This window comes from Janthinobacterium svalbardense, from assembly GCF_002327145.1.
Lineage (GTDB): Bacteria > Pseudomonadota > Gammaproteobacteria > Burkholderiales > Burkholderiaceae_D > Janthinobacterium > Janthinobacterium tructae.
Window position 1 is genome coordinate 230,432 of the sequence record NZ_CP023422.1, and the last position, 57,122, is coordinate 287,553.

Annotated in this window: 54 protein-coding genes and 1 tRNA gene (2 of these 55 running past the window's edge); 34 read left to right on the forward strand and 21 right to left on the reverse strand. The window is 63.3% G+C overall.

All coding sequences use genetic code 11. The features are described 5' to 3' along the window. The 5 genes from CNX70_RS00930 to CNX70_RS00950 form a co-directional block, all read right to left on the reverse strand. A protein-coding gene (locus CNX70_RS00930; protein WP_244198994.1) for a BadF/BadG/BcrA/BcrD ATPase family protein crosses the window boundary here: on the reverse strand, positions 1-200 show its 5' portion. The gene continues 736 nt to the left of window position 1, outside the view; only the first 200 of its 936 coding nucleotides appear in the window; it begins with the start codon at positions 198-200; its stop codon lies off the left edge, out of view. Positions 201-294: 94 nt separating this feature from the next. Further along, complete coding sequence (locus CNX70_RS00935) at positions 295-1,956, reverse strand: glycoside hydrolase family 10-like protein (protein ID WP_096232715.1); 1,662 nt, start codon at positions 1,954-1,956, stop codon at positions 295-297. A gap of 91 nt (positions 1,957-2,047) precedes the next feature. After that, the gene (locus tag CNX70_RS00940; RefSeq protein WP_096232717.1) at positions 2,048-3,346 is read right to left on the reverse strand and encodes an MFS transporter; all 1,299 of its coding nucleotides are present in this window, start codon (positions 3,344-3,346) and stop codon (positions 2,048-2,050) included. 45 nt (positions 3,347-3,391) lie between these two features. Then, positions 3,392-4,273: an N-acetylmuramic acid 6-phosphate etherase gene (locus tag CNX70_RS00945; protein WP_096232719.1), complete on the reverse strand. Its 882-nt coding sequence runs from the start codon at positions 4,271-4,273 to the stop codon at positions 3,392-3,394. Between the two features lie 122 nt (positions 4,274-4,395). Beyond that, entirely contained in the window at positions 4,396-5,136 is a 741-nt protein-coding gene (locus CNX70_RS00950) for a GntR family transcriptional regulator (RefSeq protein ID WP_096232721.1), read from the reverse strand. 227 nt (positions 5,137-5,363) lie between these two features. Here CNX70_RS00950 and CNX70_RS00955 point away from each other — a divergent pair, with 227 nt between their 5' ends. The 12 genes from CNX70_RS00955 to CNX70_RS01010 all read left to right on the forward strand — a co-directional run bounded on the left by CNX70_RS00955 (position 5,364) and on the right by CNX70_RS01010 (position 19,596). Continuing rightward, the gene (locus CNX70_RS00955) at positions 5,364-6,701 is read left to right on the forward strand and encodes a serine hydrolase domain-containing protein (RefSeq protein WP_244198995.1); all 1,338 of its coding nucleotides are present in this window, start codon (positions 5,364-5,366) and stop codon (positions 6,699-6,701) included. Positions 6,702-6,792: 91 nt separating this feature from the next. Next, positions 6,793-8,079, forward strand: coding sequence for a D-amino acid dehydrogenase (locus CNX70_RS00960; protein WP_096232723.1), 1,287 nt, complete (start codon positions 6,793-6,795; stop codon positions 8,077-8,079). A gap of 92 nt (positions 8,080-8,171) precedes the next feature. Then, positions 8,172-8,621 (forward strand): YchJ family protein, encoded by a 450-nt coding sequence (locus CNX70_RS00965; RefSeq protein ID WP_096232725.1) that lies wholly within the window; start codon positions 8,172-8,174, stop codon positions 8,619-8,621. Between the two features lie 40 nt (positions 8,622-8,661). Continuing rightward, positions 8,662-10,284 (forward strand): carboxyl transferase domain-containing protein, encoded by a 1,623-nt coding sequence (locus CNX70_RS00970; RefSeq protein ID WP_096232727.1) that lies wholly within the window; start codon positions 8,662-8,664, stop codon positions 10,282-10,284. Positions 10,285-10,305: 21 nt separating this feature from the next. Then, positions 10,306-11,094: an enoyl-CoA hydratase/isomerase family protein gene (locus CNX70_RS00975; protein WP_096232729.1), complete on the forward strand. Its 789-nt coding sequence runs from the start codon at positions 10,306-10,308 to the stop codon at positions 11,092-11,094. 45 nt (positions 11,095-11,139) lie between these two features. Further along, positions 11,140-12,480 carry an adenosylmethionine--8-amino-7-oxononanoate transaminase gene (gene bioA / locus CNX70_RS00980; protein ID WP_096232731.1) on the forward strand — a complete coding sequence of 447 codons (1,341 nt, stop codon included), beginning with the start codon at positions 11,140-11,142 and terminating at the stop codon, positions 12,478-12,480. Between the two features lies 1 nt (position 12,481). Continuing rightward, positions 12,482-13,678: an 8-amino-7-oxononanoate synthase gene (bioF, locus tag CNX70_RS00985; protein ID WP_096232733.1), complete on the forward strand. Its 1,197-nt coding sequence runs from the start codon at positions 12,482-12,484 to the stop codon at positions 13,676-13,678. After that, positions 13,668-14,459 carry a dethiobiotin synthase gene (bioD, locus tag CNX70_RS00990; RefSeq protein ID WP_096232735.1) on the forward strand — a complete coding sequence of 264 codons (792 nt, stop codon included), beginning with the start codon at positions 13,668-13,670 and terminating at the stop codon, positions 14,457-14,459. Before bioF ends, bioD begins: the two co-directional genes overlap by 11 nt. A gap of 31 nt (positions 14,460-14,490) precedes the next feature. Then, complete coding sequence (bioB, locus tag CNX70_RS00995; protein WP_096232737.1) at positions 14,491-15,537, forward strand: biotin synthase BioB; 1,047 nt, start codon at positions 14,491-14,493, stop codon at positions 15,535-15,537. Between the two features lie 162 nt (positions 15,538-15,699). Further along, on the forward strand, positions 15,700-17,727 hold the full coding sequence (locus CNX70_RS01000) for an acetyl/propionyl/methylcrotonyl-CoA carboxylase subunit alpha (protein ID WP_096232739.1): 2,028 nt from the start codon (positions 15,700-15,702) through the stop codon (positions 17,725-17,727). Positions 17,728-17,738: 11 nt separating this feature from the next. Beyond that, positions 17,739-18,671, forward strand: coding sequence for a 2-hydroxyacid dehydrogenase (locus tag CNX70_RS01005; RefSeq protein ID WP_096232741.1), 933 nt, complete (start codon positions 17,739-17,741; stop codon positions 18,669-18,671). A gap of 1 nt (position 18,672) precedes the next feature. Continuing rightward, positions 18,673-19,596 (forward strand): hydroxymethylglutaryl-CoA lyase, encoded by a 924-nt coding sequence (locus tag CNX70_RS01010; RefSeq protein ID WP_096232743.1) that lies wholly within the window; start codon positions 18,673-18,675, stop codon positions 19,594-19,596. Positions 19,597-19,761: 165 nt separating this feature from the next. Here CNX70_RS01010 and CNX70_RS01015 read toward each other — a convergent pair. After that, positions 19,762-19,838: transfer RNA gene (locus tag CNX70_RS01015), tRNA-Pro, on the reverse strand. Positions 19,839-20,003: 165 nt separating this feature from the next. On the opposite strand from CNX70_RS01015, the gene CNX70_RS01020 reads away from it, so the two are divergent. Then, positions 20,004-20,645 carry a hypothetical protein gene (locus CNX70_RS01020; protein WP_157750868.1) on the forward strand — a complete coding sequence of 214 codons (642 nt, stop codon included), beginning with the start codon at positions 20,004-20,006 and terminating at the stop codon, positions 20,643-20,645. A 38-nt stretch (positions 20,646-20,683) separates the two neighbouring features. Here the strand turns inward: CNX70_RS01020 and rsmI are convergent, their stop codons facing one another. Then, on the reverse strand, positions 20,684-21,592 hold the full coding sequence (gene rsmI / locus CNX70_RS01025) for a 16S rRNA (cytidine(1402)-2'-O)-methyltransferase (protein ID WP_096232747.1): 909 nt from the start codon (positions 21,590-21,592) through the stop codon (positions 20,684-20,686). Between the two features lie 159 nt (positions 21,593-21,751). On the opposite strand from rsmI, the gene CNX70_RS01030 reads away from it, so the two are divergent. The 7 genes from CNX70_RS01030 (at position 21,752) to CNX70_RS01060 (ending at position 26,608) form a co-directional block, all read left to right on the forward strand. After that, positions 21,752-22,954 (forward strand): penicillin-binding protein activator, encoded by a 1,203-nt coding sequence (locus CNX70_RS01030; protein ID WP_096238214.1) that lies wholly within the window; start codon positions 21,752-21,754, stop codon positions 22,952-22,954. A gap of 11 nt (positions 22,955-22,965) precedes the next feature. Then, complete coding sequence (locus CNX70_RS01035; protein ID WP_096232749.1) at positions 22,966-23,325, forward strand: YraN family protein; 360 nt, start codon at positions 22,966-22,968, stop codon at positions 23,323-23,325. Between the two features lie 57 nt (positions 23,326-23,382). After that, positions 23,383-23,979: a phosphoheptose isomerase gene (locus CNX70_RS01040; RefSeq protein ID WP_071080119.1), complete on the forward strand. Its 597-nt coding sequence runs from the start codon at positions 23,383-23,385 to the stop codon at positions 23,977-23,979. Continuing rightward, positions 23,972-24,646, forward strand: coding sequence for a BON domain-containing protein (locus CNX70_RS01045; protein ID WP_096232751.1), 675 nt, complete (start codon positions 23,972-23,974; stop codon positions 24,644-24,646). Before CNX70_RS01040 ends, CNX70_RS01045 begins: the two co-directional genes overlap by 8 nt. Before the next feature lie 70 nt (positions 24,647-24,716). After that, positions 24,717-25,229 (forward strand): peroxiredoxin family protein, encoded by a 513-nt coding sequence (locus CNX70_RS01050; protein ID WP_096232753.1) that lies wholly within the window; start codon positions 24,717-24,719, stop codon positions 25,227-25,229. 96 nt (positions 25,230-25,325) lie between these two features. Continuing rightward, a complete protein-coding gene (locus CNX70_RS01055) occupies positions 25,326-25,916 on the forward strand; it encodes a sigma-70 family RNA polymerase sigma factor (RefSeq protein ID WP_096232755.1) in 591 nt (196 codons plus the stop codon). Then, positions 25,913-26,608: an anti-sigma factor gene (locus CNX70_RS01060; RefSeq protein ID WP_096232757.1), complete on the forward strand. Its 696-nt coding sequence runs from the start codon at positions 25,913-25,915 to the stop codon at positions 26,606-26,608. Before CNX70_RS01055 ends, CNX70_RS01060 begins: the two co-directional genes overlap by 4 nt. A 62-nt stretch (positions 26,609-26,670) precedes the next feature. On the opposite strand, the gene CNX70_RS01065 is transcribed toward CNX70_RS01060, so the two are convergent. The 3 genes from CNX70_RS01065 to CNX70_RS01070 form a co-directional block, all read right to left on the reverse strand. After that, the gene (locus CNX70_RS01065) at positions 26,671-27,093 is read right to left on the reverse strand and encodes a PaaI family thioesterase (protein WP_096232759.1); all 423 of its coding nucleotides are present in this window, start codon (positions 27,091-27,093) and stop codon (positions 26,671-26,673) included. 91 nt (positions 27,094-27,184) lie between these two features. Further along, on the reverse strand, positions 27,185-27,310 hold the full coding sequence (locus CNX70_RS29180) for a PepSY domain-containing protein (RefSeq protein WP_341865570.1): 126 nt from the start codon (positions 27,308-27,310) through the stop codon (positions 27,185-27,187). A gap of 6 nt (positions 27,311-27,316) precedes the next feature. Further along, positions 27,317-28,342, reverse strand: coding sequence for a PepSY-associated TM helix domain-containing protein (locus CNX70_RS01070; protein ID WP_341865548.1), 1,026 nt, complete (start codon positions 28,340-28,342; stop codon positions 27,317-27,319). 216 nt (positions 28,343-28,558) lie between these two features. On the opposite strand from CNX70_RS01070, the gene CNX70_RS01075 reads away from it, so the two are divergent. From CNX70_RS01075 to CNX70_RS01090, 4 genes are all read left to right on the forward strand, one after another. After that, complete coding sequence (locus CNX70_RS01075; protein ID WP_096232762.1) at positions 28,559-29,104, forward strand: YbhB/YbcL family Raf kinase inhibitor-like protein; 546 nt, start codon at positions 28,559-28,561, stop codon at positions 29,102-29,104. Further along, positions 29,094-29,915, forward strand: a complete 822-nt coding sequence (locus CNX70_RS01080) for a helix-turn-helix transcriptional regulator (protein ID WP_096232764.1) — start codon at positions 29,094-29,096, stop codon at positions 29,913-29,915. Before CNX70_RS01075 ends, CNX70_RS01080 begins: the two co-directional genes overlap by 11 nt. Before the next feature lie 67 nt (positions 29,916-29,982). Beyond that, positions 29,983-30,321, forward strand: a complete 339-nt coding sequence (locus CNX70_RS01085) for a hypothetical protein (RefSeq protein ID WP_096232766.1) — start codon at positions 29,983-29,985, stop codon at positions 30,319-30,321. Between the two features lie 91 nt (positions 30,322-30,412). Continuing rightward, entirely contained in the window at positions 30,413-32,569 is a 2,157-nt protein-coding gene (locus CNX70_RS01090; protein ID WP_096232768.1) for a TonB-dependent receptor, read from the forward strand. 92 nt (positions 32,570-32,661) lie between these two features. Here CNX70_RS01090 and CNX70_RS01095 read toward each other — a convergent pair whose 3' ends face one another. The 6 genes from CNX70_RS01095 to pdxR form a co-directional block, all read right to left on the reverse strand. Further along, on the reverse strand, positions 32,662-33,144 hold the full coding sequence (locus CNX70_RS01095; RefSeq protein ID WP_244198997.1) for a GNAT family N-acetyltransferase: 483 nt from the start codon (positions 33,142-33,144) through the stop codon (positions 32,662-32,664). Further along, positions 33,119-33,430, reverse strand: a complete 312-nt coding sequence (locus tag CNX70_RS01100) for a type II toxin-antitoxin system TacA family antitoxin (RefSeq protein ID WP_096232772.1) — start codon at positions 33,428-33,430, stop codon at positions 33,119-33,121. The genes CNX70_RS01095 and CNX70_RS01100 overlap by 26 nt, the downstream gene beginning before the upstream one ends. 105 nt (positions 33,431-33,535) lie before the next feature. Then, the gene (locus CNX70_RS01105; RefSeq protein ID WP_096232773.1) at positions 33,536-34,204 is read right to left on the reverse strand and encodes a uracil-DNA glycosylase; all 669 of its coding nucleotides are present in this window, start codon (positions 34,202-34,204) and stop codon (positions 33,536-33,538) included. Between the two features lie 129 nt (positions 34,205-34,333). Further along, on the reverse strand, positions 34,334-35,350 hold the full coding sequence (gene lipA / locus CNX70_RS01110) for a lipoyl synthase (RefSeq protein WP_096232775.1): 1,017 nt from the start codon (positions 35,348-35,350) through the stop codon (positions 34,334-34,336). 39 nt (positions 35,351-35,389) lie between these two features. After that, positions 35,390-36,094: a lipoyl(octanoyl) transferase LipB gene (gene lipB / locus CNX70_RS01115; protein ID WP_096232776.1), complete on the reverse strand. Its 705-nt coding sequence runs from the start codon at positions 36,092-36,094 to the stop codon at positions 35,390-35,392. Positions 36,095-36,169: 75 nt separating this feature from the next. Next, positions 36,170-37,642: a MocR-like pyridoxine biosynthesis transcription factor PdxR gene (gene pdxR / locus CNX70_RS01120; RefSeq protein ID WP_096232778.1), complete on the reverse strand. Its 1,473-nt coding sequence runs from the start codon at positions 37,640-37,642 to the stop codon at positions 36,170-36,172. A gap of 125 nt (positions 37,643-37,767) precedes the next feature. On the opposite strand from pdxR, the gene CNX70_RS01125 reads away from it, so the two are divergent. Continuing rightward, positions 37,768-38,967, forward strand: a complete 1,200-nt coding sequence (locus CNX70_RS01125; RefSeq protein ID WP_096232780.1) for a multidrug effflux MFS transporter — start codon at positions 37,768-37,770, stop codon at positions 38,965-38,967. On the opposite strand, the gene CNX70_RS01130 is transcribed toward CNX70_RS01125, so the two are convergent. From CNX70_RS01130 to CNX70_RS01140, 3 genes are all read right to left on the reverse strand, one after another. Beyond that, a complete protein-coding gene (locus CNX70_RS01130; protein ID WP_096232782.1) occupies positions 38,960-39,256 on the reverse strand; it encodes a DUF493 family protein in 297 nt (98 codons plus the stop codon). The genes CNX70_RS01125 and CNX70_RS01130 overlap by 8 nt on opposite strands. A gap of 320 nt (positions 39,257-39,576) precedes the next feature. Further along, complete coding sequence (locus tag CNX70_RS01135; RefSeq protein ID WP_157750869.1) at positions 39,577-41,196, reverse strand: DUF6600 domain-containing protein; 1,620 nt, start codon at positions 41,194-41,196, stop codon at positions 39,577-39,579. A 103-nt stretch (positions 41,197-41,299) separates the two neighbouring features. Beyond that, on the reverse strand, positions 41,300-41,941 hold the full coding sequence (locus CNX70_RS01140; protein WP_096232786.1) for a LysE family transporter: 642 nt from the start codon (positions 41,939-41,941) through the stop codon (positions 41,300-41,302). 191 nt (positions 41,942-42,132) lie between these two features. Here CNX70_RS01140 and CNX70_RS01145 point away from each other — a divergent pair, with 191 nt between their 5' ends. From CNX70_RS01145 to ccoS, 8 genes are all read left to right on the forward strand, one after another. Continuing rightward, complete coding sequence (locus CNX70_RS01145; protein WP_096232788.1) at positions 42,133-43,080, forward strand: DUF808 domain-containing protein; 948 nt, start codon at positions 42,133-42,135, stop codon at positions 43,078-43,080. Between the two features lie 85 nt (positions 43,081-43,165). Further along, positions 43,166-43,597, forward strand: a complete 432-nt coding sequence (gene yiaA, locus CNX70_RS01150) for an inner membrane protein YiaA (protein WP_096232790.1) — start codon at positions 43,166-43,168, stop codon at positions 43,595-43,597. A gap of 92 nt (positions 43,598-43,689) precedes the next feature. Continuing rightward, entirely contained in the window at positions 43,690-45,750 is a 2,061-nt protein-coding gene (locus CNX70_RS01155) for an EAL domain-containing protein (protein WP_244198998.1), read from the forward strand. A 195-nt stretch (positions 45,751-45,945) separates the two neighbouring features. Then, positions 45,946-47,607, forward strand: a complete 1,662-nt coding sequence (locus CNX70_RS01160) for a methyl-accepting chemotaxis protein (protein ID WP_096232794.1) — start codon at positions 45,946-45,948, stop codon at positions 47,605-47,607. A gap of 25 nt (positions 47,608-47,632) precedes the next feature. Beyond that, on the forward strand, positions 47,633-49,081 hold the full coding sequence (gene hemN, locus CNX70_RS01165; RefSeq protein ID WP_071080096.1) for an oxygen-independent coproporphyrinogen III oxidase: 1,449 nt from the start codon (positions 47,633-47,635) through the stop codon (positions 49,079-49,081). A 9-nt stretch (positions 49,082-49,090) separates the two neighbouring features. After that, positions 49,091-49,849, forward strand: coding sequence for a sulfite exporter TauE/SafE family protein (locus tag CNX70_RS01170; RefSeq protein WP_096232796.1), 759 nt, complete (start codon positions 49,091-49,093; stop codon positions 49,847-49,849). 22 nt (positions 49,850-49,871) lie between these two features. Next, entirely contained in the window at positions 49,872-52,313 is a 2,442-nt protein-coding gene (locus tag CNX70_RS01175) for a heavy metal translocating P-type ATPase (protein ID WP_096232798.1), read from the forward strand. Positions 52,314-52,315: 2 nt separating this feature from the next. Next, entirely contained in the window at positions 52,316-52,498 is a 183-nt protein-coding gene (ccoS, locus tag CNX70_RS01180) for a cbb3-type cytochrome oxidase assembly protein CcoS (protein WP_096232800.1), read from the forward strand. Here ccoS and CNX70_RS01185 read toward each other — a convergent pair. Both CNX70_RS01185 and CNX70_RS01190 read right to left on the reverse strand, forming a co-directional pair. Continuing rightward, positions 52,486-53,958, reverse strand: a complete 1,473-nt coding sequence (locus CNX70_RS01185; protein WP_208624479.1) for a virulence factor — start codon at positions 53,956-53,958, stop codon at positions 52,486-52,488. The two genes, ccoS and CNX70_RS01185, sit on opposite strands and share 13 nt — an antisense overlap. Then, positions 53,958-56,096, reverse strand: coding sequence for a T6SS effector phospholipase Tle3 domain-containing protein (locus CNX70_RS01190; protein ID WP_157750870.1), 2,139 nt, complete (start codon positions 56,094-56,096; stop codon positions 53,958-53,960). Before CNX70_RS01190 ends, CNX70_RS01185 begins: the two co-directional genes overlap by 1 nt. A 229-nt stretch (positions 56,097-56,325) precedes the next feature. On the opposite strand from CNX70_RS01190, the gene CNX70_RS01195 reads away from it, so the two are divergent. Further along, positions 56,326-57,122, forward strand: the 5' portion of a protein-coding gene (locus CNX70_RS01195; RefSeq protein ID WP_096232802.1) for an ISL3 family transposase. Its footprint extends 415 nt past the window's final position; the window shows 797 of its 1,212 coding nt (coding positions 1-797); it begins with the start codon at positions 56,326-56,328; its stop codon lies off the right edge, out of view.

Sequence of the window (57,122 nt, forward strand, 5' to 3'; positions counted from 1 at the left end):
CACAGCCCGGTGAACGTGGCGTGCACGGCCGCGCGGCCCGCAGCGCTGCTCATTTGCAAGGCAGACAAGCCTTCCACGGCGCCGTCGGCCACGATGACGCCGTCAACGGTGGCCAGGGCCCAGCGCGTCTGCGTGCCGCCCGCGTCGATGCCCAGGCCCAGCACGGGCACCGCATTATTGGCTGTAGGGAAGGAAATCATGGCAAGAGTGTAAAGCCAAGCTGGGCTTGCAGGCATGAAAGCTTGCGCATGTTTCATGCCTGCAGGTTATGGACTACCGTTGAACGGTCAACAATTACTTGGCGGCGGCCGTAAACGGTGCGCGCACGGTGACGCGGGGGCTTTCATTGCCGAGGCGGTCCACGGCGCTGACCACCACCGCGTTGACTTTACCAATGGCATCGTCGACCAGGGTCAGCTCGCCCTGCACGCCCGTGACCACCGTGAAGCGCCAGTCTTCGCCGTAACGGGCCCAGACGGCGTACTGCGCCACGGCTTTGCCGCCACCCGCCGTCAATTTGACGTTCAGGCTGGTGGAATCGCGGCGCAAGGCAAGCACCGGCGTACCCGGTGCTTCCTTGCCCAGCCATGGCGTGGCGGGAATCAGGGCAGGGCTTTGATACACGGTCGCTTTGAGTTGCTCGCTGACACCCTTGCGATTCTGCATCAGGGGCACCATGCTGAAATGCACTTGGCCATTCGCGCCGGGGCGCGTGCGCGTCACTTCGATCTGCTTGATGATCTCTTGCGGCGTGAAGGATTTGGCGGAATTGTCGATCCGGCTTGTATATAAACCTGGCCACACGTGGCGGCCATACGGATTTTGCGCCAGCCAGTAGTCGAGCAGCACGCCAAACGCTTGCGGCGCCTGCGCCACGGGCCAGTACAGCTGCGGCGACAGGTAGTCGAGCCAGCCCTTGGCCAGCCACAGTTCCGCATCCGCATACAATTTATCGTACTGGCTGAAGCCGACGATGCCGGCAGGGCGGCGGTCGGGACGGCCGATACCGAACGGGCTGATACCGAAGCGCACCCAGCTCTTTTCGCGGTGGATGCCTGTATACAAGGATTCGATCAGCTGGTTGACGTTCTGGCGGCGCCAGGAAGGGCGGTCCAGTTGGCCACCGGCCAGCAGATATTGCTGCCAGGAAGGCTCATCGGGGAACGGCAGTTCGCGCTTGGCGCCGCCATTGCCCGCGTCCAGCGCGGCGGTTTCCGCACCGGCACCGGCGCCAGGCGCGTCGATCGGATATGGATAAAAGTAATCGTCGATGTGCACGCCATCGATATCGTAGCGGCGCACCACGTCGAGCACCACGTCCGTCGTGTGTTTTGAGGCGGCGGCGTCGCCCGGGTCCATCCACAGGTAGCGGCCGTATTGCTTGACGGACGCCGGGTTGGTGGACGCAAAACTGTCGCGCGCCAGCGGCGACTTGGCCGTCGCGTGACGGGCCCGGTACGGGTTGAACCAGGCGTGCAATTCCAGGCCGCGCGCATGCGCCTGGGCTACCCAGAAGGCCAGCGGATCATACATGGGCAATGGCGGCTGGCCTTGCTTGCCGGTCAGGTATTCCGACCATGGCTCCAGCTGCGACGGGTAAATCGTATCGGCGCTAGGGCGCACTTGCAACACAATCGCGTTCAGATTCAAGGACTTGGCGCGGTCGAGGATGGCGATCGCCTCGGCTTGCTGCTTGGCCACCGGCAAATTGCTGCGGCTGGGCCAGTCGATATTGGCGACCGTCGAGACCCAGGCGGCGCGGAACTCGCGCGGCGCCGGCGGCGGCACTTCGCCCGTGATGTGCTGCACGGGCGGCACAGCCGGCAAGCCCGCGTCGCCCGGCGTCACTGCGGAGGGCATTTTGGTGCTGGTACAGCTGCTGAGCAATGTGGCGGTGGCCAGCGCGGCCAGCACGCCAGCCGTGGCGCCCAGGCGTTTTTTCAAAGTAGACAACAAAACAATTCCTTGCAGTGGTGAAGCGCAGGTGTATCGGTGCGGGCATTTTACTGTGCGCCCGCCATCCTTGCGGGCGCACGGTTCAAAAGAGTCAGGCCTCGGCCTTCTTGCCGAATTCGGGATCGATCTTGACCAGCGCGGCCATGATGAAGGCAGGAATGGTGGCGATGCAGACCCAGATGAAGAAGTGCTGGTAACCAAGCATTTGCTGTATCCAGCCGCTGGCCATGCCCGGCAGCATCATGCCCAGGGCCATGAAACCCGTGCAAATGGCGTAATGGGCCGTTTTATGCGCGCCATCGGACACCATGATCATGTACAACATGTAGGACGCGAAACCGAAGCCATAGCCAAATTGCTCCAACGCAATGCCACCGGCGACCACATAGATGCTGCTGGGCAATGCGCTGGCCAGGTAAACGAAGACCACGTCGGGCAAGTGCACGGACAGCACCATGATCCACAAACAGCGTTTCAAGCCGAAGCGGGAAATGATGAATCCGCCCAGCAAGCCGCCGAGGGTCAGGGCGATCACGCCGATGGTGCCGTAGACCAGGCCTACCTGTTCCGTGCTGAGGCCCAGGCCGCCCTTGGCGACGGGGTCGAGCAGGAAGGGCGCGGCCAATTTGAGCAGTTGCGCTTCGCCGAGGCGGAACAGCAGCAAAAAGCCCAGGATGACGAGAATATCCTTCTTCTTGAAGAAGGCGGCAAAGGTGGCGACGAATTCCTGCAACGGGGAAATACCAGCGTCCTGGATGCTGGGACGGTCATCCTTGGGTTTCGGCAAGACAAAATAGTGATACAGGAACAGGGCGATGAACAGGCCTGCCAGAATCGCGAACACGACCGACCAGGCCAGCTGCACATTACCCGTCGCATGCGTCAGATAGCCGGCAAGAAACACCAGGCCACCCTGGCCCGCGATCATCGCCAGGCGGTAAAAGGTGCTGCGCACGCCGACGAAGGCCGCCTGCTGGTGCTCTTCCAGGCCCAGCATATAAAAGCCATCGGCGGCGATGTCATGCGTGGCGGAACTGAAAGCCATCAGCCAGAAGATGGCCAGGCTGATCTGGAAAAAATGCGGCAAGGACGTCGTCAGGGCCACCAGCGCCAGCGCGGCGCCGATCACCAGCTGCAAGCCGACGATCCAGAAACGCTTGGTGCGGTACATGTCGATGAAGGGCGACCACAGGGGCTTGATGACCCATGGCAAGTACAGCCAGCTCGTATACAGGGCGATATCCGTATTGGAAAAACCGTAGTTCTTGTACATGATCACGGACAAGGTCATGACCACTACATAGGGGATGCCCTGGCCGAAATACAGGGAAGGGATCCACAGCCACGGCTTGTTCGTGCGCGCCGCAGCGGTTTGTTTCACTAGCTCCATACATCCTTCTTGGTCTCCCAGACAGAAGAATGCCGTGCCATCGAATCACGCCGCCAGTGCCGCCCGCACACTGCCGTCCGCGCCGGCCAACAATGCCTGTGCCTGGTTTGTGTTGATTTTTTTGATCAAGGCAACAATCGCCACCTTGACGTGATAGTGGCATTGCTCCAGCACGGCCCTGGCCTGCATTTCGCTGGCGCCCGTGGCATGCATGGTCAGACGCACCGCCCGCCAGATCAGCTTGGCATTGGTCGGCTTCAAGTCTACCATCAAGTTTCCGTAAGTTTTGTGCAAACCCACCATCAGGGCGCTGGAAATCGTGTTCAGGGTGATTTTTTGCGCCGTGCCCGCTTTCAGACGCGTGCTGCCGGAAATGACTTCCGTGCCCGTGTCGAGCACGATGCCGCATTGCGCCTCGTGCGCCACGGGGGCATCCACGTTGTTGGCGATGCCGATCGTCAAGGCGCCTGCCGTGCGCGCGGCCAGCAGCGCGCCCAGCACGTACGGCGTGGCGCCGGAGGCGGCCAGCAGGATCACCACATCGTTGACCTGTGGCTGCAAGGCCAGCAAATCCCGCTCTCCTTGCTGTACATCATCTTCCGCCCCTTCGACGGCCGCAAACATGGCGCCAGCGCCACCGGCCAGGATGGCGACAGCCCGCTCGGGTGGCCAGGAAAACGTGGGAGTCAATTCAACGCTGTCGAGCACGCCCAGGCGTCCCGAGGTGCCGGCCCCCACATACAGCAAGCGTCCGCCGGCCGCGATGCGGGGCAGGGCGGCCGTGATGGCGGCAGCAATGTCGGGCGAGGCCAGCCGCACGGCTTCGACGGCCCAGAACTGGTCATCGACCAGCGCCGCCACCAGTTGCTCCACGGGATACAGATCCAGATCCGGATGCCGCCGGCTCGGGGTTTCAGTTTTCAACATGATTTCAGAACATAGTTGAACGTGAAACCAGTTTAATACCGATGTGCAAGATCAGCCATGAAAGCTTGGCGGATGGACATAACGGGAGTTTATGGGTGCAAGCGGATCTGGCAGCAGCCTTGTTACGGTGCGCGGCGCATTTCCGCCACAAAATCGTAATGGTCGCTGCGGCAATACGAATGCGTGAGCTCCACCGCTTCGCCCGACTCCAGGTAGGCGATGCGCGTGATGAACAGCACGGCCTGGCCATCGGGGATGCCCAGTTGCTTGGCCAGCACGTCCGTCGCATTCATGGCGCGGATGTGCTGCAAGGCGCGCACGGGGGCCTTCTTGATGCTGCTCAAGTATTCATACAGCGAATCGCCCATGGCGGCCGGGTCCGGCACCACGCTGAAGGGCAGCACGCTCACTTCATACGCCATCACCACATCGTCGGCCAGGCGCAGGCGCTCCAGGCGCGCCACTTTTGTATTCTGCGCCAGGCCCAGGCTCAGCTGTTCATCGCTGCTGGCGATGACGACTTCGCGCTTGAGCCAGCGCGAGCCGGGGCGGTAGCCGCGCTGCTGCAGCTGCTCGGAAAAGCTCGACAAGTTCGACAGCGGCTGCTCGATGCGCGGAGCAATATAGTTGCCCGAACCACGGCGGCGCACGACGAGGCCTTGCTCAACGAGCTGGTCGATGGCCTTGCGGGCAGTCACGCGCGATACGTCAAGCAGTTCGGACAGGGTACGTTCGGAGGGCAGGGCCTGGTCTACCTGGTAGCGGCCGTTGCGTACGTCATCGCTCAGCTTGCGGGCGATCTGCATATATAAAGGCGAATTGTCATTTAAATCGACCTTGAGTTCTACGCTGGTCTGGCTCATACAGTTCTCCTTGTCCTCCTAGTGTAATAGCGATGGCGCTTGCGCGTAGCCCGTCCACCCATGAATATATGGAAAATGACCATAAATAACGGTTATACACTTAAAAAAACAATGTTTTACCGTGGGTATAGCTTTGCATTATAGATAAATAAGCAATTTTCATTGGCGTAGTCAACCGTCGCACCCTATGCTGGCAAGGCCTCCATTCACCATGACACAGGGAAAGCATGATCAACAAAATGACGGGTTTGCTGGGCTTGCTGCTGCTGGGCACGACCTGGACTGCACTGGCCACCCCGCCCGGCAGCGGCACTGAGCCACGCGTGCCACACGCACAGCAGCGCGCGCTCGATGCGGCGCTGTCGGCCATCGTCGATGACCCGGCCCATCCGCTGGCCAGCCTGTCCGTGCTGGCCATTCGCCATGGCAAGGTGTCGTATCAGCAGCAATTTGGCTATCGGCACATCGGCGCCACGCCGGCCGACAGCTTGCCGGTGACGCCGGCCACGCTGTTTCGCATCGCCTCGGTATCGAAGATGATGACCACTGTGGGCCTGATGCGGCTGGTCGAGCAGGGCAAGCTGAGCCTGGACCAGGACGTGGGCATCTATCTGGGCTTTTCCCTGCGCAACCCGCATTTCCCCCAGCAAGCACTGACCCTGCGCAGCCTGCTCAGCCACACTTCCTCGCTGCGCGATGCGGGCGGCTATGCCTGGGGCCCCGAACGCAGCTTGCGCGACGTGTTTACAGCCGGTGGCGACGCGATGTGGGATACGGCTGCGGCGCCCGGCAGTTACTTTACATATTCCAACCTGAACTGGGGCGTGATCGGCACCGTGATGGAAAAGGTCACGGGCGAGCGCTTCGACTTGCTGATGCGGCGTTTGCTGCTCGATCCCCTCGATGTGCGCGGCGGCTACAATCCGGCGGCATTTTCCAAGGAAGAGCTGGCGAACACGGCCACCCTGTACCGCAAGCGCACGCTGGAGACGGAACAGTGGCGGCCGCACGGCCCCTGGATCGCCCAGGCCGATGATGTTTACCAGCGCCCGCCAGCCGGCATCGAACGTTACGTGATCGGCAGCAACGCCACCGTCTTCAGTCCCACGGGCGGCTTGCGCATCTCCGCCGCTGACTTGGGCAAGATCATGCAAATGCTGCTCGACGGTGGCCGCCATCAGGGCAAGCAGCTATTGCAGCCAGCCAGCATCGCCTTGATGTTTGCCCGGCAATGGCAGTTGGCGCCTGATGGAGGCAATGGCAACAGCGAACAGGGCCTGTACCGCGCCTGGGGTCTGGGCAACCAGCAGTTCGATGCACTGGCTGGGCGGGGCAATGGCCTGGTTGAGGGGGCCAGTTTCACGGCCGTGGGCCACCTGGGCGACGCGTATGGCCTCGTCTCCGCCTTTGTGCTCGATTTCAAGAACAAGAATGGCATGGTGATGCTGGTGGGCGGCACGGGCAGCGATCCCGCGCAATATCCGGGCACGTATTCCGCCATGGGGCGCAGCGAGGAATTGATACTCACCACCTTATACCGTGGTGCGATTGACAAGCATGAATAATTTGCACTGAAATAGTGCATTCCTGAAAGTTATGGCTGCACCATGATGTTTCATTGGCTCCCTGAACGGCCAGCCTCTAAGCTCTTCCCGAATGCTCCCGCACCATGGGAGCGCAACGCAGCGAGGCAACATGCAGCAACACGTCATCATCATCGGCGGCGGCGTCGTCGGCCTGACATCGGCCTGGTGGCTGGCCGAGGCCGGCTACAAGGTCACCTTACTCGAACGCAATGAACAGGTGGCGATCGCCGCCAGCTACCGCAATGGCGGCCAGCTCAGCTATCGCTATGTGGCGCCGCTGGCGGACGCGGGCGTCCCCTTCAAGGCCCTGCAATGGCTGCTGCAGAAAGATGGCCCGCTGCGCTTCCGGCCCGAGGCCGACTGGCGCCAGTGGCGCTGGATGGCCAGTTTCTTGCGTAATTGCAATGCTGCCAGCAATGCCCGCACGACTGCCAAGCTGCTGCAGCTGGGTGAACTGAGCCGCGCCGGCATGGCGCAGCTGGAACTGACGGTGCCGCCCGAGGCGTATGCCTGGCGCGATGCAGGCAAACTCATCGTCTACCGCTCGCCCGCCATCTTTCAGCGGGCCGTGGCGCGGCCCGAATCGGAAGAGGCGCGCCTCGTCTTGTCCCCGCTTGAAGCGGTGCAGCGCGAACCGGCGCTGGCCGCCTTGCAAGGCTCCCTGGCGGGCGGCATCTTTACCGAGGGCGAGGCGGTGGCCGATTGCCACGCCTTTTGCCTGACCCTGGAAACACGCCTGCTGCAGCACCCGAATTGTTCGCTCATATTAAAAGGCGAGGCGCGCCGCCTCGTCACGCGCAATGGCAGGATCACGGGCGTCGACACCAGCCTGGGCCTGTTGCAGGCAGATCACTATGTGCTGGCGGCCGGCATCCAGAGCCGCGACCTGGCCGCCACGGCGGGCGTCTACCTGCCGCTGTACCCGCTGAAAGGCTACAGCCTGACGGCGCCCATCCGCGCGCAAGACCGGGCACCCGAGATCAGCATCACGGATTTTGAGCGCAAGGTGCTGTATGCGCGCATTGGCAGCGACCTGCGCGTGGCCGCCATGGTCGACATGGTGGGCGCCGACAACAGCATCGATTGGGACCGCATCGCCGGCCTGACACGGCTGGCGCGCGAAGCCATGCCGCACGGCGCCGATTACGACCAGGCCACGGCCTGGGCCGGCCTGCGCCCCGCCACGCCGAACAGCGCGCCGCTGGTGGGCGCCAGCAAAGTTGGCAATCTGTGGCTCAACGTGGGCCATGGCCCGCTGGGCTTTACCTTTGCCGCCGGCACGGCGCGCATCCTCGCCGATCTCATGGCCGGCAAGGCGCCGCCGTTCGCGCTGGACTTCCTCAGCCCGAAAAAGTAGCCGGCCAAGGCGGCGCGCACGCGCCGCTGCCGATATGGCGGATAATTGCGGAACTTTCCTGTTCCCTCTTTTCTGTTCCATATCGCTACCGCATGCCCACACCCTCGACATCTGCCGCCTGCCCCTGTGGCGGCGCCTCCTACGCCAGCTGCTGCGGCCCGTATATCGCGGGCGACGCCTTGCCGCCCACGGCTGCATCCCTGATGCGTTCGCGCTACACGGCGTTCACCTTGCGCGACGAGCCCTACCTGCGCGCCACCTGGCACGCCAGCACCCGTCCCGTCGACGCTTTATTTGCCGAAGAAGAAAAAGTCCACTGGCTGGGACTTGAGGTAAAATCTGCTTTACGTTTACGTCAACGTAAAGCAGTATCAGCAGATCAAGCCGAAGAGATACACCGCGACAGCGTCGAATTCGTGGCCCGCTACAAGGTCAACGGCCGCGCGCACCGCCTGCATGAAGTGAGCCGCTTCGTGCGCGAGGCGGGCGAGGGCGGTGGTGCCCTGCGATGGTTTTATCTCGACGGCAGTTTTCCCGAATAGCGCGACCCGAGAGACCGGGCGATCATAAAAAGGAACCGCAATGCCGCACATCGAAAGCAAACTCAATCCGCGCAGTGAAGATTTCAAGGCCAATGCCGCAGCCATGCAAGCCATCGTCGACGATTTGCGCGACAAAGTGGAAAAGATCGCGGCCGGCGGCGGCGAGGCGGCAGCCGCCAAGCACCTGGCGCGCGGAAAACTGCTGCCGCGCGACCGCGTGCAGATGCTGCTCGATCCCGGCACGCCCTTCCTCGAGTTTTCCCAGATGGCGGCCTACGCCATGTACCAGGACGCCAAGGGCGCCGATGCGGCGCCTTCCGCCGGCATCATCACCGGCATCGGCCGCGTCTCCGGCCAGGAATGCGTCATCGTGTGTAACGACGCGACCGTCAAGGGCGGCACGTATTACCCGATGACGGTGAAAAAGCATTTGCGCGCCCAGGAAATCGCCGACCAGAACAACCTGCCGTGCATCTACCTGGTCGATTCGGGCGGCGCCAACCTGCCGAACCAGGACGACGTCTTCCCCGACCGCGACCATTTCGGCCGCATCTTCTACAACCAGGCGAATTTGTCGGCCAAGGGCATCCCGCAAATCGCCGTGGTGATGGGTTCTTGCACGGCGGGCGGCGCCTACGTGCCTGCCATGAGCGACGAATCGATCATCGTCAAGGAGCAGGGCACGATTTTCCTCGGCGGCCCGCCGCTGGTCAAAGCAGCGACGGGAGAAGTGGTGACGGCCGAAGACCTCGGTGGCGGCGACGTGCACACGCGCTTGTCCGGCGTGGTCGATCATCTGGCGCAGAACGACTTGCACGCGCTGTCGCTGGCGCGCACCATCGTCTCGAACCTGAACCGTAAAAAACCGCAGCAGATGCCGCTGCGCGCATCCGTGGAACCGACATACCCGACGCAGGAACTGTATGGCGTGATCCCCGTCGATACGCGCAAACCGTTCGATGTGAGGGAAGTGATCGCGCGCATCGTCGACGGCAGCGATTTCGACGAATTCAAGGCGCGCTACGGCACCACCCTGATCTGCGGCTTTGCGCACATCTATGGCGTCAAAGTGGGCATCATCGCCAACAACGGCATTTTGTTCTCCGAATCGGCGCTGAAAGGCACGCATTTCATCGAATTGTGCTGCCAGCGCAAGATCCCGCTCGTCTTCCTGCAAAATATCACCGGCTTCATGGTGGGCCGCAAGTACGAAAACGAGGGCATCGCCCGCAATGGCGCCAAGATGGTGACCGCTGTCGCCACGGCGGCCGTACCGAAATTCACCGTCATCATCGGCGGCAGCTTCGGCGCCGGCAACTACGGCATGTGCGGCCGCGCGTTCTCTCCCCGTTTCATGTGGATGTGGCCGAATGCGCGCATTTCCGTCATGGGCGGCGACCAGGCCGCGTCCGTGCTGGCGACCGTCAAGCGCGACGGCATCGAAGGCAAGGGAGGCGCATGGAGCGCGGACGAGGAAGCGGCATTCAAGCAGCCGATCAAGGATCAATACGAACATCAGGGCCACCCATACTATGCCACCGCGCGCCTGTGGGACGACGGCGTGATCGACCCGGCCGACACCCGCATGGTGCTGGGCCTGGGCCTGTCGGCCGCCTTGAACGCTGAAATCCCGGACACGAAGTTCGGCGTATTCCGCATGTAAGCGGCACCCTGGGAGAAGAGAATGGAATTTGAAACCTTAAAGCTGGTCATCGAGGGCAATGTCGCCACCGTGACCCTGAACCGCCCGGACGTGCGCAACGCCTTCAACGAGACGACGATCGCCGAACTGGCGCGCGCCTTCGAGGGGCTGGGACGCAGCGAGATGGTGCGCGCCATCGTGCTGGCAGCGAATGGCGCGGCCTTTTGCGCCGGTGCGGACCTCAACTGGATGAAGAAGATGGCAGGCTACACGCATGCCGAAAACCAGGCCGACGCACTGCAGCTGGCGCAGATGCTGCGCACGATTTACCTGTGTCCGAAACCCGTGGTGGCGAAGATCCAGGGCGACTGCTATGCGGGCGGCATGGGCCTCGTCGCCGCATGCGATATCATTCTGGTTGCGGAAGACGTGCATTTCTGCCTGAGCGAAGTGCGGCTGGGACTGATCCCGGCCACTATTTCACCGTATGTCATCAAGGCCATGGGCGAAAACGCGGCACGCCGCTATTTCCTGACCGCCGAGCGATTCTCTGCACAGGAAGCGCTGCGCATCGGCTTTGCCCACGAGGTAGTCGAGGCAAGCGCGCTGGACGCGAAAACCTTTGACGTGCTCAAGGCGCTGACGGGCAACAGCCCGCACGCCGTGGCGCAAGCGAAAACGCTGGTGCGCGAGATCGCCGGCCAGCCGGTCGATGACGCGCTGCTGGCGGACACCGCCGAGCGCATCGCACAGATCCGCGCCTCGGAGCAGGGACGCGAAGGCGTGCAATCGTTCCTCGACAAGCGCAAGCCGAGTTGGCTCATGGGCTAGTTAATAGTCCAAAGCTCATGGACTAAGAATATCATTGGAGCAGTTTTGAAAGCAGAAAAACAATCGGGCTGGGTCGAACGCAGTCTGCGCAGCGTGTGGCACCCTTGCACACAGATGCAGCATCACGCATCGGCTAACGACGCGGTACCGCTCATCCCCGTCAGCCATGGCCGCGGCGCCTGGCTGTATGACCACGAAGGCCGACGCTACCTGGACGCCATCAGCTCCTGGTGGGTGAACCTGTTCGGCCACGCCAATGCGCGCATCAATGCGGAACTCAAGGACCAGTTGGACCGGCTGGAACACGCCATGCTGGCCGGGTTCACGCATGCACCGGTGGTCGAACTGTCGGAAAAGCTGTCGGCATTGACCGGCGGCGTGCTTGGCCACAGCTTTTACGCGTCCGATGGGGCCTCCGCCGTGGAAATCGCCCTGAAAATGAGCTTTCACGCCTGGCGCAACAACGGCAAAAGTGAAAAGCAGGAATTCGTCTGCCTGAAGGGCAGCTACCACGGCGAAACCATCGGCGCGCTGGCCGTGACCGACGTGGCCCTGTTCAAGGATGCCTACGGCCCTCTGCTGCGCGCCACGCAGACGGTGATGTCACCCGACTTCCGCCAGGCCGCTGAAAACGAAACGGCGCAGGACGTGGCGCGCCGCGCCGCCTTTGAGGTGGAACAGCTGTTCCAGCAGAAGGCAGACAAGATCGCCGCCATCATCATCGAGCCGCTGGTGCAATGCGCCACCGGCATGGCCATGCACGACCCCTTGTACCTGTCACTGGTGCGCGCCCTGTGCGACCGTTATCAAGTCCATTTGATCCTCGATGAAATCGCCGTCGGCTGCGGCCGCACGGGCACTTTCTTTGCGTGCGAACAGGCCGGCATCTGGCCCGACTTCGTGTGTCTGTCGAAGGGAATCAGCGGCGGCTATTTGCCCCTGTCCCTGGTGATGACGCGTGAAGACATCTACCAAGCGTTCTACAGCACCGACGTGCGCCGCGGCTTTTTGCACTCGCACTCGTACACGGGCAACCCGCTGGCGTGCCGCGCGGCGCTGGCGACCCTGTCGATTTTCGAGGAAGACGATGTGCTGGTGACCAACCGGGTGCGCGCCGCCAAAATCACGCGCGCCCTGGCGCCGCTGGCGCAGCACGAGCGCGTAAAACACTTCCGCCAGCAGGGCATGATCTGGGCGTTTGACGCCGTCGATGCGGCGCCCGATTTTTCGCGCCGCTTCTTCAGCACGGCGCTGGAACACGAACTCCTGATGCGCCCCATCGGTTCCACCGTCTACCTGATGCCACCGTATATCCTCGACGACGCAGAAATCGCGGGCCTGGGCCAGCAAACGCTGGCCGTCTTCAACAAAGTGATCGGAGCCTGAGATGGAGCTGATCACGCGATTACAACAGCAGCTGCAAGGGCTGGAAGAGCGCAGCCTGATCCGCCGCCGCCGCACCGTCGACACGCCGTGCGCGCCGCGCCTGACGGTCGACGGGCGCGACATGCTGGCCTTTTGCAGCAATGACTACCTGGGCCTGGCGTCGCATCCACGCATCGTGGCGGCGCTGAAAGAGGGCGCCGACCTGTATGGCGCCGGCAGCGGCGCTTCGCACCTGATCAGTGGCCACAGCCGCGCCCACGCGCAGCTGGAAGAACGGCTGGCCGCTTTCGTCGGCGCCAACCTGGAACAGGCGCGCGCGCTGTATTTTTGCACGGGCTACATGGCTAATTTAGCTGTGCTCACGGCCCTGGCGGCGGGCGATGCGGACACGGAGATTTTTTCGGAAGCGCTGAACCACGCCTCGCTGATCGACGGCACGCGCCTGGCCCGCGTCAAGACGCGCGTGTATCCGCATGCGGACCTGGCTGCCTTGGCGGCCCTGCTGGCGGACAGCAAAGCCAAAACCAAAATCGTTGTCACCGACAGCATCTTCAGCATGGATGGCGACCTGGCGCCGCTGCCCGCGCTGCTGGCCCTGTGCGAGCAGTACGGCGCCTGGCTGGTGGTCGACGACGCGCACGGCTTCGGCGCGCTGGGCGACAACGGCCGCGGCGCGCTCGAACACTTCAGCCTGCAGTCGCCGCACCTGGTGTATGTGGGTACCTTGGGCAAATCGGCCGGCGTGGGCGGCGCCTTTGTTTGCGCGCATGAAGCCGTGATCGAAACGCTGATCCAGAAGGCGCGCCCCTACATCTTCACCACGGCGGCCGCGCCGGCGCTGGCGCATGCGCTCTTGGCCAGCCTGGACATCATCGCCGGAGAGGAAGGAAAACAACGCCGGATGCACCTGGCGGCGCTGGTGGCGCAATGGAACGAGGGCTTGCAGCTGCAGCGCTGGCAAGCCTTGCCGTCGCTGTCCGCCATCCAGCCCGTCATCATCGGCGAAAATGCAGACATGCTGGCCGTCGCCGCCCAACTCTACCAGCAAGGACTGTGGGTCGGCGCCATCCGCCCGCCCACCGTGCCAGCGGGGTCGGCGCGCCTGCGCGTGACCCTGTCGGCCGGCCACACGGCGCAGGAAGTGGCGCAATTGATCAACGCAGTCAACACCCTGGAAAGGACACGCCATGAGCCTTGATGACCCTATCGTGGCCGCAGTAATGGCGGACCTGGTGCCGGCCGTGCAGCCGGCACCGGTCACTGCCGGCCTGCCGTCGCGCTTTGCCTGTTTCGTCACCGGTACCGACACGGAAATCGGCAAGACTTTGACCTCGTCGGCCCTGCTGCATGCGCTGGTCGCGCGCGGCGTGCGTGCCTGCGGCATGAAGCCGGTGGCCGCCGGCGCCGAGATGCGCGACGGCGAACTGCATAATGAAGACGCCGACAGCCTGATCGCCGCCGGCAACGTCACCATGCTGCGCAACCTGACCACGCCCTACATGCTGAAGGAAGCAGCGGCGCCGCATATCGCCGCCGCGCTTGAAGGCGTCAGCATCGAGTCCGTGCCGATCCTGGCCGCTTACCTGGAAATCGCTGCCGCCTCGGACGCCGTCGTGGTCGAAGGCGTGGGCGGTTTCCGCGTGCCGCTCTCAATCGGTTTTGATTCGGCCGACCTGGCGCAGCAGCTCGATTTACCGGTGATCCTGGTGGTCGGCATGCGTCTGGGTTGCATCAGCCAGGCCTTGCTGACGCTGGAAGCGATCGAAGCGCGCGGCCTGACGGTGATCGGCTGGGTGGCCAACACCCTGGAAGTGGAAATGCGCTTCCTCGACGAAAATATCGATGCGCTGATCGAGCGCATCCCGGCGCCGCTGCTGGGCAAGCTGCCGCGCCTGGCGCAGCCCAGCGCGCAAGCGGCGGCGGCGTATCTCGATTTCACCGGCTTGCCCAACTGGCCGGCGCAGCATCCCAACACTTAAACGTATCCAAAAATAGAAGCGAAGGAATCACATGTCTCACGTCCAAGAAGCAGCAAAAACCGTCGAATTGCACCGCCCTGCGGCGCGCATCACCGTGCCGGAAGCGGCCACCTGGCCTGTCGCCGATGTACTGGCCCTGTTCGACCTGCCATTCAATGACCTGATGTTCAAGGCCCAGCAAACGCACCGCATCAATTTCCCCGATGGCGACGTGGAACTGGCGACCCTGTTATCGATCAAGACGGGCGGATGCGAGGAAGACTGCGGCTACTGCCCGCAGGCGGCCCGCTACGACACGGGCGTGGAAGCGAAAAAAATCCTCGACATCGACACGGTGCTCGACGCGGCCCGCCAGGCGAAAGCCAACGGCGCCACGCGCTTCTGCATGGGCGCCGCCTGGCGCAGCCCGAAAGAGCGCGACATGGAAAAAGTCGAAGAGATGGTGACCAAGGTGAAGGCGCTGGGCCTGGAAACCTGCGCTACTTTGGGCATGCTGGAAGAGGGACAAGCGGACCGCCTGAAAAACGCGGGCCTGGACTTCTACAACCATAACCTCGACACGGCGCCCGAGTTCTACGACAACGTCATCTCCACGCGCGAATACCAGGACCGCCTCGATACCCTGGGCCGCGTGCGCGAAGCGGGCTTGAAAGTGTGCTGCGGCGGCATCGTCGGCATGGGCGAAACGCGCTTGCAACGCGCGGGCCTGATCGCCCAACTGGCCAATTTGAATCCGTATCCGGAATCGGTGCCCGTCAACCATTTGGTGCAGGTGGAAGGCACGCCCTTGTTCGGCCTGGAAGCGCTGGACCCGTTCGAATTCGTGCGCACGATTGCCGTGGCCCGCATCACCATGCCGAAAGCGCGCGTACGTTTGTCGGCGGGCCGCCGCCAGATGGGCGAAGCCGTGCAAGCCATGTGCTTCCTGGCTGGCGCCAATTCGATCTTCTACGGCGACAAGCTGCTCACCACCGACAATCCGGAAGCGGAAGACGACCGCACCCTGCTGGGGAAACTGGGCTTGCAGACGCGCGGCGCCATGCTGGACTCGGTGCAGAAAGAGAAGTGCGGCTGCTGATGACAGCCTTGTCGGGTTACGCCGTGCCGGCTAACCCGACCTACGAATACCGCCTCACCAATGCGTAGGTCGGCTTAGCGCAAAGCGCGTAAGCCGACACGCCAGCACACAACGTCCATGACAAGAGACAGCTGCCCCTTTTTGAGAGAATAGAGAGAGACCATGTTCACTAAAATCCTGATCGCCAACCGCGGCGAAATCGCTTGCCGTGTCGCCGCCACCGCCCGCCGCATGGGCATCCACACCGTCGCCGTGTATTCGGAAGCGGACGCCAACGCCAAGCACGTCGCCGTGTGCGACGAAGCCGTCTTGATCGGCCCCGCGCCGGCCAAGGAAAGCTATCTGTGCGGCGACAAGATCATCGCCGTGGCGCTGGCGACAGGTGCGCAGGCGATCCACCCCGGCTACGGCTTTTTGTCCGAAAACGCCGATTTCGCCGACGCCTGCGCTAATGCAGGCCTGGTCTTCATCGGCCCGCCGGCGTCCGCCATGCGCGCCATGGGCTCGAAATCGGCCGCCAAGTCGCTGATGGAAAAGGCGAATGTGCCGCTGGTGCCCGGCTACCACGGCGAGGAACAGGATGCGGACTTTTTGCACACGCAGGCCGACAAGATCGGCTACCCGGTATTGCTAAAGGCGTCCGCTGGCGGCGGCGGCAAGGGCATGCGCGTCATCGAGCACTCCGCCGACTTCAAGGCTGCGCTGGCCTCGTGCAAGCGCGAAGCGATCAGCTCTTTCGGCGACGACAAGGTGCTGGCCGAGAAATACCTGTCGCGTCCGCGGCATATCGAAATCCAGGTGTTTGCCGACACGCTCGGTAACTGCATCTACCTGTTCGAGCGCGATTGCTCGGTGCAGCGCCGCCATCAAAAGGTGCTGGAAGAAGCGCCGGCGCCGGGCATGCCAGCGGAGCGCCGCGCCGCCATGGGCGAAGCGGCCGTCGCCGCCGCCAAGGCCGTCGGTTACGTGGGCGCCGGCACGGTCGAATTCATCGCCAACCAGGATGGCTCGTTCTACTTCATGGAGATGAACACGCGCCTGCAGGTGGAGCATCCCGTGACGGAAATGATCACCGGCACCGACCTGGTGGAATGGCAGTTGCGCGTCGCCTTTGGCGAACCGCTGCCGAAAAAACAGAGCGAACTGACGATCCACGGCCATGCCATCGAGGCGCGCATCTATGCGGAAAATCCGGAAAAGGGCTTCCTGCCGTCGATCGGTACCCTGCGCCACATGCAGTCGCCGCAAGCCGTGACGTTCGAACTGGGTGGCACGCTGGTGCCGGCCGCCGTGCGCATCGATTCGGGCGTGCGCGAAGGCGACGCCATCTCTCCCTTCTACGACCCGATGATCGCCAAGCTGATCGTCTGGGGCGCGGACCGCCGCGAGGCGCTGGCGCGCATGGCGCAGGCGCTGGCCGAGTACCAGATCGTGGGCCTGGCCAGCAATATCGCCTTCTTGAAACGCCTGGTCGAAGGCCAGGCATTTGCCAGCGCCGATCTCGACACGGGTTTGATTGAACGCAATCAAGCGTCGCTGTTTCCCGCTCTGCAGGCGGCGCCTGACACGGCCCTGGCGCTGGCGTCCGTCGCCCTGCTGCTGGAAGAGAAAACGGCCGCCGAAGCTCAGTCAAGCAACAGCGCCGACCCGTGGGGTAATGCCCTGGGCTGGCGCTTGAACAGCACCCTGGGACGCAGCCTGGCGTTTGCCGATGAATTCGCGCTGGCCGGCGACAGCAAAGCCTATGCCGCGCGCATCGCCTATAAAACCGATGGCTGGCTGTTCAACGGCCAGCCCCTGACCTTGACGGCGCGCACAGGCAACGAGCTGCACATCAAGCTGGGCGAGCGTGCCGTGCATGGCACGGTGCTGCGCGACGGCGAGCAGTTCCACGTATTCACCAATGGCTTGCACCATACCTTGCATTACAGCGACCCGATGGCGCATGCGGGTGAAGTGGAAGCGGAAGGCGGCCGCTTGACGGCGCCCATGCCGGGCAAGGTCGTCGCCGTGCTGGTGAACAAGGGCCAGGACGTCAAAAAGGGCGAGCCGTTGGTCATCATGGAAGCGATGAAGATGGAGCACACGATCGCCGCGCCGCACGACGGCCTGGTGGAAGACGTGCTGTACGCCGTCGGCGACCAGGTGGCCGACGGCGCGCCGCTGCTGGCCTTCAAGGCGGCGGCATAGAGACTGCGACGATGCGCATCCTTTTACAACGTTCGGATGGCAAGGAAGCGGCGTGGATCGCCGATTTTAAAACCTTGCTGCCCGAAGCCGAGATTGTTTTCTGGCGCGAAGGCGAAGCGGTTGAACCATGCGACTACGCCGTCGTGTGGCAGCCGCCCGCCGCCATGCTGCCGGAACTGGGCTGCGTGAAAGCCATCTTCAATACGGGCGCCGGCGTCGACGCGCTGTTGAAATTTGGCGATGCGCTGCCCGCGCACGTGCCGCTGGTGCGCCTCGATGACGCGGGCATGGGCGTGCAGATGGCCGAATATGTGAGCCACGCCGTGCTGCGCCACTTCCGCCGCTTCGACGATTACGAGGCGCAGGGCCGCGCCGGCATCTGGCAGCCGTTGCCCGCCTTCGACAAGGCGGATTTCCCCGTCGGCGTGCTGGGCGTGGGGGTGCTTGGCACGCGCGTGCTGCAAGCGCTGGCGCAATTCGAATTTCCGCTGCGCGGCTGGAGCCGCAGCCGCAGGCACCTCGATGGCGTCGCGTGCTTTGCCGGCGAGGAGGGGCTCGAAGCATTCTTGCGCGGCACGCGCGTGCTGGTGTGCATGCTGCCGCTCACGCCGGAGACGCACAACCTGCTCGACCGCACGCGCCTGTCCATGCTGCTGCCGGGCGCCTACGTCATCAACGTGGCGCGCGGCGCGCATCTCGCCGAACCGGATCTGCTGACCCTGATACGCTCCGGGCATATCGCCGGAGCGACCCTCGACGTGTTCCGCAACGAGCCGCTGCCGCAGCAGCACCCGTTCTGGCAAGAACCCCGTATCACCATCACGCCGCATATTTCGGCGGCCACCCTGCGCCGCGAAAGCGTGGCACAGATCGCCGCCAAGATACGCCGCCTGCACGCCGGAGACTCTGTCGCCGGCATCGTCAACCGTTTGCAAGGATATTGAGATGAGCAATCAACCGCATTTGCCGAAACAGGTCAAGATCGTCGAAGTGGGTCCGCGCGACGGCCTGCAAAACGAAAAGGACACCATCAGCGCCGCCGTCAAGATCGAACTGGTCGACCGCCTGACCCTGGCGGGCTTCGCCAATATCGAGGCGGCGTCGTTCGTCTCGCCGAAATGGGTGCCGCAGATGGCCACCAGCGCGGAAGTAATGGAAAAGATCGCGCGCCGCGCTGGCACGATGTATTCGGCGCTGACGCCGAACATGCAGGGGTTTGAGGCGGCACTGGCGGCGAAGGCCGATGAAGTGGTGATCTTCGGTTCCGCCTCCGAGGCATTCTCGCAAAAGAACATCAACTGCTCGATCGCCGAATCGATCGCCCGCTTCGAAGGCGTAGCCAAGGCGGCCAAGGAACACGGCCTGCGCCTGCGCGGCAGCATCAGCTGCGCCTTCGGCTGCCCCTACCAGGGAGAAGTGCCGCTGGACGCCGTGGCCGACGTGGTGGGCCGCATGCGCGACCTCGGTTGCGACGAGATCGACATCGCCGACACCATCGGCGTGGCCACGCCGCGTAAAACGCAGGCGGTGATGCAACGCGCGATTGCCGCTTTCCACGTGGGCGGCCTGTCCGGCCACTTCCACGACACCTACGGCCAGGCGCTGGCGAATATCTACGCCAGCCTGGAAACGGGCATTGCGATTTATCATTCGTCCGTCTCCGGCCTGGGCGGCTGCCCGTACGCCAAGGGCGCTACCGGCAATGTGGCCACCGAGGACGTGCTGTACATGATGCAAGGACTGGGGATACACACCGGCATCGACCTGGACCTGGTGGTCGATGCGGGGCAGTTCATCTCGCAGCAGCTGGGACGCAAGGGATCTAGCCGCGCCGGCAACGCCATCGCGGCGAAACGCGCCGCGGCGTAGGCCGGATTAGCGTGGCGGAGCCACGCGTAATCCGACAATATTGTTGGCATTGCGGCGTTGTCGGATTACGCGCTTGCGCGCTAATCCTACCTACCCGACCTACCTGAACCGTACAGACGAAAAAAAACCCAAGAGTCGAAACTCTTGGGTTTTTTTCTACAAATTTGGTCGGAGTACAAGGATTCGAACCTTGGACCCCCTGGTCCCAAACCAGGTGCGCTACCGGGCTGCGCCACACTCCGAAGACCAAGATAATACAGGCCGTATCGACTTCGGTCAAGGGTCAGGTGAAACTCTGTGTAAATTATTTACGCGCAGCACTGGAAGCCCTGTATTTTCAGCATGCATGAAATATGCGACACTCGGTTTGCAAGTTTTCCCGATCAGACATGAAGGCGACGACGGCAATGGATTTCAGTATTGAAAGAAACGGCGGAAGCGGCGGTGGCCAGCCCTTGCCGCATCGCCGCAGCATCGCGCTGGGCATAGCCGTGTCCTTGCTGCTGCATGGCGCCTTGATCTATCTATGGCGCCATGTGCAGCCGCCTGTGCCTCCGGACACGGCGCCGCGCATGGAGTCGATCGCCGTGTGGATACGGCCATTGGCCGCCAAGCCGCCCCCGCCGCCTGTCGAGGTCATCAAGCCGGAACGCGAACCCAAACCCATCAGCAAGCCGAAACTCGCCACGACCCGGGAAACGCCAGCGGCAGCCACGGCACCAGCGCCAGGTCCGCAAGCCATCACGGTCGTGCCGGCCTCACCGGCCACGCCGGCGGCCAGTTCCGATACCTTCACGCAGGAGACACCGAAATTCGATATGGAGGCGGCCAGGAGGACGGCGCGCAAGATGGCCGGCGAGCGCGATCCATCCAAGGTGGGCACGGCCGTGGGACAAATCCCCGACAAGCCGCTGCAAACGGAAACCCAGCTGGCGCGCGACATCGCGCAAGGCAAGCGCGGCGATTGCCGCACCGCCTATTCAGGCGCAGGCTTGCTGGCACCCGTGTTGATGTTGCTCGACAAGAAGGATAGCGGCTGCAAGTGGTGATAATTTAACAACCCACCCAGTTGAGCGTGCCGGAAAAATTATTCCTGCCCCTTCAACTGCAGCGCCCGTTCATACAGGGCGTTTTTCTTGCGGCCCGTGATTTGCGCCGTCAGGTTCGCCGCCTGCTTGACGCTGCATTCGGCCAGCAGGATGTTCAGGATGCGTTCCGCTTCCACGTCTTCCGCGTCCTGCGCCTCCGTGGCGCCTTCCAGCAGGACGACGAATTCTCCCTTTTCGCGGTGCGCGTCGGCACGGATCCAGCTTTCCGCCTCGGACAGGGGACAGCGGTGGATTTCCTCGAACATTTTCGTCAGTTCGCGCGCGAACACCACTTGGCGCGTGGGCTCGAACGCTTCCACCAGAGCCGTGGCGCAATCGAGGATGCGGTGCGGCGCTTCATAGAACACCATGGTCGCCGTCACGCCGCGCAGGCTGTGCAAGATGTTTTCGCGCTGCTTGGCCTTCGCCGGCAGGAAGCCGACAAAGTAAAACTGGTCATTCAACAAGCCGCTGGCGGAAATGGCGGTAATCGCCGCCGATGGGCCGGGCAAAGGCAGCACGCGCAAGCCGGCCGCGCGCACGGCGTCGACGATGCGCGCGCCCGGGTCGGACACGGCCGGCGTGCCCGCATCCGAGACGAGGGCGATGCGCTCGCCGGCGTGCAGGCGGGCGATCAGGGTTTGCGCCACTTCGCGTTCGTTATGTTGATGCGCCGCAATTAGCGGCTTGTTCAGGCCAAAGCGCGTCAGCAGGTGCGCCGTGTTGCGCGTATCTTCACAGGCGACGGCGTCGGCAATGCTCAGCAAATGCAGCGCGCGCAGGCTGATATCGGTCACATTGCCGATCGGCGTGGCCACTATATACAATGTTGCGATAGGATAGACCTGGTGCGCCGCCTCTGTCATGATGGGCAGGCTGGCGATGGAACTGATTTCTTGTACGGTCATTTTGGAGGTTAAATGCTTGCTAATAGTGTGAAGTTACTGCTTGTTTGTGCCGCGACCGGCATGCTGAGCGCTTGCAGCACGCCTTGCGACGCGCCCGGGCAATTGTGCGCGCCTATTGAATCTAACACAAGGGCGCTGCCGCCACCGACGCCGCTGCCCGTGCCACCCAAGCCGCCCGCGCCCGAACCGGTGACGTTTGCCGTGGCCGTACCCGATATTACCGCGTATGACGGGAACGGTGCCCCGCTGGCGCCCATCCAGAACAAGCCGGCGACCGGCACGCCGCAGGACATGCCGGCGGCCACGGCGCCGGCGCCGTCCGACGGCAAGGTCCACCACATCGGCCTGCTGCTGCCGCTGCGCTCGGCTTCCCTGGGCCCGGCCGCCGAATTGCTGCGCGCCGGCTTCATGGCCGCGTATGAGCGCGACCGCAGCGGCTTTGAAGTGACGGTGATCGACACGGGCGACGGCAGCAGCGATGTCCTGAACAAGTTTGCGCAAGCACAAGAGGAACAGGACATCGTCGTGGGGCCTTTGTCGCGCTCGGCCGTCACGGCCGTGGCGAACAGCGACCTGGTACGCAAGCCGACGATTGCCCTGAACCACCCGGACAACCGCGGCGAGGCGCGCCTGCCGGCCAAGCTGCTGGTGATGGGCCTGTCGATCGAAGCGGAAGCGCGCCAGGTCGCCGCCTGGGCTGCCAGCGAACAGCCTGGCGCCAGCGCGCTGATCCTGTCGGCCGGTTCGCCCTCGCAGCGCCGCATCAGCGCCGCCTTCAAGCAGGAATGGCTGCGCCAGGGCGGCAAGGTCGATGTGATGGACTTGACGGCCACGAATGGCTACCTGAGCGATGCCGAGCTGGTGCAGCTGCGCGCGCGCCTGGCCGCCACGCCACCGGGCCTGCTGTTTGCCGCGCTCGACGCCGACCAGGCGCGCCAGCTGCGCGTGGCCATCGGCAGCGATCTGCCCCTGTATGGCACCTCGTCCTTGAATCCCGGCGCCGGACGCGGCGCCAGCGGCCCCGAGCTCGACGGCGCGCGCCTGCTGGACTTGCCGTGGCAAGTACAGCGCGACCATCCGCAAGTGATGGTGTATCCACAGCCGCCGCAGCCAGGTGACGTCCGCCTGACGGCGGACATGGAACGCCTGTACGCGCTGGGCATCGATGCCTTCCGCGTGGCGCGCGAAGTGGCGCTGCGCCCGAACGCGCCGTTCACGCTCGATGGCGTGACGGGCCGCCTGGCCGTACGTTTTGAGAATGATCAAAGCGTATTCGAACGCACGGAACAGGCCGCCAGCTACCAGCAGGGCGTGCTGGGCACCTGGCCGCCGGCCGCGCCGGCCACGCCGCCGGTACAGTAAGGACATGCGCCATGCCGCCCTTGGCTTTCTGGAACAAACGGGAACGGGGACGGCAGGGGGAAGACGATGCGCTCGCGTATCTGCTGCTGCAAGGCCTGGTGCTGCTGGAGCGCAATTATCTGTGCAAGGGCGGCGAGCTGGACCTGATCATGCGCGATGGCGCATCGGTTGTCTTCGTGGAAGTGCGGCTACGCAGCAGTGCTACCTTCGGCGGCGCCCTGGCCAGCATCACGCCAGCCAAGCAGCGGCGCATGGTGGTGGCCGCGCAAACCTGGCTGCAGGGGAAAAAGACCTTGCCGCCGTGCCGCTTCGACGCGCTGGCCATCGATGGCGGGCGCATCAGCTGGCTGAAGAACATCCTCGATATGTAAGCATTTTTAACAGTGCTTGTCCGCCATGCCGCGCGCCTGCACTATAATCGGCAGACTATGAATAATCAACGCATCCTCTCGCACTTCCACGAAAGTGCCGAACTCAAGATCCAGGCCGCTACCGTACTGGCGCAACCCATTGCGCAGGCGATCGACCTGATGTTTTATGCATTGTCCAACGGCAACAAGATCCTCGCCTGCGGCAACGGCGGTTCCGCCGCCGACTGCCAGCATTTCGCGGCCGAGCTGGTCGGGCGCTTCGAACGCGAGCGCTTTCCGCTGCCAGCCCTGGCGCTGACGACGGATACGTCGATCCTGACGGCCGTGGCCAACGACTACAGCTACCGCGAGATTTTCTCGAAGCAGGTGCAGGCGTTCGGCCAGGCCGGCGACATCCTGCTGGCCATCTCCACGTCGGGCAATTCGGCCAACGTGCTGGCCGCCGTGGAAGCGGCGCTCGAGCGCGAAATGCGCGTCGTGGCGCTGACGGGCAAGGACGGCGGCGCCATCGGCAAGATGCTGACGGACGCCGACGTGCATATCTGCGTGCCGGCCGAGCGTACGGCGCGCATCCAGGAAGTCCATCTGACCACCATACATTGCATCTGCGACGGCATCGATGTCGCGCTATTCGGAGGAGACGTGAATGACTAAATTCGGTACTGGCCCAGGCTGGAAACGCGTACAACGCCCATTGGCTACCGCACTGCTGTGCGGCGCCATGCTCACCTCGCTCACCGGCTGCATCGAATTGATGGTCGGCGGCGCAGTGATGGGCGGCGTTGCCGCAGCGGATCGCCGCACCCTGGGCGCGCAGACCGAAGACAAGTCGATCGCCCTGAAAGGCGAGTCGCGCATTCCCTCCATCGTCGGCGACGTGGGCCACGTGAATGTCACCAGCTTCAACCGCCGCGTCCTGTTGACGGGCGAAGTGCGCGATGAGGCGATGAAAAATGCCGTCGAACGCGAAGTGCGCAATATCGAAGGCGTGGAATCGGTGGCCAATGAACTGATCATCGCCGGCCCGGCCAGCTACACCTCGCGCTCGAACGATGCGCTGATCACCACCAAGGTCAAGGCCAGCCTGGTCGACATGAAAACCATCTCGGCAGCTTCGTTCAAGGTCGTCACGGAAAACGCCACCGTGTTCCTGATGGGCCGCGTTACCCAGCGCGAAGGCACGGTCGCGGCCGACGTGGCGCGCGGCGTGGGCGGCGTGCAGAAAGTGGTCAAGCTGTTCGACTACATTTCGGAAGCGGAATTGAAACAATTGCAGCCCGATCCGGCACCGGCGCGCGTCAACAACTCCGTCGGACAGTAAAGCCCCTAGGCCGTGAACAGAACGATGTGGCTATAATGTCCCCATCATTACGTTATCTGGTGTGAAAACTATGTCAACATCGACTGCCAAATCCTGGAACAAGCCCGCGCTATTTTGTGTGGCGTTGATGGCTGTCGCTGCGATGGCGGCGTTTCTGAACAACAAGCAAAGCGCGCCGGATGTGACCTTCCACGGCATCCATGGCGAGAAAATCACCTCAAACAGCTTGCGCGGCAAGGTGGTGATGGTCAATTTCTGGGCCACCTCGTGCACCACGTGCGTGGCGGAAATGCCGGAGATGATCGACACCTACAACAAGTACAAGGGGCAGGGCCTGGAATTCGTGGCCGTGGCCATGAAATACGATCCTGCCAACTACGTGCTGAACTTCGCCGAAACGCGCCAGCTGCCGTTCAAGGTGGCGCTCGACGTGACGGGCGAGGCGGCCAAGGCCTATGGCGACGTGGCCCTCACGCCCACCACCTTCGTGCTCGACAAGCAGGGCAAGATCCTCAAGCGCTACGTGGGCAAGCCCGAGTTTGCCGAACTGCATAAACTCCTGGAAAAGGCCATCGCCGGCTGATCCAGTCCCGGCATCGCACAAAACCTTATTGCTAAAGGTTGCCAAGTTGTTATAACCTTCCCTTGCGTGATCCCATACACCTTGTGAAGGCCAGCCGTGCCCCTAGCCGCTCAATCGCTCGACCCGCAACAACTCAAAGCCTGGCTGCTCGCCGCCGGCAACAAGGACGCCGCCGCGTTCCGCCAGCTATATAACTCCACCGCATCGAAACTGTTTGGCTACACCCTGCGTATATTGCATAAGCAAGAGCTTGCTGAAGAAGCCTTGCAAGAGGGTTTCGTCGCCATCTGGAACAACGCCGCCACCTACCAGAGTCATCTGGCGGCGCCGATGACCTGGATGGCCACCATCGTGCGCAACAAGGCGTTCGATGTGCTGCGGCGCAGCGACGATACCGTAGAAATCGATGCCGACCAGTTTGATAGCGAAGTCATGAATGCACTCCGAGACCCCCAGGCCACGCCCATCGAATCGCTGCAGATGAGCGGTGACGCCAAGGCGCTGGCGTTTTGCATGTCGGCCCTGGAAGGGCTGCACCGGCAGGTGGTCGCCTTGGCGTTCTACCACGACCTGTCGCACAGCGAAGTGGCGCAGCAGATGTCGCTGCCGATCGGCACCGTGAAAACCTGGATACGCCGCAGCCTGGAACGGCTGCGCACGTGCCTGGCGAAACGGGAGGCTTCATGAATATCCGCGGCAATGACAGCTTGCGCCAGAAACTGGCGTCCGAATACGTGCTGGGCACCCTGAAAGGGGGCGCGCGGCGGCGTTTCGAAGGCTGGCTGCACAGCGACGCCGATTTGCGCCATATCACGGCCGAATGGCGCCAGCGTTTGGAACCGATGGCGGAATTCACCACGCCCGTGGCGCCGCCCAAGCGCGTGTGGCAGCAGATCGAGCAGCGCTTGTACCTTGCGCCGCAGGGCGGCTGGTCGCTATGGCGCGATGCGCTGTCGTTCTGGCGTGCGCTGGGCATGGCCTCGAGCGCCATCGCCGCGCTGCTGGTGATCGTCGTGGCCACGCGCCTGCTGGAAGCACCGCAAATCAGCTATATCGCCAGCCTGACGGACGAGAAGGCACAAACGGCCCTGCTGCTGACGGCCGACAGCCGCTACGGCGCGCTCGAGGTGCGCATGGTGGGCAACGCCCCCGTGCCTGCTGACCGCGATCTGGAACTGTGGGCCGTGCCGAAGAGCGGCAACCCCCGTTCGCTGGGTCTGCTGGCCGGCAAGGGCAATATAAAACTGGCCCTGTCGCAGCGCGCCATCGGCAGCGACGTGGCCTTGCTGGCCGTTACCCTGGAACCTAAAGGCGGTTCGCCCAATCCGCACGGACCGACGGGGCCGGTTTTGTATAAAGGTAACTGGGTGAAAATCTAGCGAACCCAAGCAAGGGCTGGGGTCGTACCCTGCAGGGTACGACCCCGGATTTTGCCCTTGGGTTACTTGGGATAAAGAATCATCTGCGTGCAGCGGAACAGGGCAATCGTCTTGCCCGTTTCCTTGTTTTTCACCACGGCATCCCACACTTGCGTGTTGCGGCCCTTGTGCTCGACTTTCGCCGTGCAGGTCAGCGTGCCTTCGCGGACCGTGCCCAGGTGGTTCGATTTGAGCTCGATGGTGGTGAAGTTGTGCGCGCCTTCGGGCAGGTTGACGATGCAGCCATAGCCGGAGGCCGTGTCGGCCAGGGTCACCACGCTGCCCGCGTGCAGATAGCCGTTCGGCGCCAGCAGATGTGGCAGCACGGGCAATTCCGCCGTCAGCTGGCCGTCGCCCACGGCCGTGATGACAATGCCCAGGTGGCCGGGCAAGCGGCCTGTGCCGCGTTCATTTAACATTGCTACGGTGATGTCGGGATGGCTCATGCGGGTCCTTGTGCGGGGTGAATCCGGACAGCGGATCTGCCGGAAAATACTATGATGATAGCAACTTTCCCCGCATCGGTTTGGCGACCGCTTATTTCCGGCTGCGCCGCCGTTTCCACCACACCAAAGTCCCTGTCAGCAGGAACAGCAGCGGCATCAGGCCGAACACCGTCATGAAACTGCGCCCAGCCACGCCGAACGCCTGCCCCGAATGCAGGGGAAATTACCAGCCCAGGAAAACGTCTCCGGCCGGCGCCCGCAAGGGATCGCGTATGCGCAAGGGCAAGCCGCTGCGCGCGTCCAGTGTCAGGCGCGTGGCGCCGTCGCCGTGGGCGATTTCACCGGGCTGGCGCACGCGGATCTCGTACGGCTGGTCCTGTTTCGCTGGCAGCCCGATGCGCGACACGCGCGCCTGCGGATACAGCAGCTGCGCGGCGGCCATGGCCTGGCCCGCATCGAGCAGGGTGCCGTCCTGCGCCACATTTTTCAATTTTGCCGTGTCCGGCACCGTCGATACGAGGTCCACCAGCGGCACGATCAATTGCGGCAAATTGAAATAGATGCCGGAAAAGGCCAGCACGGCCAGCACGGGCGCGGCAAAGAAGCCGGCCGCCTTGTGCAAGGTGTAATGAAAACGCGGCCAGGAGCCGCCATGCGACACCGTCAGCGCGCGCTTGATCGCCGTCCACTGCAAGCGCGGCCACCACAGGTAGATGCCGCTCAGCGCCATCAGCAGCAGCATCACGCCGGAAATTCCAGTGATGGTCTTGCCCACCTCACCCGACAATAAATAGCGGTGCAAATGAAACATGCCCGACATTAGCAGCGGGCGCGCGAGGCCGAAACGGCCCCAGTCGCGCTCGCCTTTGACTTGCAAGGTGTAGGGGTCGACCATCACCTGGCGCACGATGGCCTGGCTGAAGGGTGACGGCTTGCCTGCCTGGCGATACGAGGCCACGTACACATCGCGCGCATCGGCGGGCGGATTGAGCTGCGAAGGCTTGCCATAGGCGGGGTCGGCCGTGAGCCCATCCACCACCGCCTGCACGGTGCGCGGCGTCACCTGGAAGGCCTGGCCAGGCGCGGGCGTGCTCGCCTGCAACAAATTCGGATTCAGATACGCATCGAGCTCCGGCATCCAGGCGATGGCGGAACCCGTCAAGCCCAAGAGGACGAACAGGGCGCCGAACCACAGCCCCGCATACAGGTGCAGTTTGCTGATCAACCACTTGCTGGGGCGTTGCGACATGGAAACTTTGGAAAATTTTGGACTGCGGAACGATAGCATGAAAGCTCCCCAGTCAAAATCACGTGCGGCAAGAAAGCGGCACACCGTACAACACGCTCATGGGAACGTCGGCATCGGGCAAAAACGAGCGTTTCGGCACCATCGTCGAGCGCATCGGCATCACGGGTACAGCTTGTACGGCATACACTTTCGCCTATACTTATCGAAAGGAAAATGATGACTATCTCCCGCTTCCTCGCCGTCACGCTGGGCCTCGCTCTGCATTTGGGCGCCCACGCAGCCGATTTCACGGTGACCAGCACCGACATCGCCCCCGGCCAAACCCTGGCGCACGCGCAAGTGTTCCAGGGCTTCGGCTGCACGGGCGGCAACCAGTCACCGCAATTGTCGTGGCACACTGCGCCAGCCGGCACCAAAAGCTATGCCGTCACCCTGTACGACCCGGACGCGCCCACCGGCAGCGGCTGGTGGCACTGGAGCGTCTTCAATGTGCCCGCCAGCACCACATCCTTGCCTGCGGGAACGACAGCGGCTACCTTGCCGGCCGGCGCCGTGCAAGGACTCAACGATTACGGCGACAGCGCGTACGGCGGCGCCTGCCCACCACCGGGCGACAAGGCGCACCGCTACCAGATCACGGTCTGGGCGCTGAAAACGGACAGCTTGCCGCTGGACCAGCACGCCAGCGGCGCCATGCTCGGTTACATGCTCAACGCCAATGCGCTGGGCAAGGCACAGCTGACGGGACTGTATGGCAGATGAGATTGACGCGGTTGCCCTGAGCCAGCTGCACATCGCCCACGGCACCATCGAAGCGCGCCGCGCGCAAACCCTGCGCCGCGTGCCCGTCTTCCAGAGCGCCCTGTGCCGCGTGCGGCACGGAACCAAGCTGCTGGAATGGGGTGCGCGCCAGGTGCGCGCCACGACCAGCGATGTGGTGCTGATGCCGGCGGGACAGGAACTGGGCGTGGCCAACCTGCCCGGCGCGCAAGGCTACCGGGCCGAAGTGCTGAGCTTTTCACCAGCCCTGATCGCCCGTTTCCGCGCGCGCCATGGCGGCCTCGTCGATAGCCAGCTGCACCAGGCGGCCACGGCCAGCCTGTGCGTGCCGCTCGACGTGCATGCGGCGCTGGCCTGGGACCAGCTGATGGCCAGCCTGGTCGCAGGCAGCCCGCCCGCGCTGCTGGCGCACCAGGCGGAAGGCTTGCTGCTGGCCCTGGCATTGGGTGGCCATTGCGGCCCGCTGCTGCTGGACCGCCGCGATCCGCTGGCCGCGCGCGTGCAACAAGTGCTGCTGCTGGACCCGGGCGCCGACTGGAGCGTGGCCAAGGTGGCATCGAAACTGCATGTGGGCGCCTCCACCCTGCGCCGCCAGCTGGCCCTGGAACAACGCCATTTCCGCGCCATCCTGGAAGACGTGCGCCTGGGACTGGCCTTGCAGGAATTGCAATCTGGCATCTTACCCATCGGCGACATCGCGGCCGCCTGCGGCTACGCCTCGCCCTCGCGCTTCGCGGCCCGTTTCCGCCAGCACTACGGCCTGTCGCCGCGCGACTTGCGCGCCACCCTGTAAGCTCGCGCTAGCGCAAATCACGCAACAAGCGCTGACAGCGAGGCGATTTTCTTGCTACTATGCGCCCATGTCTTCCCGCCAGCCATCCCGCAAGCCGTACCCGGCGTCCGCCCTCGCGCGCACGCCGTGGCAGCTGTGCGTGGCCCTGTTCAGTGCGCTGGCCCTCGTGTTCCTGCTGTCGACGGCCGCCTCGCACCTGCACAAGACGACGCTCGACGCGGAAGAGTGCGCGCTGTGCGCCACGGTCATCGACAAGGTGGCCGATCTCGCCGTGCCGCCGGCCATCACCGAGCCGCCCGCCCAGTTATTGCCGTACCGCTTGCTGGCCTTGGCGCCCGCTACCCTGGCGCCCATCGCCATCCTCATCCTGCCGCCCGTGCGCGGCCCGCCTGCCGCCTCACTGTAGTTCCCACGCCGTTTTTCCTTTTTCAGGCTGCCCCTTGTTGCGCTTTCATGCGCGCCGGGCCGCCTGGCGTTGACTATTTTCGAGGTTTACCATGCAACACACACCACGTCTGAGCGCGCTGTCGCTCGCCCTTGCCAGCCTGTTTAGCTTTTCCGCCCATGCCGCCGAGCCTGCCGAGGCCAATACCGATGCTGTCCCGCAAGACATGCAGAAGGTCGAAGTCACCTCCGCCCATTTGAAAAGCGCGCGCATCGAGCTGTCGCCGAAAGTCGGCACCACCATCTACAGCATCGACAGCCACATGGTCGACATGCTGGGCCAGGGCGACAACACGCCCTTCAATGAAGTGCTGCTGCGCCTGCCTGGCGTGTCGCAGGATTCGAAGGGCTCCGGCGCCCTGCATGTGCGCGATGACCATGCCAACGTGCAATACCGCATCAATGGCGTGCAACTGCCGGAAAGCATCAGCGGCTTCGGCCAGTCGATCGACACGCGTTTGATCGACAAGACCGATTTCATGACGGGCGCCTTGCCGGCCCAGTTCGGCCTGCGCACGGCGGGCATCGTCGATATTGAAACAAAAGAGGGCGGACTGACGCCTGGCGGGCGTATCGGCATCATGCTCGGCAGCCACGACCATGTGGAGCCGAGTGCCGAATTTTTCGGCAGCGTGGGCAAGTTCAATTACTACCTGTCCGGCAGCTACCTGGGCAATGCGCTGGGCGTGGAGAATCCGCAAGCCACGCGCAGCGCCTTGCACGACAAGACGCGCCAGAACAAATCGTTCGGCAACCTGTCGTATTTCCTTGATGACAATACGCGCCTGGGCGCCATGTTCGGCACGTATAACGGCCGCTTCCAGATCCCCAACAACCCGAACCAGGCGCCGGCCTTCTCCCTGGACGGCCACAGCGATGCGCAGGCGGGCACGTCCACGTTACCGTCGTCGCAGCTGAATGAAAACCAGCGCGAAGTGAACCGTTTTCTGGTGCTGTCGCTGCAAAAAAGCCTGGGCGACATCAATTACCAGGTGTCCGCCTTCCACCAGTATTCGGAACTGCACTTCACGCCCGATGCCATCGGCGACCTGATCTACAACGGCGTGGCTTCCGACTCGCGCCGCGCCAACAGCGCTTCCGGCGCGCAATTCGACATCAGCTACAAGCTGCACCAGGACCACACCGTGCGCGCGGGCCTGGCCTACACGCGCCAGAAGACCACCAGCGACAACACGGTGGCCGTCTTCCCGAGTATTGACGGGGCGCAAGCCTCCACCACGCCGATCAGCATTGCCGACAACAGCGACAAGACGGGCACCCTGGCCAGCTTTTATCTGCAGGATGAATGGCATATCAGCAAACCCTTGACCCTGAACTACGGCGCCCGCTTCGACAAGGTCTCGGCCTACACGCGCGAGCAGCAATGGAGCCCGCGCGTGAATCTGGCGTATCAGCTGGCGCCGGGCACGGCCCTGCACGCGGGCTATTCGCGCTACTTCACGCCGCCACCGCAGGAACTGGCGGCGCAAGCCAGCATCGACCTGTACGCCAACACGACGAATGCGCCGGCAATCGGCCAGTCCGACAACGTCAAGGCCGAGCGCACGCATTACTACGACGTGGGCATCAGCCACCAGGTGAGTTCAAAACTGACCGTGACGGCCGATGTGTACTATAAAAAGATCAACAACCTGCTGGACGAAGGCCAGTTCGGCCAGGCATTGATACTGACGCCGTTCAACTATGCGGATGGCTACGCCAAGGGTCTGGAGTTATCCGCCATCTACAGCGAGAAAAACTGGGGCCTGTTCCTCAACGCCAGCACGCAAAAGGCGCAGGGGCGCAACATCAATTCGGGCCAGGCCCTGTTTGGCGCCGATGAGTTGAACTACATCAGCTCCCACTATGTCTACCTCGATCATGACCAGAAATACACGCTGTCGGGCGGCGGCCACTATCACTTTGGCGATTCGCAAGTGAGCGCTGACTTCCTGTACGGCAGCGGCCTGCGCATGACCCCGGACGGCGGTGCACCGAATTCCGGCCACTTGCCGAGTTACTTCACCGTCAACACGGCGCTCACGCACACGTGGAAAAACACGCCCGTGGGCAAGGTGGAAGGGCGGCTGGCCCTGATCAACCTGTTCGACAAGTCGTATCTGTTGCGCGACGGTTCCGGCGTGGGCGTGGGGGCGCCGCAATACGGCGCCCGCCGCAGTTTCTACGCAGGCCTGTCCACAAGCTTCTAAAAGTTACGCGCGAAGACAGCGGCAGGGTGCAACGCCTGCCGCTGTCGGTTGCCGTTGAGAAACGATCTCGTGGCGTCTATCGGGATGCTGTTTTAATGAGGAATATCGGCGATGGGTAGCAGCATAGTCAGCGGATCATCGGGGAGGGGCGTAAAACCATACTGCTGATAAAACTGCGTACCTTGCGTTTCTTTGGCATCGACAAACAGGGCAAAGCCGCCCACTTCCGCTGCGACGGCTTTCACGCGCTTCATGGCCGCGACCAGCAACAATGCGCCAAAGCCACGACGCTGATGCCGCTGCGCGACAGCAAGCCGCGCCAAGGTAAAGCCGGGTACGTTGCTGGGCAGCTTCTTCATCATGGCGACGGGAATAAATTCCCTTGGGGTCATGCTACGAATGGCCAATGAAAAATAGCCAATAATTTCCGTAGGATCAGCGTCATCGACCAGCACGAACGTTCGCGATGCGCCATGTCGCTGATGCTGCCTTGCTGTTGTCTGCAACCACGTATCCAATACTGGTGTACCGCAATGAAACCTTGTTACATCATGTAGTGCTTTCAGTACTGTCACGAAGTACGCCATTCTCTACTTTCTGTGCATAATTTTCAAAAGCCTTCGTCAAAGCCGCATTCGGCCCCTGCGGGTTTTCCAGCAAATCGATCATCATGGCGGCGTCGCGACGGGAATAGCGAATCAGGTATTCGCGATCGATGATCATTTCCGCCTTTTCCAATGCAGCTTGCACGAGGAATTGATTCAAGGTAGCGCCGGTCAGCTCAGCCGCTTCTTGAAGTTTCTCGGCAATTGAGCTGGAAACCCTGGCCGTAATACGGCCGCGTTCTTCAGTCACACTCATTATTTAGCTCGTGTCTTCGGGTTTGTTCGGATGTCGTCGGGTATCTCAATGAGCATAGCATATGACGGAGACAAAGCAAGCCACACCGGAGACAAAATGTCACCACTATGTATAGTCCCATCTGATTTCGGCATGTTGATGCGCCCGCAGATAAGCATTTGTCTGGCTAAACGGCTTGCTGCCAAAGAAACCTTTGCTGGCCGACAAGGGAGAAGGGTGCGGCGCCGCCAGCACCAGGTGCTTGCCGGGATCGATCAGGGGCCGCTTGGCTTGCGCATAGCCGCCCCACAGGATGAAAACAAGATTACTCCGCTCGGCGGACAGATGGCCAATCGCGCTGTCCGTCAGCTTTTCCCAGCCCTTGGCCGCGTGCGAGCCGGCCGCCCCGGCGCGCACCGTCAGCACGCTGTTGAGCAGGAATACCCCTTGCTCGGCCCAATCAGACAAATCCGTGCGCGTGCGCTCGACGCCCACGTCCGTGGATAATTCCTTGAAGATATTCTGCAAGCTTGGCTGCGCGGGATGGCCGTCCGGCACGGAAAAGCACAAGCCCATGGCCGCGCCGGGCGTGTGATACGGGTCTTGCCCCAGGATCACCACCTTGACTTGCTCGAACGGCGTCAGGTCGAACGCGCGAAAAATGGCCTTGCCCGGCGGGAAACACGGTCCCGCCGCATATTCCGCCTTGACGAAGGCCGTCAGGCGTTGCCAGTAGGGCTGCTCGAACTCCTCTTCCAGCCACGCCTTCCACGATGCCTCGATGCGTACGTCCATGCGCCACCTCATAGCCGATTCGTCCAGCATGCCAGTATAGGACGCTCGGCAGCATGGTGCGCATACGATACGAACAGGCAAAAAAAAACCGCCAGCGTGAGCGGGCGGCTTTGATCTGGCGTAAAGGGCTTAGAAATTCAGTGCCGATTCCACGCCAGCGCTGTGCGCCTGTTCATCCGCGTGGTACGAGCTGCGCACCATGGCGCCCACAGCGGCGTGGGTGAAGCCCATTTTATACGCTTCTTCCTCGAACATTTTGAACACGTCCGGGTGCACGTAGCGGCGCACGGGCAGGTGGCTGTTCGATGGCGCCAGATACTGGCCGATGGTCAGCATGTCGATGTCGTGCTCGCGCATGTCGCGCATGACTTGCAGGATTTCCTCGTCCGTCTCGCCCAGGCCCACCATGATGCCGGACTTGGTTTTCACGTCCGGGTACATGGCCTTGAAATCCTTCAGCAGTTTCAAGGAATGCATGTAGTCGGAGCCGGGACGCGCTTCCTTGTACAGGCGCGGCGCCGTTTCCAGGTTGTGGTTCATGACGTCAGGCAAGCCATCCTTGAACAACAGCAGAGCTTTTTCCAGGCGGCCACGGAAGTCCGGCACCAGCACTTCGATGCGGGTGTTCGGCGACAGGGCGCGCGTTTGCTGGATGCACTCGACGAAATGGCCGGCGCCGCCGTCGCGCAAGTCATCGCGGTCGACGGAGGTGATGACGACGTAGTTCAGGCGCAGCTTGGCGATAGTTTTCGACAAATTCGATGGCTCTTCCTTGTCCAGCGGGTCCGGACGGCCATGGCCCACGTCGCAGAACGGGCAGCGGCGCGTGCACTTGTCGCCCATGATCATGAAGGTGGCCGTGCCCTTGCCAAAACATTCGCCGATGTTCGGGCAGCTGGCTTCCTCGCACACCGTGACGAGCTTGTTTTCGCGCAGGATATCCTTGATTTCATAGAAACGGGTCGAAGCCGACGCGGCTTTGACGCGGATCCAGTCCGGCTTTTTCAGGCGCTCAACTTGCTCGATCGGAATGATCTTGATCGGGATGCGCGACGTCTTGCTGGCGCCTTTTTGCTTTTCGCTCGGGTTATACGCTGGAGCGGCGGTCGCGGCGGGGGCGGTGCTGGAAATGGTCTCAGAAGTCATGGCTGCAAGCCCTTGAGGGGCAAAGTTTGGTTTGTTTGCTCAGGCATCCGTTGCCTGAGGCGCGCCTGCGGCGCTGTTTACTTCGCTTACATCGAGTAATACGGTCAATTCATGGGCCAGGGCCCGCTGCACCTCGGCCAGCGGCGCCGAAACGCCCATGCTGCGCATGTCCACCGTCTTCAAGCCGGAATAGCCGCAGGGGTTAATCCAGGAAAACGGCGCCAGGTCCATCGCCACATTGAGCGATACGCCATGGTAGGTGCAGCCGTTGCCGCGCACTTTCAATCCCAGCGCGGCGATCTTCGCACCCTTGCTTGGTCCGCCGGCGATATAGATGCCAGGCGCGCCATCGATGCGTTCGCCAGCAAGATTATACGCCGCCAGCACGTTGATGATGGCTTGCTCGATTTTATGCACGAACTGGCGCGCATACAGCTTGCCGCCCGGCTTGTTGCGGCGCAAGTCCATCAGCAGGTAAATCACCACCTGGCCGGGGCCGTGGAAGGTGACTTCGCCGCCACGGTCCGTCTGCACCACGGGCACATTCTCGGCGCCGGCCAGCAGATGGCCGCGGTCGGCCGCCAGGCCCAGGGTGAACACGGGCGGATGCTCGACGATCCACAGTTCGTCGCGCGTGTCGGTCGTGCGCGCATCAGTAAAGGCGCGCATGGCGGCAAAGGTCGGCTCGTAATCGACGCGGCCCAGCTCGCGGATCAGCGCCGTTTCGGTGCGGGTGGTGGTCATGACAGATTCTGTAATCAGCTGCCGGCGCCCTGCGGACACTGCGGCGAAGCCGTGATTATAAGCCAGGCCGCCGTTTCATTCAGCCCCGGGCGCCGGCAACAGCAGCAATCTGCCCAATTTTTGTGCAGCGTGGCGCACCTGGGCCAGACTCAGCGCCGTGTAACCGAGCAGCACGGCCGGCGCCAGCCTGGCGCTATGGCAAAAGTCGCCGAGCGGCTGCAGTGCCAGCCCCTCTTGCGCGGCAAGCGCGCAAAACACCCGTTCGTCGGCATCCGGCGGCAGCCACAGCACACAATGAAAGCCCGCCTGCTGGCCTGAAATCGTGTAGCGGCCAGGGGCGACCTGCTCCAGGCAAGCCAGCAGCAGGTCGCGCCGCTCCTTGTAGGCCAGGCGCGCCAGGCGTAAATGACGCACGAAGGCGCCTTCCTCCATCCAGGCAGCCAGCGCCAGCTGCTGCGTCACGCCCACGGAGCGGCCCGTCAACTGCACGATGCGCAGCAGTGGCGGTCGCAAGGCGGGCGGCAGCACCATGAAGCCCACGCGCAGGCCGGCAAACAGGGTCTTGTTGAAACTGCCGCAATAAATCACGCGCTGGTACTGGTCCAGCGCCTTCAGGGCCGCCAGCGGGGCGCTGTGGTAATTGAACTCGCTGTCGTAATCGTCTTCCACCACCCAGGCGCCGCTGTCGTTCGCCCATTCCAGCAGGGCCAGGCGGCGCGTGACGGACATGGTCACGCCCAGCGGCGACTGGTGCGCCGGCGTCACATACGCGAGGCAGGCATCGGTGTGCGCGGCCAGGGCGGCGCAATCGATGCCCTCGGCGTCGACGGCAATGTCCACCGGCACGGCACCGGCCAGGGCGAACAGGGCGCGCGCGGCCGGATAGCCCGGTTCTTCCAGGCAAACCTTGTCGCCATCGCGCACGATGCCGCGCGCCAGCAAGTCGATCGCGTGGCGGATGCCGGTGGTGACAACGATGTCTTGCGGATCGCAGCGGATGCCGCGGTATTTGGCGAGGAAGTCGGCGATCTGCTGGCGCAGCTGGAGCAGGCCGGCCGGATCGGCGCTGCACAGCTGCTCCGGCGTGGCGGCGGCCAGCGCCCGCGTGGCGCACTTGGACCAGGCGGCCATGGGAAACAAGCTGGCGTCGGCGCGCCGCGCCACAAACGGCAAGCCGTCGCGCACGCCCGTATCGGACACAGGTACCGGCTCGGAAAATGGCCCGACTGGGCTGGTATCTGTAAATCCCGCCATCAAGAAGCGTTCCGGCACCACGGCGCACACGCGCGTGCCGGAGCCGGGCACGCGCGTCACATAGGCTTCCGCGTGCAGGCGGTCGAACACGGTTTCGATGGTGCCGCGCGACAATTCCCAGCGTTCGGCCAGGGTCCGGCTGGATGGCAGCCGGCTACCGGCCGGCAGCATCTTCGTCAGGATGGCCGAACGCAGCGCTTCATACGCGCCATCCTGCTTGTTGACGCCCGCCTTGTCGAGCCAGCTGGTGGGACGCGGCAGGTCCAGGGCGTGCGGTGATTTTCCTCGCGGCATGATGATCGTCCAAGTGGTCCAATGAATTTTCTGATGACTGGCACTTCGCATTACACCACAACCATCCTACTCTCACCGTTCCGGTGCGCCAACGGGGCGCACGTTTGCAAGGATCGTGTAAAACAATGCAGAAACAACTCGCTGTATGGGCCTGGGGCAGCATCGTGCTGCTGCTGGTCTGCCTGTCGCGCATCAGCATCGACATCTATTTACCTTCGCTGCCGGCCATGGCCGATGCCCTGCATGCCAGCGATGCTCAGCTGCAACTGACCCTGAGCCTGTTCATGGCCGGCTCGGCCGCCTCGATGCTCGCTTGCGGCCCGCTGGCCGACCGTTACGGACGCCGTCCCGTGCTGCTGGGCGGCACGGGCATTTTTGTGCTCGCCAGCATCGTCTGCACCTTCACCAGCGACGTGCACGTGCTGATCGCCGCGCGCGTGCTGCAAGCGTTCGGCGGCTGCAGCGGCACCATCATCGGCAGGGTCATGGTGCGCGACCGCTTTGACGCCGCCACGCAGGCGCGCATGCTGGGGAAAATCTCGATGGTGATGGGCCTGTCGCCGATCCTGGCGCCGCTGGCCGGCAGCGTGCTCGACGCAGCCTTCGGCTGGCGCGCCGTGTTTGGCGTGCTGTGCTTGCTGGGCGCACTGTCGCTGGGGCTGATCGCCGCCTGGGTGCCGGAAACCAGGCCGGCCGACGCCGTACCCCAAGGCAATACCCTGGCACTGTACCGCCGCCTGCTGGGCGACGCGTACTTCCTGCGCTATGCACTGGCCATCGGCTGCGTGTATTGCACGTATTTCCCGTTCATCGCGGAATCGTCCGTGCTGTTGCAAAGGGGCATGCATCTGTCGCCGCACGCGTATGCGCTGGTGTTCGCGCTGACGGTCAGCGGCTATATCGTTGGATCGAGCCTGTTCCGCACACTGGGTCCACGCCTGGGCGCCGATTACCTGCTGGGCGTGGCGGTGCTGCTGAATGTGGCGGGGGCGGCCAGTTTATTGCTGGCTGGCAGCCTGGCGCCGCAGCACGTGGCCTCGCTGGTGGCGCCCATGCTGCTGGTGATGGTGTCGGTGGGCATGGCGATTCCCGCCTGCCAGCTGGCCGTGCTGCAGCCGTATGGCGCCCAGGCGGGCAGCGCCTCGGGCCTGTTCTTCTTCGTGCAGATGGCCATCACGGCCGCCTGCGGCGCCATCATCGCCGCCATCACCGATGGTAGCGAAAAGCCCCTGCTGTGGGTGACGGCAGCGGCCAGCGCGGCTTTTGCCGTCGTCTGGCTGCTCACGAAGAGCCGCGCCAGCGTGACGGCAGCCAGCCTTACATGACGATCTTGACCATCGGGTGGCCCGACAGCGCCATGTACAGGGCGTCGAGCTGCTCGCGGCTGATGGCGCGCACGGTGACGGTCAAGCCCGTGTAATTGCCCTTGGGCGATGGACGCTCTTCCATGCGGCCCTCGTGGAAGGTCGGATCGTGGCTGATGACCAGTTCCAGCATGGTCGGCGCGAAATCGACGTGCGTCGGACCCATGATCTTGATGGGAAAGTCGCTCGGGTATTCGATCAGCGATTCGCTGGGAGGAATGATGTGTTCGGTGGGAGGGGTCGTTTGCATGGGAAATCCAATCAGTGCCGGTCAGGACAGGCGGCGCAGCATACATCGCGCGGCGGCTGCATAAAAGCGTATTGTAGCCAACTTTGGGGGCGCCTGCGCCCGTTGCCATGGCGCCAGGGGCACGGAAAAAAAAAGCCAGCTTTGTAGGCTGGCGAAAACTATTTCGTTTGGACAAAATAGCCGGAAAAATCGGTGTTGTCACGCAGTGGAGAAGCAGTGGTCGTACTGTAGACAAAATACGCCCGCATTACCCCCTGCATGTGACGAACTGCCACTTTCTCGGCCTGAACGTCGCTACGGCGCGACAGGCGGTGCGGCCGTCAACGCTCCGCTTCCTGTATCCGGCCATTGCGGCCGGGATTGCCGCGCTCATTGCCTCTGTCATTACTGCGTTCACGTGGCGGCCCGCTGCGTTCGCTGACGGGACGCGGCTGCGGCCGCTCGGCACGCGGCCGTTCTTCGCCACGCCACCCGGGGCGGCCCATCTGGTCTTGCACGGGCGGCAAGGCTGGCACCGCCGGCATCAGGGGCTGGGCCGGCATCGGCGGCTGTTGCGGCTGGGCCGGCACGGGCGGCCGGTTCGGCTGCACTGGGCGCGGCGCCAAGTGCGTCTGGCCATCGTCCGTCTGCAGGCGGCTGGGACGGTTGACCCAGTCGCGCCGGACACCGTTGTCGCCGCGCGGTGCATCAACGGGACGCTGCCAGTTGCCCGCCGGCGCAGGCGCCGTGCTCAAGGGGAAGCTTTGCATCACGGGCGGTGGCATGCTGGTGCGGTTGCGGCGCGGCACATCAACCGTGCGCGATCCGCCAAAACGCTCGCCGGGCAGCATCGTCATGCCTTCGCGCCGTTCGCGCTCACCCGCCACGGAGCGGCGCCCCTCGGCCACGCGGTTGATACGGCGTTCATAGTCTGCGCTGGCGCGGTAGCCGGGCACGTAGCGCTCATGCGGCGACAGGGGGAACCAGCCCACGCCGGGGCGCTGGTCATGGTTTGTCCCGTGATTGCCACCGACCCAGCCCACCAGGGCCGGTGCCCACGGCACGCGGCCGCGCTCGCGCCCCGGCGCCCAGCCCCAGCGTTGGCCCAGCAGCACCCAGCGGCCGTAATGCGAGGGCGCATAGCCCCACGGTGCATTGTCGACCCAGGTCCAGCCCCATGGCGCGATCCACGTCCAGCGCCCGTCGCTGTACGGCGCCCAGCCGGCAGGCACCGCGCTGGGCAGCCACAGGGGGCCGTATTGCGCATCGTCCTGCCAGGCGCCGTAGCGGTCCAGCTCTTCATAACCGGTGGTATCGTCCGTGACATAGCGCAAGGCCGGCACGGCGGCGGGCAAGGCTTCGGGCCAGTTATCGAAGGCGATCCTCTGCAAGGCACCCGTGCGCAATTCCTCGTCCGTCAATTCCGCGCGCTTGCCGGCACGCAAGGTCACGCTGCCCGTCGCCCCATCCACGTCGGCCGCACCGTCGAGCACGCTGACGATGCTGGTGCCGGGCTGGCGCCCCGCCTCGATGCGCACCCAGCCCGGCTGGGTCAGGATCACGCGGGCCTGGGCAGTGGTCAGTTCGAAGCCGCGCAGCGCGTCGGGATTGCGCACGCGCACGCTGACCGTGCCATAGCTGAGGTGCAATTTGAAACTGTCGTCATCGAGCTCGCTCACTTCCAGCTCGGAATCGCCATCGAGGCGCACGGCGGCTGCGCCCACGCGCAATTCCGCCAGCGCGCCGCGCATGGTGCTGAGCCGGTTATCCGTCGTGACGGGCCAGTTCAGCAGGGCATTTTGCGCCTCGCCATTGCCAGCGCGCACCAGCACTTGCCCTTCGACGGTGGAAATGCGCCCCACGCGGACAGGCGGGTCCTGCGCCAGGGCGAAGGTGCACGCCGACGACAGCAGCATGGCGCACACCGTATTCAAGAGGGGGAGAGACAGGATAGGACGCATGGCAGCGCTCCAGGCAAGACGTACAAGGATGATTGCTATCGATTACATCCGCATAGTGCGGGCATCGCAAGCGGGCTTACAAATGTTTGCATGTTGACCGGACTCAGGACGCCGCCTGGCTACCCCGCTTGACGAAGAACAATGCCGTGCCGACGGCCATCAGCAAGCCGCCAAAGAAGCGGTTCTGCTTCTTCACGGCCTTGGCATCGCGGAAAAAGCGTTGCATCGACGATGCCAGGAAAGCGTAGCTGTGCATGACGATCTGATCGATCGTGCACATGGTGACGGCCAGGATCAGCAATTGCGGCAGCAGCGGCGCAGTGGGACTGATGAATTGCGGCAACACCGCCACCATGAAAATGATGCCTTTCGGATTCGTCACGTTGGTCAGAAAGCCCGTCAGCACGCGCCGGCCCATGGACGGCACCACCGCGTCGGCATGCAGCTCGCCCGTCACCGCCACCCTGGCGCGCCATTGCAACAGGCCCAGGTAGATCAGATACAAGGCGCCCACCGTCTTGACGATATTGAACGCCACTTCCGAGGCCAGCAGCAAAGAGCCCACGCCAGCGCCGGCGATGCCCAGCACCACCAGCAGCCCCAGCTGCAGGCCGAGGATGGTGGCGCTGGCCTTTTTCACCCCGTAGGACAGGCCGTGCGACATCGACAGCACGGCGCCCGAGCCGGGCGAGACGGCGATGATGGAAGCGGCGATGACAAAGGTGATCCAGGTGGCGAAATGCATGCGGTATCCAAAAATGCTAACGAGGAGCAATTTTAACCCGGCCCGTGCGGCCCTGCCGGCCGTCCCTGAGGTAAGATTGCAAGGATGACTTACCCACGTCACCCCTTGCCGTACAACCAAGAATAACATCATGAAAAACAACACTTTCCTCGCTCCAGAATTGCCTGCCACCACCGTGGGAGCACGCTGAGATGGCCGGCTCCAGCCTGCTGGCCCTGCTCGACGACATCGCCAGCATCCTCGACGACGTTTCCCTGATGACCAAAGTGGCCGCCAAGAAGACGGCCGGCGTGCTCGGTGACGACCTGGCACTGAACGCGCAGCAGGTGGCCGGCGTGCGCGCCGAGCGCGAACTGCCCGTCGTGTGGGCCGTCGCCGTCGGCTCACTGAAGAACAAGGCCATCCTCGTGCCCGCCGCGCTGGCCATCAGCGCGTTTGCACCCTGGGCCATCACGCCGCTCTTGATGGTGGGCGGCGCCTACCTGTGCTTCGAGGGTTTCGAAAAGATTGCCCACAAGTATCTGCATCCGGATGACAGCCACAAGGCCGAGCTGGCACAGGCGCTGCGCGACCCGCAGGTCGACCTGGTGGCGCTAGAAAAGGACAAGATCAAGGGCGCCATCCGCACTGACTTCATTTTGTCGGCGGAAATCATCGTCATCGCCCTGGGCACGGTGGCTGCGGCCACCTTCGCCGAGCAGGTGGCCGTCGTCGTCGGCATCGCCATCATCATGACGGTGGGCGTGTATGGCCTGGTGGCCGGCATCGTCAAACTCGATGACGCGGGCTTTTATCTGGCCGCGCGCAAGGGAGCGGGCGCGCTGATGAACGGCGTGCGCGCATGTGGCCGCATGCTCGTGTCGGCGGCGCCGAAACTGATGAAATTCCTGTCCGTGGTGGGCACGCTGGCCATGTTCATGGTGGGCGGCGGCATTTTGACGCACGGCTGGCCGTGGGCCAGCGCCATGCTGCACCACGCGGAAGAAGCCGTCGGTGGCATGGCTCTCGTTGGCCCCGTGCTGGCTGCCGTCATCCCCAGCCTGATCAACGCGGTGGCCGGCGTCATCGCCGGTGGCCTGGTGCTGGCCGGCGTCACGGCCGTGTCAGCTTTGTTGCGCATGATCAAGCCAAACAAATAAACTTTCTGGTCTGATGGAGCGGCAGGCGCATCCGTGCCTGCCGCCCCGGCCATGCCGGCGGCGCCTGCCTGCCCATGGAGACCCTATGCAGCCTTCCCCCATCCAACGCCCCAGCAACGCCTTCATCGGTGCCTCCTGGGCGGCACTGCTGATCGGCGCCATCACCTATTTGTCCGGCCTGTGGAACGCCACGATGCCCCTCAACGAGAAGGGCTATTACTTCACGCTCCTGATGTATGGCCTGTTCGCCGCCATCTCGCTGCAAAAATCCGTGCGCGACCGTAGCGAAGGCGTCGCCGTGACGGGCATGTATTTCGGCCTGTGCTGGATTTCCGTGTTGCTGGCCTTGCTGTTGCTCACCGTCGGCCTGTGGAATGCCACCCTGCAAAACAGCGAAAAGGGCTTTTATGCCATGGCATTCCTGCTCAGCTTGTTTGCCGCCGTGGCCGTGCAAAAGAATGTGCGCGATGTGGCGCGCGCCGCACCCGCTACCTCTGCCGAGGCGCCGGGAACTTAATCAGCAGCGGCGCATCTATTCTGTATCCATGTCGGGAGAGGATGATGGGCGACCAGCAGAAACGTTTACAGATGGCGCTGGAAGCAGCGCACATGGCGATCTGGGATTCGCGCATCGTCGCTGGCCAGGTTATCGACGGCACAGTCATCTGGTCGGCCAGGGGGGCGGCTTTGCTGGGCCTGGAGGAACGCGCCCTGACCCATTCCTTCCCCGCTTTCCTCGACTGCGTGCATGCCGATGACCGCGACAAGGTGATCAAAGTGCTGCAAGACGGCGTGCGCCGACGCGGCGGCTACGCGCTGCAATACCGGGTCATCTGGCCCGATGGCAGCGAACACTGGCTGGCGGCCCAGGCGCAGGTCTTCATGGATGGCGGCGGGCATCCCGAACGCACCCTGGGCATCATCTGGGATGTCACCGAGCACATATTGCTCGAGCTGATGATCGCCGAGCGCAAGGAACTGGCCGAAGTGACGCTCAGCTCCATCGGCGACGGCGTCATCACCACCGATCCGCATGGCAAGACGCGCTACCTGAACCGCGTGGCCGAGCAATTGACGGGCTGGAGCAACGACATGGCACAGGGCCTGGACATCGGACTGACCTTGCCGCTGGCCGATGAACGCACAGGCGAAGCACGCGAGCACGTGGCCAAGCGCTGCCTGCAACAGCGCCAGGCCATCGGTATTTCCCCCCGTTCGCAGCTGATCACGCGCGAAGGCCGGCGCATCGCCATTGAAGAGTCCGCCGCGCCCATCTGGTCGCGCGACGGTGAGATCCTCGGCGCCGTCGTCGTGTTTCGCGACGTCAGCCACGAACGCAAGCTGAGCCAGCAATTGTCGTGGCAAGCCACGCACGATGCCCTGACGGGCCTGATCAACCGGCGCGAATTCGAACACCTGGTGGCGGGTGCACTGCATACGGCCAAAGAAAGCGGCCACGCGCATGCGCTGCTGTACCTCGACCTGGACCAGTTCAAGATCATCAACGACACCTGCGGCCATGGCGCCGGCGACGTGCTGCTGCAGCTGCTGGCCAAGATGCTGCAGGGACAGATGCGCGACAGCGACATCCTGGCGCGCCTCGGTGGCGACGAACTGGGCGTGCTGCTGCCCCACTGTCCGCTCGAGCATGCGCGCCTGATCGGCGAACAGCTGCGCCAGTCCGTGCGCGAATTCGCCTTCGCCTGGGACGAACACAGCTTCGAACTGGGCGTGAGCATCGGCATCGCGGAAATCAACCAGGACAGCAAGTCCATGAGCGAGCTGCTGAGCGCCGCCGACCAGGCTTGCTACCTGGCCAAGGAGCAGGGCCGCAACCGCATCCATGTCTACCAGGAGTCGGACGTCATGCTGGCGCAGCGGCATGGCGAAATGCTGTGGATTTCACGCCTGAACGAAGCGTTTACACACGACTACTTCCGCCTGTACGCCATGCCCATCGTGCACCTGCGCGACAGCCCGGAACAACATGATGAAGTGCTGATCCGCATCCGCAACGGCAAGGGCGACCTGATCCTGCCCAGCGCCTTCATTCCCGCCGCCGAACGCTACGACATGATGCGGTCCATCGACCGCTGGGTCATCCGCGCCGTCTGCCAGCATATCCAGAGCGTGCGCGACAGCCTGCCGCCTTTGGCCGCGCTGGCGGAAAGCCGGCGCCGGGCACCGGCCCTGTATTCCGTCAACCTGTCGGGCATGTCGCTGGCCGACCCCGGCCTGCAAGACTACATCACGGCGCAGTTCGTGCAGTACGCGATTGCGCCCGAACAAATCTGCTTTGAAATCACGGAAACGGCCGTCATCGCCAATTTGCCAAAAGCGCAAGTTTTCATGCGCCAGCTCAAGGCCGTGGGTTGCCGCTTCTCGCTCGACGACTTCGGCAGCGGCTTTTCCTCGTTCGGCTACCTGCGGGCCCTGCCCGTCGACTATTTAAAGATCGACGGCATCTTCGTGCGCGGCATCGCCACCAATGCCATCAACCGCGCCATGGTCAAGGCCATCAATGAAGTAGGCCACGTCATGGGCTTGAAAACGGTGGCCGAATACGTGGAAAACGCGGAAACTCTGGCCATCATCCGCGAACTGGGCGTCGACTACGCGCAAGGCTACGCCGTGGGCGGCTTGCGGCCCCTGACGGCGGGCGTGGATTAGCTACCACCGGCAACCAGTAGCTTTAAAACAATGCCGCATTGCTATCCCTAAATGCGTGCAAGCACGACCAATCTGGAGGATTTTGATCTACATCAATAAATTTGCGCAGGCGACTCCTTACACTGATCTCCATTCTTGCAATCGTGCAAGTCTTACTCACCAATTAGCTCTTTAACTAATCAGGAAGCCGCGACCATGCGCCAAAATTTGCCAGTGACTAACCGTGAAGTTCTCGTCTTGGACGATCAGGCCATCGTGTCGAAAACGGATATGAACGGCAATATCGTGTATGTGAACCCGTACTTCAGCCAGGTCAGCGGCTTCAGCGAGGCTGAGCTGATCGGTTCGCCGCAAAATATCGTGCGCCACCCGGACATGCCGGCCGAAGCGTTTGCCGACATGTGGACCTCGATCCAGGCCGGCACGCCGTGGACGGGCCTGGTCAAGAACCGTTGCAAGAACGGCGACTTTTACTGGGTGCGCGCCAATGTCACGCCCATTCGCGAAGCGGGCAAGACCATCGGCTACATGTCGGTGCGCGTGAAGGCCGACAAGGATCAGGTCAAGGCGACCGAGGAAGCCTACGCGGCCATCCGCAACAAAGAAGGCGGCAACATTGTCATCAAGAACGGGCAAATCGTCCGCCCGGGCCTGGCGCACCTGCTGCACAACCTGACGCACATGTCGCTCAACTTGCGCATCTGGGCCGCCACCTCCATCGTCAACTGTGTGCAACTGCTGGTGTGCGTCATCAGCCTGTTCGCCAGCGGCGGCAAGATCACCAATTACGCCATCTTCGGCGCCACCCTGTTCGGCTTCCTGATCAACGTTTTCCTCTGGTACACCTTGCGCATGTCCGTGCTCAAGCCGCTGGGCAAGGCCCTGAACGGCGCGCGGGCGATTGCCGCCGGCGACCTGTCGGGCAGTTTCGAAACGGACAGCACGGATGAAATGGGGCAATTGCTGCGCGCGCTGCAACAGATGAACAGCAACCTGATCGCCACCATCCGCGACGTGCGTATCAACGTGGAAACCATGGCCGTGGCCACCAAGCAAATCGCCGCTGGCAATATGGACCTCTCGGGCCGCACGGAATCGCAGGCGGCCAGCCTGGAAGAGACGGCCTCGAGCATCGAGGAATTCTCGTCGACGGTGAAACAGAACGCGGACAACTCGGTGCAGGCGAACGAGCTGGCCGTGGCCGCCTCGAAAGTGGCGGTGCAGGGTGGCGAGATCGTTTCCGAAGTGATCACCACCATGGACGAGATCAACACCTCGTCGAAGAAAATTGTCGACATCATCGGCCTGATCGAAGGCATCGCCTTCCAGACGAATATCCTGGCCCTGAACGCGGCTGTGGAAGCGGCCCGCGCCGGCGAACAGGGCCGCGGCTTCGCCGTGGTGGCGGGTGAAGTGCGCAACCTGGCGCAGCGCTCGTCCGTGGCGGCCAAGGACATCAAGCAACTGATTGAAATTTCCGTCGGCAAGGTGGGCGCCGGCATGCTGCAGGTGAACCGCGCCGGCGCCACCATGGAACAGGTGGTCAGTTCCGTCAAGCAAGTCACGGCCATCATGCAGGAAATTTCCATCGCCTCGCGCGAACAGAGCATCGGCGTCGACCAGGTCAACCAGGCCATCGCCCACATGGACCAGGTGACGCAGCAGAACGCGGCCCTGGTGGAAGAAGCCGCCGCGGCCGCCACGCGCCTGGCGGAAGAAGCGGCCAGCCTGTCGCAAGCCGTGAGCCTGTTCAATTTCGGCAAGATGCCGCCACCGCGCCGCGTCGCCATGCCTGGCGCCAAGGGAGGCGCCGCGAACACGGGTAAACCCGCCGCTCTGAAACGCCTGGCCGCTTAACACCTTTCAAGACCTTACACACATCATGCCTACACTACTCAGCAGTGCTTCCGCCGACCTGGACGCCGTCGTCGAATTCGACCCGGTCATCATCGGCAAGATGAGCCAGTCCGGCCCCCGCTACACGTCCTATCCGACCGCCGACCGTTTCAGTGCCGACTTCGGCTACGGCAACTTCCTCGAAGCGCTGGCCGCGCTGCGCATGCGCGGTGGCCGCCGTCCGCTATCGCTGTACGTGCACGTGCCGTTCTGCGACACCCTGTGCTACTACTGCGCCTGCAACAAGATCATCACCAAAGACCGCAGCAAGGCCGCCACCTATCTCAGCTATCTGAAACAGGAAATCGCCATGCAGGGCAAGCTGTTTGCCGGCATGAACCAGATCGAACAGCTGCATTTCGGCGGCGGCACGCCGACCTACCTGAGCGAAAAGCAGATGGATGAGCTGATGCTGCATTTGCGCCAGCATTTCGAGTTCGCATCCGACGAAGACGGCGAGTATTCGATCGAAATCGACCCGCGCACCGTGTCGCGCGAACGCGTGTTTTCGCTGCGCGCGCAAGGCTTTAACCGCATCAGTCTGGGCGTGCAGGATTTCGACGCCGACGTGCAAAAAGCCGTCAACCGCATCCAGCCGGAAGCGGAAACGGTCGCCATCATGCAGGCCGCGCGCGACGCCGGTTTCCGCTCGATCAGCATCGACCTGATCTACGGTTTGCCCAAGCAAAACCTGGAGACGATGACGGAAACCCTGCGCAAGGTGATCAACGCCAGCCCCGACCGCATCGCCCTGTACCACTACGCGCACATGCCGCACCTGTTCAAGCCGCAGCGGCGCATCCTCGACGCCGACATGCCCGACAGCGCCACCAAGCTGGCCATGCTGGGCCTGTGCATCGCGCGCCTGACGGCTGCCGGCTATGTGTACATCGGCATGGACCATTTCGCCAAGCCGACGGACGACTTGGCCGTGGCGCAGCGCCAGGGCCGTTTGCACCGCAACTTCCAGGGTTATTCGACGCGCGCGGAAGCCGATCTGATCGCCTGCGGCGTGTCGGCCATCAGTTCCGTCGGCGCCGTCTACAGCCAGAATGAAAAGACGCTGGACGCCTACTACGAAAAGCTCGACGAAGGCGTGCTGCCGATCGCGCGCGGCATCAAGCTCGATACGGATGATTTATTGCGCCGTATCATCATCCAGATGCTGATGTGCAATTTCGAATTGTCGATCGCCACCATCGAGCAAGCCCACCCCGTGAAGTTCCGCAGCTATTTCGCTGCCGAGCTGGAAAAGCTGCGCGAACTGGCGCGTGACGGCTTGCTCGTCATCGAGGAAGACTGGCTGACGGTGACGCCGAAAGGGCGCTTGCTGATCCGCAATATCTGCATGGTCTTCGACCGCTACCTGACGCAGGCCCGCGCCAACGCGGCGCCGGACGCGGTGCAGCCGCTGCGCTACTCGAAAACGGTGTAACGCCGCCCGATGAACGCCCTCAGCCTCGTGCCCATGTTCATGGTCGGCCTGGCCGGCAGCGTGCACTGCATCGGCATGTGCGGCGGCATCGTGGGCGCCCTGTCGATCAGCGGCGGTGCTCCGGCGGCGCCCACGCGTCCCGTGATTGCCATCGCCGTGGCACACCCGGCGCTACAGGCAAACGTCCTGCGCGTGCTGGCCTACAACGGCGGGCGCATCGGCAGCTACATGCTGGCTGGCGCCCTGGCCGGCAGCCTGGCGGGCGCGGGCATGCTGCACATGGCGTCACTGCAAGTGGCCGGCTACTGGCTGGCCAACCTGATGCTCGTCGCCCTGGGCCTGTACCTGATGGATGCCTGGCGCGGCCTGGCCCACCTGGAAGCGGCCGGCAACGTCGTCTGGCGCCGCGTGCGGCCCCTGTTGAAACCGTTGATGCCAATGGACACTGCATTCAAGGCGCTGGCCGTGGGCGGCCTGTGGGGCTGGGTGCCATGCGGCATGGTCTACAGCGCCCTGCTGACGGCCATGCTGCAAGGTTCGGCCCTCGACGGCGCGGCTGCCATGGCCGCCTTCGGCCTGGGCACCCTGCCCATGCTGCTGGGCATGGGCTTGCTGGGCACGCGCCTGCGCGCGCAGATGCAGCGCCGTCCCGTGCGCATCGCCAGCGGCTTGCTGGTGCTGGGCTTTGGCTTGCTGGGCCTGCTGCGTGCCGCGAATGGCGTGTCGCTGGGCTGGCTCGACGCCCTGTGCGTCACTGGCCATCCATGAAAAGATGCATGAAAACACACCTATGAATGCTGTTTTACAACCGTCCGCCTGCTTCCATTGCGGCTTGCCCGTGCCAAGCGGCTCGAACTGGCACGTCACCATCGACGAACTGCCGCGCGCCATGTGCTGCCCCGGCTGCGAAGCGGTGGCGCAAACCATCGTCGACATCGGCCAGAGCGCGTACTACCGCGACCGCGACGAATACGCCGTCAACGCGTTTGATGCCACCCTGATGCCGCCCGAGCTGCGTTTGTACAGCAATGACGACGCGCAATTCGCGCGCGACGCCAGCAGCTGCGAAGCGACCTTGTCCGTCGAAGGCATCCGCTGCGCCGCCTGCGTCTGGCTGATCGAACGTCAATTAACGCGCCTGCCCGGCGTGCAGGCGGCCAGCCTGAACGTTGCCACGGAGCGCCTGTACGTGCGCTGGAGCCGCGCCGAATGTGAACCGGGCGACATCCTGCAAGCCGTGCGGCAAGTCGGCTATACGGCCTATCCGTATGACGCCGTGCGCCATGGCGAGCGCCTGCAAAAAGCCAGCAAGACCCTGGGCCGCCAGCTATTCGTGGCGGGCCTGTCGATGATGCAGGTGATGATGTACGTGGCGCCCGCCTACCTGGCCGCCGAAGACGGCACACTGGACGACAGTATGGCCAGCCTGATGCGCTGGGCCAGCCTGCTGCTCACCTTACCGGCCATCTGCTATTCGGCCATGCCGTTTTTCCAGGGCGCCTGGGCCAGCCTGCGCGCACGCACACTGGGCATGGACGTGCCCGTGGCGCTGGGCATCCTGGCGGCCTTCTTTGGCAGCGTGGTGGCGACCTTTACGGGCCGCGGCGAGGTGTATTACGACTCGGCCACGATGTTCATCTTCCTGCTGCTGTGCAGCCGCTATTACGAGCTGCAGGCGCGCCGCAAGGCGGCCTCGGCGCTGGAGCGCTTGCAGCACGCCTTGCCCGCCTCGGCCTCGCTGATGGCGGGCTTTCCCGACAACCGCGCCACCACCCTGGTGCCGGCCGGTACGCTGGACGTGGGCGACATCATTTTAGTCAAACCGGGCGAGGCGATCGCCGCCGACAGCGTCATCATCGAAGGCACGAGCGCGCTCGATTTATCCCTGCTGACGGGCGAGAGTGCGGCGCAGCGGCGCAAGACGGGCGAACAGGTGCCGGGCGGAGCCATCAATGCCAGCGCGGCATTGATCCTGCGCGTCTTGAAACCGGCGCGTGAAAGCACCTTGTCCGATTTATTGAAACTCATCGAGCGGGCCGGCAGCGGCAAGCCGCAGATCGCGCAGTGGGCCGATAAAGTGGCTGCCTGGTTCGTGCTGGGCCTGCTGCTGTTTGCCATCGCCGTGTTCGCCTTCTGGAGCTGGCACGATGCGTCGCGGGCCTGGCCCGTGGCGATTGCCGTGCTTGTCGTGTCGTGCCCGTGTGCGCTTTCTCTCGCCACGCCGACGGCGCTGGCGGCCGCCACCGACAGCCTGCTGCGGCGCGGCGTGCTGATCGTCCAGCCGCATGTGCTGGAAACCTTGCACCGCGCCACCCATATCGTCTTCGACAAGACGGGCACCCTGACCCTGGGCCGGCCCGTGCTGCAACAGATCGAGGGACTCGGCAGCATGACGGAGGACGCCTGCCTGCAGGTGGCCGCCGCGCTGGAAGCGGGCAGCGCCCATCCGCTGGCACAGGCGATCCTGGCAGCCGCCGAAGTGTTGCCAGGACAGCAGCCGCGCGCGCATGCGGAACAATTGCAGGAAGTGCAGGGCCAGGGACTCGAAGGCGTGATCAATGGCGTACGCTACCGCCTGGGCAATGCGGCCTTTGTCGCCGCCATCGCCGGGCCGCCGCTGGGCGACACGGCCGTCGGCATGCAAGGCATGACACCGCTGTATCTGGGCACGCAGGGGTGCTGGCTCACGCGTTTCCTGCTCAGCGATGCGCTGCGCCCCGAGGCGCGCGAAGTGGTCGCGTATTTCCAGCGGCGCGGCAAGCAAGTCGTGCTGCTGAGTGGCGACCAGGAAGCGCTGACGCAAAGCGTGGCGATGGAACTGGGTATCAACACGGCGTGCGGCGAATGCCTGCCCGATGAAAAGCTCGATTTCGTGCAGCAATTGCAAGCGACGGGTGCCGTCGTGGCGATGGTCGGCGACGGCATCAACGACGCCGCCGTGCTGAGCGCGGCCGACGTCTCGTTCGCTATGGGTTCCGGCGCCGCGCTGGCGCAGGCGCATGCGGACACGGTGCTGCTGTCGAGCCAATTGGTGTCCGTGCTCGACACGGCGCAAACGGCGGCGCGCTGCATGCGCATCATCCGCGAAAACCTGGGCTGGGCCACCCTGTACAATCTGACGGCCATCCCGGCCGCCGCGCTGGGTTACCTCAACCCCTGGCTGTCCGGCGTCGGCATGGCTGCCAGCTCGGCGGTCGTCATCGCCAACGCCCTGCGCCTGCGGAAAGCCTGAACATGGAAGCACTCTACCTCCTCATCCCCTTAAGCGTCGTGGTCGTCTTCATCGCCCTGTGGGTGTATTTCACGGCCTCGGACAGCGGCCAGTTCGACGACCTCGTCGGACCGGGCCTGCGCGTGCTGCAGGACGACGATACGCCGCCGGAAGCGGCCCCCCCTCCGGCCACTCAACGCGAATAGCCTTGCGACCCCGGCCGCGCATCGAAGCGCCGGCCCCACCACGGTAAAAACACGGTGTTGCCGCCGCGCGCGCGGAACCACGGCTGCTCGTGGTCGACGGGCCGCACCACGGCCGGCGGCGCCACCACCAGCGCTGTCACACTTTCGCTATCGCTGCTGCCCGCCACCAGCACGGGCCGGCCCACGTGGTTGGCATAAGCGATGGCCAGCGCCACGTTGGTCAGCGCCGTGCCCGCGCCCGTCTCGCCCAGCAGCGCCGGCATGTTGAAGGTCTGCCGGTTGAAATCGAAGTCGGGCAATTGCTGCGTCAGGCTTTGCGCCAGCGGGCCGAGCCGTTCTGACGAGACCGGATAGGTGCTGCCGGCATCGTGGATGACGTAGCCGATGGCGTCATCGTTCAGTTGCGCATTGCGGGCGGCAGCGTCGATGGCGCCGCTCCACGCCTGCACGGTGCGCGGGGAAGCGCCCTTGTCGGCGGTGAAATCGGCGACCTTGCGCGTGGCGGGAAAACCCAGCCAGGCCAACGGCGCGCGGTCAGTCTTGTAGCCGGGACCGGCCAGCACCAGCAAGACCATGTTTTCATTGATCTGCTCATCCTTGGGCGGATAACTGGGCGCATCCCAGTTCATCACCCACACCGTCTTGTCGGGGTTGGCCTGCAGATAAGCCAGCCCCGCCGCCAGTGACGTAAAACCCGCATTGGCGCCGCCCAGGGTCACGCGCACGTCGGGCGGCGTGGCCGTGGTCCAGGAATCGGGGAAGGAGGGGTTGCCGATGCTGAAGGCATCGGTAATCGTTTCAACGATATACTTTCCCGCCTCGTCTGGATCAAGGCGTCCAGCCGGCAAGGCATATTCCACATGAATACCAGCCAGTTCACGGCGCGTGGATTTATCGGTCAGCGAATGGGCGTTGTAAAAATATTCTGCGTTGGAAAAATAGATATCCCGGAAAAGATAAATCAATTCCTCCACATACTTTTCATGATATCCACTGAAGGTTTCCCGGCCCTTGTTGCCGGAAGCGATCATGCCGATCGATTGCACCTTGCCAAAACGCACAGGATTTTCCTTTACTTTGCTATCGTCCTTGTTCGGCTTGGCCAGCCCCAGTGTCCACAGCAGTTGCCACTCGGTCGGATAGTCGCGCCGCTGCAGGGGATTGAGCCACTGCACGCCCACGACCTGTGCCATGTAGGGTTGCTGTGGCGCGGCGGACTCGAATGCCGCAATCGGTATGGCTACCGGCGCCTTGTTGGCGCAGGCCGAGGTCAGAAAAAGCACGGCAAGCGCCAGCAGGGCTGGCATCAATAGTAGTCGTTTCATCAGCAATCCTTCTTCAAGAGGAACGTCGACTGGCGGGGCATGCAATACCGACCAGAGTGCAATACCAAACGCAAGACTGAAAACAAATATGCTCCAACCCAGCCGGCGCGGTAAGGTAGCAATCAAGTTACGCATCAGGAGGTCTCCGGGCGCTTGTACATGCGCTCATCCACAATTTCAGAAGGCATGCGCCCTGTGCTGCCATCACTTTGAACCCACTCCAATAACGGCTTTTTTTCAAACAAACCAAGCCTGAAATATTCAAGAAAAATTCTGTTTGAATTACCCTTTTTTTCCAACTCCTTCAACAATCGCCAATCCGCAATCACTCTCAATTCCCGCATCGCCTCCTCGCCGATATGACCCACCCCAATCGCCACGTCATACGCCAGCGCCTTTTCCGCGTGCCGGGGATTGGTCAGGATGGTGGAGTGGTCGGTGGCATGCGTGTCGCAGGTGGCTACCAGTTGCCCCTGGATTTCCTGCTTGCGCCATTCCAAATATTCCGGCGTGGCGGTGGACAGGTCGTCTTCCATCATCGCCTTGCCGTCATTGCCGTCCAGCTTCTCGCGGCGGGCCTTCATGCGCAGGCGGGCATGGTCTTCGTAGCGCAATGCCGCCTCGGTATCGCGGTCGCCCTGCGGCGTGCCGCCCACGCTTGTATCGGCATACGGTTCGCCTGCCTGGCGCGCCTTGCCAGCATGGCGGTGCGTGCCGGGCGGCTCGATATCCTGGTCGAATTGAGGGCTGGGGTGGCCAAAGCGCATGGACTGCGGTGTAAACACTTCCGGCAAGGCGGGCGCCGTCACGGGGATACGCCAGTCATCGGGCGGCACGGCATTGATGGGGGTCTTCAGCATCTTCATGAGGGCCGACATGGCGGCGGCCGTGCGCACGCTCGCCGCCTTGCCGGCCGCGCTGGTGCTGGCGCGCACGCCCTTGTCTGGATCGTATCTGGAGATCGGCGAATGAGGATGCCAGAAATCGGCACTGCCCCGCGCGGGCTGGCGATAGTGATTGCTCCAATAGTCATAATCGCCGTGCTGGCCAACGGGAAAGCCTTGCGCAAACACCCGCTGGGTAAACACACCGTCGCCGCGCGTGGCCTTGATCTGTTCGGCGCTGAGACCCAACCAGCCGATGCCCTGGATGGGCGTGGCGGAAATCACCTGGTCGTGCGGATTGCAATACAGGGTGACGCGGCCGCGCGTCGTCGGCTGCGGGCCGCAGGCATAGGCGGCCCGGTCCTTGTCCAGCGTGAAATCATGGCGCACGTTGGCGGCCATGCACGCCAAGGCGGCAGACATGGGCGGCTCCTTGGCCTGGCCGCGCACGATGTCGAAAAATGCCGCCAGGGTCTTGCGGCGCGCCTCGCCGCTTTGCCGGCCTACATTGCCATCGACATCCCTGACTTGCCCCTGCAGCCAGCCTTCCGTATCGTTTCTGCGCAACAGGCTGTACGGAGGGTTGCACAAGACATAAGTATCGGCCACGCAACGGCCGCTTTTGCCTGCCGCATCCTGCACCTCGGCCATCTTATTGCCCAGAAACGCGGCCGCCATGCCCACCATATTGCCCTGGCTGTGACACACCAGGGTGATGGGCACGTCGGCCTGCTGCCTGCGGATGGCCGCCACCAGGTGCGCCAGGCGTAGCGCGGCCAGCACGAAGTAGGGGCGCGGTGGGCAGGCATACACGATGCGGTCGTTGACGGGATTGAGATGCTCGATATGGATGAACAGGAAGAGGGCGTCCGACAAGCCCTCGCCCCACAGGTCCGGCAGCGAGGAGCAGCCATTGGCGAACGGGCCGCCGCCCCAGTAAGCGTGTTCGTTCAGGTAGACCGAATCGCCATACGCCTGCAACTCCTTGTCGCTGGCCTTGTAGCCCCAGCGGAACTGGATCACGGGCGAGAAATGCGCTTGCGGCCCGATGAAGGTGCTGGCCGTATAGTCGGGATCGACATAGCCGTCATCGCTCAGTTCGCTCCGGTAATGTAGCGGCGTGAGTTGCCCGCCCTGCGCCGTGGCATGCGCCATATGCTCGTCGCAGCGCTTCATGCGCGCGTTCAGGCCGGCGCACAGGCCGGCTTCGGCCGCGCGGTACCATTCGCCGTCGGAATTGACGCCATGCACGAAGATGACGATGCCCGGCGACGGCGCCTGCACCAGGCAAGCGAGCTTGCCGTGATCGAACAGGGTCGTGCCCTCGGCCTTGCCGACGACCAGGTCCACCTGGGCATCAAACGAATCGCGGCGTGCGGGGTCTTCCATGGCGGGCCTTGGGGGTGTCTGGACTAGCCACTCTAAGTCATTGCCTCCACGCACGTTTTACGCCATGTCAAGCCAGCGCTTGCAGGGATCTTGCATGGCTTTTTTTAGGTTCTTCGCGTTTAGTGGGGGAAGATGGGCTTGACGGTTTGCGGAGGGGGTGGCGGTAAAGGGTTTGAGTTGGTAAATTAGTTGTCGCCAAACGAACAATTTACCTAACCACTTTACCGCCATGCTCAATGCTATGTCTTCTCTTCCATTTTGGGAAGGGCATGTTGTCGATTCCATCACCGAGTTGGACGAAGGTTCGCTGTTAATTACGCTCGATGCCGCGCCCGAAGCTGAGGCGCTATGCGGCGCCTGCCGCCAAGCGTGCGCGTTGGTTCATGAGCGGCGATGGCGGCAGGTACGTGACCGCGATATTCTGGATCGGCGTGTCTGGATCAAGGTTGCAGTGCGCCGTCTCGACTGCCATCATTGCGGCGCCCGGGTTGCCGAACATATTACGTGGCTTGACCGCCGTTCACGCATGACGCACCGCGTGCGCATCTGGGTGGAATCCCTGGTGCAAATGCTGCCCATCGCGCATGTCGCCAAACTCACTGGTCTGCATTGGCATACGATCAAGGCGATCGATCTGCGCCGCCTTGAGCACTTGCATGGCGAGTTTTCCGCGCCGGAAGTACGTCGCCTTGTCATGGATGAATTCGCCCTGCACAAGGGACATCGCTATGCCACGGTTGTCATGGACGCCCAGCGCATGCGTGTATTGTGGGTCGGCGAAGGCAATAGCAGGGCCGCGATCCGCCCCTTTTTTGAACTCCTGGGCACGGAAGGCTGCGCCCGGATTGAGGCGGTGGCGATGGACATGAACACGGCGATGGATCTCGAAGTACGTGAGCATTGTCCCAACGCCGAAGTCGTCTACGATCTGTTTCATGTGGTGGCGCGTTTTGGCCGCGACGTCGTTGATCGGGTGCGCGTCGATCAAGCCAATGCATTGCGCGCTGATCCCAAAGGACGCCAGAT

Excerpts from the sequence above, each read along its gene's own strand:
- hemN (WP_071080096.1), top strand. The coding sequence starts at position 47,633 with ATGCCTACACTACTCAGCAGTGCTTCCGCCGACCTGGACGCCGTCGTC.
- CNX70_RS01050 (WP_096232753.1), top strand. The coding sequence starts at position 24,717 with ATGTCAACATCGACTGCCAAATCCTGGAACAAGCCCGCGCTATTTTGT.
- CNX70_RS00950 (WP_096232721.1), bottom strand. The coding sequence starts at position 5,136 with ATGAGCCAGACCAGCGTAGAACTCAAGGTCGATTTAAATGACAATTCG.
- CNX70_RS01155 (WP_244198998.1), top strand. The coding sequence starts at position 43,690 with ATGGCGATCTGGGATTCGCGCATCGTCGCTGGCCAGGTTATCGACGGC.
- CNX70_RS01035 (WP_096232749.1), top strand. The coding sequence starts at position 22,966 with ATGCCGCCCTTGGCTTTCTGGAACAAACGGGAACGGGGACGGCAGGGG.
- CNX70_RS01085 (WP_096232766.1), top strand. The coding sequence starts at position 29,983 with ATGTCTTCCCGCCAGCCATCCCGCAAGCCGTACCCGGCGTCCGCCCTC.
- bioD (WP_096232735.1), top strand. The coding sequence starts at position 13,668 with ATGAGCCTTGATGACCCTATCGTGGCCGCAGTAATGGCGGACCTGGTG.
- CNX70_RS00960 (WP_096232723.1), top strand. The coding sequence starts at position 6,793 with ATGCTCCCGCACCATGGGAGCGCAACGCAGCGAGGCAACATGCAGCAA.
- CNX70_RS01145 (WP_096232788.1), top strand. The coding sequence starts at position 42,133 with ATGGCCGGCTCCAGCCTGCTGGCCCTGCTCGACGACATCGCCAGCATC.
- CNX70_RS01140 (WP_096232786.1), bottom strand. The coding sequence starts at position 41,941 with ATGCATTTCGCCACCTGGATCACCTTTGTCATCGCCGCTTCCATCATC.
- CNX70_RS01090 (WP_096232768.1), top strand. The coding sequence starts at position 30,413 with ATGCAACACACACCACGTCTGAGCGCGCTGTCGCTCGCCCTTGCCAGC.
- ccoS (WP_096232800.1), top strand. The coding sequence starts at position 52,316 with ATGGAAGCACTCTACCTCCTCATCCCCTTAAGCGTCGTGGTCGTCTTC.
- CNX70_RS01060 (WP_096232757.1), top strand. The coding sequence starts at position 25,913 with ATGAATATCCGCGGCAATGACAGCTTGCGCCAGAAACTGGCGTCCGAA.
- pdxR (WP_096232778.1), bottom strand. The coding sequence starts at position 37,642 with ATGCCGCGAGGAAAATCACCGCACGCCCTGGACCTGCCGCGTCCCACC.
- CNX70_RS01005 (WP_096232741.1), top strand. The coding sequence starts at position 17,739 with ATGCGCATCCTTTTACAACGTTCGGATGGCAAGGAAGCGGCGTGGATC.
- CNX70_RS01040 (WP_071080119.1), top strand. The coding sequence starts at position 23,383 with ATGAATAATCAACGCATCCTCTCGCACTTCCACGAAAGTGCCGAACTC.
- CNX70_RS00970 (WP_096232727.1), top strand. The coding sequence starts at position 8,662 with ATGCCGCACATCGAAAGCAAACTCAATCCGCGCAGTGAAGATTTCAAG.
- CNX70_RS01130 (WP_096232782.1), bottom strand. The coding sequence starts at position 39,256 with ATGCAAACGACCCCTCCCACCGAACACATCATTCCTCCCAGCGAATCG.
- lipA (WP_096232775.1), bottom strand. The coding sequence starts at position 35,350 with ATGACTTCTGAGACCATTTCCAGCACCGCCCCCGCCGCGACCGCCGCT.
- CNX70_RS01135 (WP_157750869.1), bottom strand. The coding sequence starts at position 41,196 with ATGCGTCCTATCCTGTCTCTCCCCCTCTTGAATACGGTGTGCGCCATG.
- CNX70_RS01000 (WP_096232739.1), top strand. The coding sequence starts at position 15,700 with ATGTTCACTAAAATCCTGATCGCCAACCGCGGCGAAATCGCTTGCCGT.
- CNX70_RS00955 (WP_244198995.1), top strand. The coding sequence starts at position 5,364 with ATGATCAACAAAATGACGGGTTTGCTGGGCTTGCTGCTGCTGGGCACG.
- CNX70_RS01185 (WP_208624479.1), bottom strand. The coding sequence starts at position 53,958 with ATGCGTAACTTGATTGCTACCTTACCGCGCCGGCTGGGTTGGAGCATA.
- yiaA (WP_096232790.1), top strand. The coding sequence starts at position 43,166 with ATGCAGCCTTCCCCCATCCAACGCCCCAGCAACGCCTTCATCGGTGCC.
- CNX70_RS00945 (WP_096232719.1), bottom strand. The coding sequence starts at position 4,273 with ATGTTGAAAACTGAAACCCCGAGCCGGCGGCATCCGGATCTGGATCTG.
- CNX70_RS01070 (WP_341865548.1), bottom strand. The coding sequence starts at position 28,342 with ATGTCGCAACGCCCCAGCAAGTGGTTGATCAGCAAACTGCACCTGTAT.
- rsmI (WP_096232747.1), bottom strand. The coding sequence starts at position 21,592 with ATGACCGTACAAGAAATCAGTTCCATCGCCAGCCTGCCCATCATGACA.
- bioF (WP_096232733.1), top strand. The coding sequence starts at position 12,482 with ATGGAGCTGATCACGCGATTACAACAGCAGCTGCAAGGGCTGGAAGAG.
- CNX70_RS01190 (WP_157750870.1), bottom strand. The coding sequence starts at position 56,096 with ATGGAAGACCCCGCACGCCGCGATTCGTTTGATGCCCAGGTGGACCTG.
- CNX70_RS01160 (WP_096232794.1), top strand. The coding sequence starts at position 45,946 with ATGCGCCAAAATTTGCCAGTGACTAACCGTGAAGTTCTCGTCTTGGAC.
- CNX70_RS01100 (WP_096232772.1), bottom strand. The coding sequence starts at position 33,430 with ATGAGTGTGACTGAAGAACGCGGCCGTATTACGGCCAGGGTTTCCAGC.
- CNX70_RS01045 (WP_096232751.1), top strand. The coding sequence starts at position 23,972 with ATGACTAAATTCGGTACTGGCCCAGGCTGGAAACGCGTACAACGCCCA.
- CNX70_RS01080 (WP_096232764.1), top strand. The coding sequence starts at position 29,094 with ATGGCAGATGAGATTGACGCGGTTGCCCTGAGCCAGCTGCACATCGCC.
- CNX70_RS00940 (WP_096232717.1), bottom strand. The coding sequence starts at position 3,346 with ATGGAGCTAGTGAAACAAACCGCTGCGGCGCGCACGAACAAGCCGTGG.
- CNX70_RS01105 (WP_096232773.1), bottom strand. The coding sequence starts at position 34,204 with ATGGACGTACGCATCGAGGCATCGTGGAAGGCGTGGCTGGAAGAGGAG.
- CNX70_RS01065 (WP_096232759.1), bottom strand. The coding sequence starts at position 27,093 with ATGAGCCATCCCGACATCACCGTAGCAATGTTAAATGAACGCGGCACA.
- CNX70_RS01175 (WP_096232798.1), top strand. The coding sequence starts at position 49,872 with ATGAATGCTGTTTTACAACCGTCCGCCTGCTTCCATTGCGGCTTGCCC.
- CNX70_RS01020 (WP_157750868.1), top strand. The coding sequence starts at position 20,004 with ATGGATTTCAGTATTGAAAGAAACGGCGGAAGCGGCGGTGGCCAGCCC.
- bioB (WP_096232737.1), top strand. The coding sequence starts at position 14,491 with ATGTCTCACGTCCAAGAAGCAGCAAAAACCGTCGAATTGCACCGCCCT.
- CNX70_RS00975 (WP_096232729.1), top strand. The coding sequence starts at position 10,306 with ATGGAATTTGAAACCTTAAAGCTGGTCATCGAGGGCAATGTCGCCACC.
- CNX70_RS01170 (WP_096232796.1), top strand. The coding sequence starts at position 49,091 with ATGAACGCCCTCAGCCTCGTGCCCATGTTCATGGTCGGCCTGGCCGGC.
- CNX70_RS00965 (WP_096232725.1), top strand. The coding sequence starts at position 8,172 with ATGCCCACACCCTCGACATCTGCCGCCTGCCCCTGTGGCGGCGCCTCC.
- lipB (WP_096232776.1), bottom strand. The coding sequence starts at position 36,094 with ATGACCACCACCCGCACCGAAACGGCGCTGATCCGCGAGCTGGGCCGC.
- CNX70_RS01125 (WP_096232780.1), top strand. The coding sequence starts at position 37,768 with ATGCAGAAACAACTCGCTGTATGGGCCTGGGGCAGCATCGTGCTGCTG.
- CNX70_RS01075 (WP_096232762.1), top strand. The coding sequence starts at position 28,559 with ATGACTATCTCCCGCTTCCTCGCCGTCACGCTGGGCCTCGCTCTGCAT.
- CNX70_RS01010 (WP_096232743.1), top strand. The coding sequence starts at position 18,673 with ATGAGCAATCAACCGCATTTGCCGAAACAGGTCAAGATCGTCGAAGTG.